Origin of the sequence: Microbispora amethystogenes (assembly GCF_016863015.1) — a bacterium.
Classification (GTDB): domain Bacteria; phylum Actinomycetota; class Actinomycetes; order Streptosporangiales; family Streptosporangiaceae; genus Microbispora; species Microbispora amethystogenes.
The window spans coordinates 113883-171212 of sequence record NZ_BOOB01000019.1; the positions used below are offsets into that span (position 1 = coordinate 113883).

41 protein-coding genes (1 of these 41 cut by a window edge) are annotated in these 57330 nt (G+C 72.3%); 27 read left to right on the plus strand and 14 right to left on the minus strand.

Features of this window, described 5'->3' with window-relative positions; all coding sequences use genetic code 11:
* A protein-coding gene (locus Mam01_RS15325) for a 3-oxoacyl-ACP synthase III family protein (protein WP_204285991.1) crosses the window boundary here: on the minus strand, positions 1 to 37 show its beginning. It extends 995 nt beyond the left edge of the window; 37 of the gene's 1032 nt are visible here — the first part of the coding sequence; it begins with the start codon at positions 35 to 37; its stop codon lies off the left edge, out of view.
* A 12-nt stretch (positions 38 to 49) separates the two neighbouring features.
* Positions 50 to 8050, minus strand: a complete 8001-nt coding sequence (locus Mam01_RS15330; RefSeq protein ID WP_204285992.1) for a type I polyketide synthase — start codon at positions 8048 to 8050, stop codon at positions 50 to 52.
* Positions 8051 to 8321: 271 nt separating this feature from the next.
* On the opposite strand from Mam01_RS15330, the gene Mam01_RS15335 reads away from it, so the two are divergent.
* The 11 genes from Mam01_RS15335 to Mam01_RS15385 all read left to right on the plus strand — a co-directional run bounded on the left by Mam01_RS15335 (position 8322) and on the right by Mam01_RS15385 (position 24345).
* Positions 8322 to 8582 carry a type II toxin-antitoxin system Phd/YefM family antitoxin gene (locus Mam01_RS15335; protein ID WP_204285993.1) on the plus strand — a complete coding sequence of 87 codons (261 nt, stop codon included), beginning with the start codon at positions 8322 to 8324 and terminating at the stop codon, positions 8580 to 8582.
* On the plus strand, positions 8567 to 8974 hold the full coding sequence (locus Mam01_RS15340; RefSeq protein WP_204285994.1) for a PIN domain-containing protein: 408 nt from the start codon (positions 8567 to 8569) through the stop codon (positions 8972 to 8974). Before Mam01_RS15335 ends, Mam01_RS15340 begins: the two co-directional genes overlap by 16 nt.
* A gap of 32 nt (positions 8975 to 9006) precedes the next feature.
* Positions 9007 to 9273 carry an ATP-binding protein gene (locus Mam01_RS15345; protein ID WP_204285995.1) on the plus strand — a complete coding sequence of 89 codons (267 nt, stop codon included), beginning with the start codon at positions 9007 to 9009 and terminating at the stop codon, positions 9271 to 9273.
* A gap of 86 nt (positions 9274 to 9359) precedes the next feature.
* Entirely contained in the window at positions 9360 to 11579 is a 2220-nt protein-coding gene (locus Mam01_RS37340) for a LuxR family transcriptional regulator (protein ID WP_204285996.1), read from the plus strand.
* 89 nt (positions 11580 to 11668) lie between these two features.
* Positions 11669 to 12244, plus strand: a complete 576-nt coding sequence (locus Mam01_RS15355) for a carboxymuconolactone decarboxylase family protein (RefSeq protein ID WP_204285997.1) — start codon at positions 11669 to 11671, stop codon at positions 12242 to 12244.
* A 254-nt stretch (positions 12245 to 12498) separates the two neighbouring features.
* The gene (locus Mam01_RS15360; RefSeq protein ID WP_204285998.1) at positions 12499 to 18015 is read left to right on the plus strand and encodes a metallophosphoesterase; all 5517 of its coding nucleotides are present in this window, start codon (positions 12499 to 12501) and stop codon (positions 18013 to 18015) included.
* A gap of 156 nt (positions 18016 to 18171) precedes the next feature.
* Positions 18172 to 18516, plus strand: a complete 345-nt coding sequence (locus Mam01_RS15365; protein WP_150936546.1) for a PadR family transcriptional regulator — start codon at positions 18172 to 18174, stop codon at positions 18514 to 18516.
* The gene (locus tag Mam01_RS15370; protein WP_204285999.1) at positions 18513 to 19976 is read left to right on the plus strand and encodes a PrsW family intramembrane metalloprotease; all 1464 of its coding nucleotides are present in this window, start codon (positions 18513 to 18515) and stop codon (positions 19974 to 19976) included. Before Mam01_RS15365 ends, Mam01_RS15370 begins: the two co-directional genes overlap by 4 nt.
* 119 nt (positions 19977 to 20095) lie before the next feature.
* Positions 20096 to 20914 carry a MerR family transcriptional regulator gene (locus tag Mam01_RS15375; protein ID WP_204286000.1) on the plus strand — a complete coding sequence of 273 codons (819 nt, stop codon included), beginning with the start codon at positions 20096 to 20098 and terminating at the stop codon, positions 20912 to 20914.
* Between the two features lie 504 nt (positions 20915 to 21418).
* A complete protein-coding gene (locus Mam01_RS15380) occupies positions 21419 to 23596 on the plus strand; it encodes a prolyl oligopeptidase family serine peptidase (protein WP_204286001.1) in 2178 nt (725 codons plus the stop codon).
* On the plus strand, positions 23593 to 24345 hold the full coding sequence (locus Mam01_RS15385) for a hypothetical protein (RefSeq protein WP_204286002.1): 753 nt from the start codon (positions 23593 to 23595) through the stop codon (positions 24343 to 24345). Before Mam01_RS15380 ends, Mam01_RS15385 begins: the two co-directional genes overlap by 4 nt.
* Here Mam01_RS15385 and Mam01_RS15390 read toward each other — a convergent pair.
* From Mam01_RS15390 to Mam01_RS15400, 3 genes are all read right to left on the minus strand, one after another.
* On the minus strand, positions 24284 to 25333 hold the full coding sequence (locus Mam01_RS15390) for a hypothetical protein (protein WP_204286003.1): 1050 nt from the start codon (positions 25331 to 25333) through the stop codon (positions 24284 to 24286). The genes Mam01_RS15385 and Mam01_RS15390 overlap by 62 nt on opposite strands.
* A gap of 172 nt (positions 25334 to 25505) precedes the next feature.
* Positions 25506 to 27026, minus strand: coding sequence for a purple acid phosphatase family protein (locus Mam01_RS15395; RefSeq protein ID WP_204286004.1), 1521 nt, complete (start codon positions 27024 to 27026; stop codon positions 25506 to 25508).
* Positions 27027 to 27141: 115 nt separating this feature from the next.
* Positions 27142 to 28353, minus strand: coding sequence for a HupE/UreJ family protein (locus Mam01_RS15400; RefSeq protein ID WP_204286005.1), 1212 nt, complete (start codon positions 28351 to 28353; stop codon positions 27142 to 27144).
* Between the two features lie 175 nt (positions 28354 to 28528).
* Between Mam01_RS15400 and Mam01_RS15405 the strand changes: the two genes are divergently transcribed.
* On the plus strand, positions 28529 to 29200 hold the full coding sequence (locus Mam01_RS15405; RefSeq protein ID WP_204286006.1) for a type 1 periplasmic-binding domain-containing protein: 672 nt from the start codon (positions 28529 to 28531) through the stop codon (positions 29198 to 29200).
* 12 nt (positions 29201 to 29212) lie between these two features.
* On the opposite strand, the gene Mam01_RS15410 is transcribed toward Mam01_RS15405, so the two are convergent.
* The gene (locus tag Mam01_RS15410) at positions 29213 to 29830 is read right to left on the minus strand and encodes a class F sortase (RefSeq protein WP_239101323.1); all 618 of its coding nucleotides are present in this window, start codon (positions 29828 to 29830) and stop codon (positions 29213 to 29215) included.
* 138 nt (positions 29831 to 29968) lie between these two features.
* Between Mam01_RS15410 and Mam01_RS15415 the strand changes: the two genes are divergently transcribed.
* Positions 29969 to 31159 carry a glycosyltransferase family 2 protein gene (locus Mam01_RS15415; RefSeq protein ID WP_204286008.1) on the plus strand — a complete coding sequence of 397 codons (1191 nt, stop codon included), beginning with the start codon at positions 29969 to 29971 and terminating at the stop codon, positions 31157 to 31159.
* Positions 31153 to 31326 (plus strand): hypothetical protein, encoded by a 174-nt coding sequence (locus Mam01_RS15420; protein ID WP_204286009.1) that lies wholly within the window; start codon positions 31153 to 31155, stop codon positions 31324 to 31326. The genes Mam01_RS15415 and Mam01_RS15420 overlap by 7 nt, the downstream gene beginning before the upstream one ends.
* 100 nt (positions 31327 to 31426) lie before the next feature.
* Here the strand turns inward: Mam01_RS15420 and Mam01_RS15425 are convergent, their stop codons facing one another.
* The gene (locus Mam01_RS15425) at positions 31427 to 32842 is read right to left on the minus strand and encodes a hypothetical protein (RefSeq protein WP_204286010.1); all 1416 of its coding nucleotides are present in this window, start codon (positions 32840 to 32842) and stop codon (positions 31427 to 31429) included.
* Positions 32843 to 33168: 326 nt separating this feature from the next.
* Between Mam01_RS15425 and Mam01_RS15430 the strand changes: the two genes are divergently transcribed.
* Positions 33169 to 36798, plus strand: a complete 3630-nt coding sequence (locus tag Mam01_RS15430) for a hydantoinase B/oxoprolinase family protein (RefSeq protein WP_204286011.1) — start codon at positions 33169 to 33171, stop codon at positions 36796 to 36798.
* An 850-nt stretch (positions 36799 to 37648) separates the two neighbouring features.
* Here Mam01_RS15430 and Mam01_RS15435 read toward each other — a convergent pair.
* Together Mam01_RS15435 and Mam01_RS15440 are read right to left on the minus strand one after the other, a co-directional pair.
* Positions 37649 to 37960 (minus strand): hypothetical protein, encoded by a 312-nt coding sequence (locus Mam01_RS15435; RefSeq protein ID WP_204286012.1) that lies wholly within the window; start codon positions 37958 to 37960, stop codon positions 37649 to 37651.
* A 284-nt stretch (positions 37961 to 38244) separates the two neighbouring features.
* On the minus strand, positions 38245 to 39186 hold the full coding sequence (locus Mam01_RS15440) for an alpha/beta fold hydrolase (RefSeq protein WP_204286013.1): 942 nt from the start codon (positions 39184 to 39186) through the stop codon (positions 38245 to 38247).
* A gap of 62 nt (positions 39187 to 39248) precedes the next feature.
* On the opposite strand from Mam01_RS15440, the gene Mam01_RS15445 reads away from it, so the two are divergent.
* Complete coding sequence (locus Mam01_RS15445) at positions 39249 to 40196, plus strand: helix-turn-helix transcriptional regulator (protein WP_204286014.1); 948 nt, start codon at positions 39249 to 39251, stop codon at positions 40194 to 40196.
* A gap of 265 nt (positions 40197 to 40461) precedes the next feature.
* On the opposite strand, the gene Mam01_RS15450 is transcribed toward Mam01_RS15445, so the two are convergent.
* Both Mam01_RS15450 and Mam01_RS15455 read right to left on the minus strand, forming a co-directional pair.
* Positions 40462 to 41073, minus strand: coding sequence for a YdeI/OmpD-associated family protein (locus Mam01_RS15450; RefSeq protein ID WP_204286015.1), 612 nt, complete (start codon positions 41071 to 41073; stop codon positions 40462 to 40464).
* 290 nt (positions 41074 to 41363) lie between these two features.
* Complete coding sequence (locus Mam01_RS15455; RefSeq protein WP_204286016.1) at positions 41364 to 43709, minus strand: ATP-binding protein; 2346 nt, start codon at positions 43707 to 43709, stop codon at positions 41364 to 41366.
* 305 nt (positions 43710 to 44014) lie between these two features.
* Here Mam01_RS15455 and Mam01_RS15460 point away from each other — a divergent pair, with 305 nt between their 5' ends.
* Entirely contained in the window at positions 44015 to 46198 is a 2184-nt protein-coding gene (locus Mam01_RS15460; RefSeq protein ID WP_204286017.1) for an AfsR/SARP family transcriptional regulator, read from the plus strand.
* On the opposite strand, the gene Mam01_RS15465 is transcribed toward Mam01_RS15460, so the two are convergent.
* Positions 46176 to 46673 (minus strand): S26 family signal peptidase, encoded by a 498-nt coding sequence (locus Mam01_RS15465; protein ID WP_204286018.1) that lies wholly within the window; start codon positions 46671 to 46673, stop codon positions 46176 to 46178. The genes Mam01_RS15460 and Mam01_RS15465 overlap by 23 nt on opposite strands.
* Before the next feature lie 175 nt (positions 46674 to 46848).
* On the opposite strand from Mam01_RS15465, the gene Mam01_RS15470 reads away from it, so the two are divergent.
* From Mam01_RS15470 to Mam01_RS15485, 4 genes are all read left to right on the plus strand, one after another.
* Positions 46849 to 47055, plus strand: a complete 207-nt coding sequence (locus Mam01_RS15470; protein WP_150936583.1) for a hypothetical protein — start codon at positions 46849 to 46851, stop codon at positions 47053 to 47055.
* Positions 47056 to 47075: 20 nt separating this feature from the next.
* Entirely contained in the window at positions 47076 to 47591 is a 516-nt protein-coding gene (locus Mam01_RS15475) for a MauE/DoxX family redox-associated membrane protein (protein ID WP_204286019.1), read from the plus strand.
* Positions 47592 to 47675: 84 nt separating this feature from the next.
* Positions 47676 to 48218, plus strand: coding sequence for a TlpA family protein disulfide reductase (locus tag Mam01_RS15480; RefSeq protein WP_204286020.1), 543 nt, complete (start codon positions 47676 to 47678; stop codon positions 48216 to 48218).
* Positions 48219 to 48232: 14 nt separating this feature from the next.
* Positions 48233 to 50077: an ABC transporter ATP-binding protein gene (locus Mam01_RS15485; RefSeq protein ID WP_204286021.1), complete on the plus strand. Its 1845-nt coding sequence runs from the start codon at positions 48233 to 48235 to the stop codon at positions 50075 to 50077.
* Positions 50078 to 50095: 18 nt separating this feature from the next.
* Here Mam01_RS15485 and Mam01_RS15490 read toward each other — a convergent pair whose 3' ends face one another.
* Positions 50096 to 50908, minus strand: a complete 813-nt coding sequence (locus Mam01_RS15490; protein ID WP_204286022.1) for an SDR family oxidoreductase — start codon at positions 50906 to 50908, stop codon at positions 50096 to 50098.
* Between the two features lie 113 nt (positions 50909 to 51021).
* Here Mam01_RS15490 and sigJ point away from each other — a divergent pair, with 113 nt between their 5' ends.
* Entirely contained in the window at positions 51022 to 51906 is an 885-nt protein-coding gene (sigJ, locus tag Mam01_RS15495; RefSeq protein WP_204286023.1) for an RNA polymerase sigma factor SigJ, read from the plus strand.
* An 87-nt stretch (positions 51907 to 51993) separates the two neighbouring features.
* Here sigJ and Mam01_RS15500 read toward each other — a convergent pair whose 3' ends face one another.
* A complete protein-coding gene (locus Mam01_RS15500) occupies positions 51994 to 52425 on the minus strand; it encodes an SRPBCC family protein (RefSeq protein ID WP_204286024.1) in 432 nt (143 codons plus the stop codon).
* A gap of 228 nt (positions 52426 to 52653) precedes the next feature.
* Between Mam01_RS15500 and Mam01_RS15505 the strand changes: the two genes are divergently transcribed.
* From Mam01_RS15505 to Mam01_RS15525, 5 genes are read left to right on the plus strand one after another with little or no spacing between them, the layout of a single operon-like run.
* Positions 52654 to 53748, plus strand: coding sequence for an ABC transporter substrate-binding protein (locus Mam01_RS15505; RefSeq protein WP_204286025.1), 1095 nt, complete (start codon positions 52654 to 52656; stop codon positions 53746 to 53748).
* Positions 53749 to 53764: 16 nt separating this feature from the next.
* A complete protein-coding gene (locus tag Mam01_RS15510) occupies positions 53765 to 54862 on the plus strand; it encodes an ABC transporter substrate-binding protein (RefSeq protein ID WP_204286026.1) in 1098 nt (365 codons plus the stop codon).
* Between the two features lie 37 nt (positions 54863 to 54899).
* On the plus strand, positions 54900 to 55769 hold the full coding sequence (locus tag Mam01_RS15515; RefSeq protein ID WP_239101324.1) for an ABC transporter ATP-binding protein: 870 nt from the start codon (positions 54900 to 54902) through the stop codon (positions 55767 to 55769).
* Positions 55770 to 55782: 13 nt separating this feature from the next.
* A complete protein-coding gene (locus Mam01_RS15520) occupies positions 55783 to 56598 on the plus strand; it encodes an ABC transporter permease (RefSeq protein WP_204286027.1) in 816 nt (271 codons plus the stop codon).
* Between the two features lie 26 nt (positions 56599 to 56624).
* Complete coding sequence (locus tag Mam01_RS15525; protein WP_204286028.1) at positions 56625 to 57308, plus strand: class II aldolase/adducin family protein; 684 nt, start codon at positions 56625 to 56627, stop codon at positions 57306 to 57308.
* The last annotated feature ends 22 nt before the right edge of the window (positions 57309 to 57330 follow it).

Genomic DNA, 57330 nt, shown 5'->3' on the forward strand with positions numbered 1-57330 from the left:
CCAGCCGGGTGTGCGACTGGGTCACTGCGGTCCTCACCTCTCGTTCGCTTCAGACCGGCTGCCCGGTACGGGGGCCCGCGGCGGCGGGCCGCTGTTCGCCGCGCGGCCCGAGGCGCATGAGGATGCTGGAGGCGATGTCGGCGACGGTGCCGCCGCCGCGCATCAGCTCCATGGGCGGGATGTCGATGCCGAACCGCCCGCGGATGGAGGTCAGCAGTTCGGTGGCCATCAGCGAGTCCAGGCCGTACTCGTCCAGCCGCCGATCGCGGGCGATCTGGTCGGCCGGGACGAGCATGACGGTGGAGAGCAACCGGGTGATCTGCTCGGTGACGTACGCGTAGCCCTGCTCGTAACTCATCTCCGCCAGCAGCGACGGCAGGTCGGGCCCCTGCTCCTCCGCGCCGGGCGGCAGCACCAGGGACAGCCACGGACGCCGCAGGCCGGGCAGGACCTGCCGCAACCGGCCCCAGTCGCAGCGGCCCACCATGGCGACGTCGGCGTGCTCGCCGAGCATGGCCTCCACGGCGTCCAGCGCCCGGGCGGGCGGCATCGGCGGGATCCCGGCCTTGGCCAGCGCCTCTCCCTGCCTGCCCCGGGTCAGCACCCCGGTCTCCGCGAGCGCGCCCAGGCAGGCCGTCAGCGCGGGCAGGCCCTCCCGTCTCCGCCGCCGGGCCAGCGCCTCCAGGAACAGGTTCGCGGCGACGTACGAGGTCTGGCCGATGTTGCCGACGGTGGTGAGGGAGGAGTACATGACGAACAGGTCGAGGGGGAGATCCCGGGTCAGTTCGTCAAGCACCATGGCGCCGGCGACCTTGGGACGCAGGACGGCCCGGATCCGGTCGTCGCCGATGTCGGCGAGCAGGCCGTCGTCGAGGTGCATGGCCGCGTGGACGACGCCGCGCAGCGGATGGCCGCCGCCGTCCAGGTCGCGCAGGACGCGCCGCATGGCGTCGCGGTCGGCCACGTCGGCGGCGTACACGCGGACCTCCACCCCCGATCTCTCCAGTTCCGCCAGCAGAGCGGGAGCGTCGGGCGTCTCGGCGCCCCGGCGGCCGACCAGGGCCAGGTGGCGGGCGCCCCGCTGCGCGAGGCGGTGGGCCGTCGCCGCGCCGAAGCCGCCCAGGCCGCCCGTGACCAGATAGGTCCCCTCCGGGTCCAGGCGCGGCGCCGTCCGCTGCGGCCGTACGGTGACCGGTTCATCGCGTGGGTCGAAGGACACCACGACTTTTCCGATATGCCGGGAATGGCGCATCATGGCGAAGGCGTCGGCGACGCGGGCGGCCGGAAACACCGTGTGCGGCAACGGCCGGAACCGCCCGGTGCGATAGAGGGGCGCGGCCTGCGCCGTGCTGTCCGCCATCAGCTCGGGCGCCTTCCACATCAGCGTGCCGATGTCCACGCCGTGGAACGCGAGGTTGTCGGAGAAGGGGCGCAGCAGCAGGGACCTGTTCTGGTAGATGTCCCGTTTGCCGAGCTCGATGAACCGGCCGCCGTGCCGCAGGCATTCCATGCCCCGGGTGATGGCCTCACCGGCCAGCGAGTTGAGCACGATGTCCACTCCCCGGCCTCCGGTCAGCTCCCTGACCTGCTCGGCGAAGTGCAGGCTGCGCGAGTCGAGGACGTGGTCGGCTCCCATCGCGAGCAGCAGGTCGCGTTTGGCGGCGGTGCCGGCGGTCGCGATCACGCGGGCGCCGTGGTGCCGGGCGTACTGCAGCGCGGCCAGGCCGACCCCGCCGGCGCCGCCGTGGACCAGGATCGTCTCTCCCGCCCTGACCCGTGCGCAGTAGCCCAGCGAATGGTGCGCGGTGGCGAAGGCCATCGGCATGGTGGCGGCTTCGGTGAAGGTCATCCCCTCGGGTAAGGGGACGGCCACCCACGCCTTGACCCTCGCGTGACTGGCGAACCCGACGGGTCCCGCCGCCATGACCCGGTCACCCGGCCGAATATCGGTGACGCCGGCGCCGACGGTGGTGACGATCCCGGCGCACTCCAGGCCCAGTTCGTGCCCGCCGAACACCGCTTCGACGGCCTCGGCGGGCAGCAGGTTCACCGCCTGCATCACGTCGCGGTAGTTCAGCCCGATCGCCCGCACCTCGACCACGACCTCGTCGGGCTCGGGCTCCGGCATCGGGATCTCCTCCCAGGCCAGCGTGTACGACAGCCCCGGATCACACACCTTGAGCCGATAGGCGCCGCCCGAGCCGACGGCCAGGTCGCGGCCGTGCTCGCCCGGCTCCAGCAGCCGTGGTACGAAACGTCCCCGGCGGGTGAGCAGGATCTCGTCCTCCTCGTCCGGTGCGAGCAGTTCCGCCGCCAGGCGGCCGGCGTCCCGCGCGGCGTCACCGGTGGGGTGCAGGCAGAGCCGGCGTATCGCCGGTCGCGGCTGCTCGTTACCCAGCGAGCGCGTCGTCCCCCAGGTCGCCGCGTCCTCGGGGTGGAGCCGGACGTCGGTGAGGTGGGGCTCCGGCAGCGCGCCACAGGGGCGGACCACCAGCCACACCGTGGCCGTGACGTGCTCGGGCAGCTGCTCGCAGGCCAGCGCGACGGCCCGCAACGCCGCCGCCCGCCGGGTGATCCGCTCGACGGCCGCCTTCGAGTCCGTGTTGTCAGACGCCTCCGGCTCGGAGTTGCCGGTCTCCTTCGGCTCGGTGCCGCCGGTCGCCTCCGGCTCGATGCCGATGGTCGCCTTCGGCTCGATGCCGCCGGTCGCCTCCGGCTCGGTGCCGATGGTCGCCTTCGGCTCGGTGTCGTCGGTTCCGCCCAGGACGACCGCGATGGTGACCGTCTCGGCGGTGGGCGGGAAGTGATCGGCCCAGTGGTCGGGGTCGTCGCTGAGCGGCGAGTGCAGCACGTCACCGCCACGGCTTCGCAGCAGAGCCCCCAGCTCGGCCGTCAGCGCACCGGTGCCGTCCTCACCGGCGAGGATCCACGTCCCGGCCGCGTCCGGTACGTCGTGCAGAGCGGCCGGAGCGGCCTCGGAGGCGGCCGGTACGTCGTGCGCGGTGTCCGCACCACCCTCCATGGTGACCGGAGCACACTCGTCGACGGCCGGAACGCGCGGCGTGGTGGCCGCGGTGCCCTTGGCGGTGGCCGCGGCACCATCAGCGGCGTCCGGTACGGCTTGCACGGCGGCCGGGGTGCCCGTGGCGGTGGCGAGCATCACCGAGAAGTCGCCGGCCGCGCGTTCGTCGTCGTCACCGGTCTGGACGACCTCGGTGTAACCGGCCTCCGCCAGCACCTGCGGCCATTCCTCCCGGGACAGCAGCGGCGAGCGCGGGCGCAGGTGCCGGTCGGTGAAGTCCCAGAACTCCTCCTGCACGCCGAGGAACGGCAGCAGGGTCCCCACCCGATGCGGTTCGGCGACGAGCAACTGGCCGCCGGGCACCAGAAGAGCGGACAGGTGGCGTAGCGCGGCGGGCAGGTCACGGGCCAGGTGCAGGCTGTTCGCCGCGACCACGAGATCGAATCCGCCCGCGGTCACCCCCTGCCCGACCGGGTCGGCGTCCAGGTCGAGGACGGCGTAGTCGACGAAGTCGAAGCCGGTGAAGCGCTGCCGCAGCCGGGTCAACGCCGCTTCGGCGACGTCGGTGACCAGGTAACGGGTGCGTTCGGCGGGCAGGACGGGCAGCAGCATGGCGGTGGTGCCGCCGGTCCCCGCACCGGCTTCCAGGACACGGAGCGGCCGGTCGGCCGGCCATCGCCGGACGATCTGCTCGACGAGCGCCCGGGTGATCCGGTTGGTGAACAGGTTGACCGGCCCGATGTCGTGGAACTGCTCGATCAGCTCCTGGCCGCCGCCGGAGCCCAGGACCTCGGAGCCGGTGCGCCGGCCCGCGAGCAGTTCGGGCAGGCACCGTCCGACCCGTACGGTCAAGGCGCTCTGGGCGGCGAAGGCGGCACCCCGGGTGAGAAGGTCCCGGTGCAGATCTCGGATCAGGTTCCGGTTCAGGTCTCGGTTCAGGTCATGGTGGGGGTCGCGGTGGGCGTCCCCATCGGAGTTCTGGTCCGCGTCTCGGTCGGAGTCCTGGTCGGCGCCGCGCGGGCCGGACGGGTTCGCATCCGGAGGCGTCGGGCCGGTGCCCCCTGACGCCGGCCGTTCCGAGAGGCCGTGCCGCTCCAGCAGGGGCAGGGCCGCGTGGAGCATCCGCCGGTGGTGCGCCTCGGGGCACGCCTCGATCAGGTCCTCGACGCCGATCGGCCGCCCGTCGCTCACCCCGCCGCCCGACTCGGCACTCAGCTCGCCGAGCGCGCCGGCCAGCGTACGGGCGAAGACCTCTTCGAGCCGTGCCGCGTACCGCGGGTAGTCCAGCTCGTGCCACGCGGAGCGCAGCCGGTCGATCCGCTCGGCCGCGCCGGACAGGATCTCGCCGGGGCCGGGCGCCGGCCACGGCTCGGCGGGCGCGTCCGCCCGGGGCGCGGCCCGGAGCGCCGTCTCCCACCGGGTGACCGGGGTGACGTGGACACCGGGCATCCGGCGGAGCCGGCAGCCCTCCACCTCGGCGGCGATCCTGCCGTCGCCGTCGGCGACCACGAGGTCCCAGCAGACCTCCTCGGCACTGCTGGAGCGTTCCCGCACGTAGACCAGCCCTTGCGCCGACGGCGTTCCCCACAGGCGGACGGAGCCGATCGCGGCGGGCATGTAGCCGCGGCCCGACCGCAGCGACTCCACCAGCCACAGCACGCCGGCCTGCAGCGCGCTGTCCAGCACCACCGGATGCATCTGGTAGCGCCCCTGCCCCTGCTCCGGGCACGAGTAGGCGCCCAGGACCTCCCGCTCGCCCATCCACAGCTCGGTCAGGACCTGGAACTCCGGCCCCCACACCATCTGTCCCTCGGCGGCCCGCGCGTAGTATCCGGGCACGTCCACAGGCGTGCCGATGCGGGCACGCAGCGCGGCCACGTCCAGCGGCGGCGGGACCGGGCGCAGCAGCGGCCGTACCCGGGCCCGGAAGTGCTCGCGGGGCTGCTCGGACTGCCGGCCGGCGCTGGCCACGGTGACCACTCCGGTCTCGGCGCAGAGCGACGTCTGCGCCCACACCGGATCGGCGGCGGCCTGCGACGGCACCACCATGGCCCGGCTGATGTCGACCCTGTCGACCTCCACCGCCTCGGCGGCGTCCGGCAGGGCGAGGCGGGCGGCGGCGACGGCCATCTCCACATAACCGGTGGCCGGCATGACGGCGGCGCCGCCGGCCCGATGATCGGCCACCCAGGGCACCCGTACGCGGTCGATCTCCCCCTGCCAGGTGGGGTCCAGCACCGGAAGCCGCTGTCCGAGCAGCGGATGCTGGATCGTCGTGTCGACGTCGGTCCGCACCCAGGTGTGCGGTCCGCCGATCCAGTGCCGTTCGCGTTGCCAGGGATAGGCCGGCAGCGATCGCACCGCGCCGGGGCGGGGGAAGTACCGATCCCAGTCGAGCCGTGCACCGGCCGCGACGAGTTCGGCGACCGCGCGGCGGACCCGCGCCGGGCCCGGCTCATCCCGGCGCAGAGTCGCCACGACGGCCGCGCGCACCCGCGCGGCGCCGCTGATCCGGCGCAGGTACGAGCGGAGCACGGGATGCGGGCCGATCTCCAGCAGCACGTCGAAGCCGTCGCCGAGCACCCGCTCGGCCGCCGCGGCGAACCGGACCGGCTCCCGGACGTTCCGCCACCAGTACGTCGCGTCCAGTTCCTCGCCCCGGACCAGGTCGCCCGTCACCGTGGACACCAGGGGGACCCGCACCGGGCCGGGCCGGAGCCCGGCGAGTCCGTCGGCCAGGGGCTGCCGCGCCGGATCCATGGCGCCGCTGTGGAAGGCGTAGTCCAGGTCCAGCTCGCGGAAGAAGATCCTGCGTGAGGAGAGGTCCTCGCCCAGGGACTTGAGCGATCCGTCCGGTCCGGCGATCGTGACGTCGCGGTCGGAGTTGACCGCCGCGAGCTCCAGGTCCGGGTAGCCGGCCAGGACCTGCCTGGCCGCGGTCTCCGGCAGCCCGAGCGCGGCCATCCGGCCCCGCCCTCTGGTTATCGACTGCGCGACGCCGCGCTCGGAGATCACCTGAGCCGCCTGGGCGAGTGACAGGGCGCCGGCGGTGTAGGCGGCGGCGACCTCGCCCACGCTGTGGCCGAACACCGCTCCCGGCCGTACGCCCGCCGCCCCGAGCATCTCCACCAAACCGGCCTGTACGGCGAACAGCAACGGCTGCGCCACTTCGGTGGCCGAGAGGCGTGACCGTTCGGCGGGCAGGGACAGCTCCTCGATCACCGACCAGCCGAGCCGATCGGACAGCTCGGCGTCGACCGCTTCCACGGCCGAGCGGAAGTCGCCGTCGGAGAGCAGGTCGGCGCCCATCCCGGCCCACTGTGAACCGTTGCCGGAGAACACGAACGCCACCCGCCCGTGCTCCACCGCCTCCGACTCCGCCACCGCCGCGTCCCCGGCTCCGAGCCGTCCGCCCACTGTCGGCCTATCGGATGAACCGGCGGGGGTGGCCGGCTCCGGGGCGTCCACCAGGCGCGCCAGCGCCCGCGCCGCCGCCCCGGCGGTGCCGGCCAGCACCACGGCCCGATGCCGGTGGCCGCCGCGCCGCCGGGTCGCGGTGTAGGCCGCGTGGTAGAAGTCCCGCTCGTCGAGCGACGCGAGGTGCGCGGCGGTCCGTTCCACGGCCTCCCGCAGCGCCGGCCGGCTGCGCGCGGACACGACGACGGGCAGCGCTCCCGCCTGCTCGGTTCCGTACGGTCCGGGGACGGGTGGTGCGGCCAGCGCCACATGGGCGTTGGCGCCCCCGAACCCGAAGGAGTTGACTCCGACCACGGGCCGCTCGCCTGCTCCGTCCAGCGGTCGCGGCTCGGTGGCGACGCTCAGGCCCAGGGCGTCGAAGTCGATCCGGGGGTTGAGCGTGGCGGCGTGCAGCGAGGGCGGGATCATCCGGTGCCGGAGCACCAGCAGGGCCTTGAACAGCCCCGGCATGCCGGAGGCGGGCTCCAGGTGCCCCAGGTTGGACTTCACCGAGCCGATGGGCAGGGCTCCGCGGGTGCGCCGGGTGCCCAGCGCCCGCCCCAGCGCCCGGCACTCGGCCGGATCGCCGGCCTGGGTGCCGGTGCCGTGCGCCTCCACGTACGCGATCTCGTCGGGGCCGACGCCCGCCGTGGCGTACACCTGCCGTAACAGGGCCTCCTGCGCGTCGGCGTTCGGCAACGCCAGCCCTCTGGTGCGGCCGTCGTTGTTGGTGGCGGCTCCGACGACGACGCCATGGATGCGGTCTCCGTCGGCGATCGCGTCGGCCAGGCGCTTGAGCACCACCACACCGCCCCCCTCCGCGCGGACGAACCCGTCGGCGTCGGCGGAGAACGCCCGGCACCGGCCGGTCGGCGACAGCATCGACGCCTGGCTGAAACCGATGAAGGGGCCCGGGCCGAGCAGCAGGTTGACCCCGCCGGCCAGCGCCACCCGGCTGGATCCCTCCGCGAGGGACCGCCAGGCCCGTTCCACGGCCGTCAGCGACGAGGAGCACGCGGTGTCGATGCTCATGCTCGGCCCGCGCAGGTCGAAGAAGTGCGACAGCCGGTTGGCCGCGATGGACAGGGTTCCCCCCGACATCGAGTACGGGCCCAGGGCGCCCGGCTCCAGCGCCTGCATCGTGCCGTAGGCGGGATCCGAGATGCCGACGAACACGCCGGTGTCCGTGCCCGCCAGCACCGCCGGGTCGATGCCCGCGTCGTCCAGGGCCTCGACCGCCATCTCCAGGAGCAACCGCTGCTGCGGGTCCATCGAGGCGGCCTCTTTGGGGGAGATGCCGAAATAGGCGGCGTCGAAGGCGGTGACGTCCTCGTCGAGGAAGGCCCCAGCCCGGGTGTAGCTCCGGTTCGGCCTCGGCGTGGTGTCGTCGACGAACCGATCGGCCTCGAACCTGCTCGGCGGGATCCGGCCGACCAGATCGGCGCCCTGCCGCAACGCCTGCCACAGCCCGTCCAGGTCTGCGATCCCACCGGGCAGACGGCATCCCACGCCCACCACCGCCGCCGCGTGCTCCGGCCAGGCCTGTTCCGCTGTCGGGTCGTCCGCGCTCATGTCGCCCTTCCTGCTCAGGTCCACCACGACTCGGCACTTCGCCGGTCGGCTCGCTGTCTCGGCCAGGGTTCACCGTGTCTGACGCGCACACCTGACACACGCCAGGCGGATCGGTCACCATGTCATCACAACTGCTGGTATGTGCCTAGGCACACTCCGTGTTTGTCCCGAAGAATGATGTTGTGCGAGGAATGGCCAAAACCTTTAGGTCACGCAACCGCCCATCCTTCAGACCGGGACAATCGCCGGTAGCATCAGATAATCTGATTGTATGAAGGTGATGACCGCCACCGAGGCGTCCCGAAGCTTCGCGACCGTCCTGGACGAGGCCGAGCGCGGAGAGACGATCGTGGTCACCCGTGGTGGGAGGCAGATCGCTGTGATCGGTCCTGCCCCCGCGGCCCCAGGTCGTATGGTGAAGGCGTTTCTGGCGAGAAGCGCGGGGAGCCTGGACGACGATTTCGAGACCGACGTGGCGGCGGCCCGGGAGATGGTCCGAGACGAGATGAGGGCCACGTGGCCCGACGCCTGATTCTGGACACCGGGGTTCTGATCGCCGCCGAGCGGGGCAAGGCGTCCGTGGACACGGTGATCGGGGACGCGGATGACATCGCGATCGCGGCGATCACGGTGGCCGAGTTGCTGGTCGGTGTGGAACTTGCCGACGAGACCAGGCACGCGCCCCGGCAGGCCTTCGTGGACGAAGTTCTCGCGTTGATTCCAGTGGAGGAGTACACCACGGACGTCGCCAGGATCCATGCGCGTCTCATGGCGCATGTCCGGCGACAGGGTAAGGCACGAGGAGCGTACGACCTGCTGATCGCGGCGACGGCCGCCGCGACCGCGAGGACTGTGATCACGATGGATTCCTCGGCCGCGTTCGACGATCTTCCCGGTGTGCGCGCTCAGGTCGTTCCCCGCTGATTCGCCGGTGACATCCCCTGCCGGAGGTTCGGATGGAGCTGTGGGAGCGCTCCGGGCAACTGGAGCTTCTCGGTGGTCTGCTGCGCGAGACCGCCCACGGCGGCCGCGTGGCGGTGGTGGCCGGCGAGGCCGGGATCGGCAAGTCCGTGCTCGTGACCGAGTTCGCCCGGCGGTGCGGACCGGCGGCGTGGGTGCTCTGGGGTGGCTGCGACCGGCTGATCACCCCCCGGGCGCTCGGCCCCCTGCACGACATCGGCCGCCAGACCGGAGGCGCGCTGGCCGAGCGGCCGAGCGGCTGAGCGCCGGCGCCACCCGGGAGGAGCTCTTCACGGCGTTCCTGGACGCGATCTCCGGCCCCGCGCAGCGCCCGCGCCCGGTCGTCGTCGTGGAGGACGCCCACTGGGCCGACGAGGCCACGCTCGACTGGCTGACCTGGTCGGCCCGGCGGATCGGACGGACGCCGGTCCTGTTCGCGGTGACCTACCGCGACGACGAGGTGGGCGCCGAGCACCCGCTGCGCGGCGCCCTCGCGACCCTGCCCAGCGCGATCACGCGACGCGTGGCGCTGCCGCCCCTGTCGCGCGCGTGCGTGGCGGAGCGGGCCCGCCTGACCGGGCGGGATCCGGAGCCGGTCCACCGGTTGTCCGGCGGCAACCCGCTGCTGGTGACCGAGCTGCTGAAGGCGGAGGGGCGGGCGGCGCCGGCCACCGTACGGGACCTCGTCCTCGACCGGCTGCGGTTGCTGCCGCGGCCCGCCCGGGAGCTGGCCCACCTGGTGTCGGTGATCCCGACCCGCGCCGACGCCGCCGTCGTGGCGGGAGCGCCGGACCTGGTCGACCTGTGCGTCGACGCGGGGGTGCTCGTGCCGTCCGGCGACGGTGTGGCGTACCGCCACGAGTTGCTGCGCGGCGCGGTGGAGGAGTCGCTGTCGCCCGCACGCCGCGCCGCGCTGCACCGGCGGGTGCTGGGCACGCTGGCCGGAACCTCCGGAGTCGACCCGGGCCGTCTGGTCCACCACGCGACGCGAGCGGGCGACGAGGCCGCCGTCCTGCGGTACGGACAGGTCGCGGGGGCCGACGCCGCCCGGCAGGGCGCCCATCGGGAGGCCGCCGGGTACGCCGACCGGCTGCCGGCCCCGCGACGAGCCGAGCTGCTGGAGGCCTACGCGTTCCAGGCGTACCTGGCCGGGCTGGCCGAGGAGGGGTTGCGGGCCCGGCGGGCGGCGCTGGCCGTACGCGAGGAACTGCGCCAGCCCGGACCGGCCGGGGAGGACCTGCGCTGGATCTCCCGGCTCGCCTGGTGGGCGGGGGACGCGCGGCAGGCCTGGGAGGCGGCCGAGCGGGCGGTCGCCGTTCTGGAGACCGAGCCGCCGGGCCGGCCGCTGGCCATGGCCTACAGCAACCGCTCCCAGTTGCACATGCTCGCGGGCGAGCGGGAGGCGGCGGTCTCGTGGGGGGAGCGGGCGCGCGCCCTGGCCGTCCGGCTGGGCGATGTGGAGACCTCCGTCCACGCCGAGATCAACGTGAGCACCGCCCGGCTCGTGGGCGGTGACGCCAGCGCGGCCGCGGCGCTGCGGGAGGTGCACGAGCGCGCCTCGGCCCTCGGGCTGGCCGACCACGCCGCCCGGGCGCTCGTCAACCTGGCGACCACGCTGGTGCAGCTCGCCGAGTACGAGGCCGCCGCACCGGCGGTCGAGCGCGCGCTGGCGTACGCCACGCAGCAGGACCTCGACGGCTACCTGCAGTATCTGCTCGGCGTGCGGGCGGGGGTGCGGCTGGCGCGTTGCGACTGGGCCGGCGCTCTGGCCGACGCGGACGCCGCGCTGGACCGGCCGGTCAGGGACGGGGTCGCCGTGGTCCCCGCGCTGCTGGCGCGGGGCCGGATCCAGGCGGCCCGGGGCGACCGCGAGGCGCGGGCCACGCTCGACGAGGCCGCCCGCCAGGCCGAGCGCACCGGTGAGGTGCAGCGGGTCTGCCCAGTGGCGGCGGCCCGCTCGGAGTGCTTCCTGCTGTACGGCGACCCAAAGCGGGCCGCCGAGGAGGCCCGGCACGGCCTGGACCTGGCCGTCCGGGCCCGCCACCCGGTGTACGCCGGGGAGCTGACCTACCGGCTGTGGCGGGCCGGCGAGACCGGGCTCCCCCGTGTGGAAGCCGGGCCGTACCGGATGATGATCGACGGAGACTGGGCCGGCGCGGCGGCGGAATGGGCCCGGCGCGGGGCCGCGTACGCGCGCGTCGAGGCGCTGGCGGGCGGTGACGCGGGCGCCGCGGCGGAGGCCCTGCGGGTCCTCGACGAACTGGGGGCCACGCGGGCGGCGGGCGGCGTGCGGGCCGAGCTGAGAAGGCGAGGTCTCACCCGCGTGCCGCGCGGCCCTCGCCCGGCGACGGCCGCCAACCCCGCCGGCCTCACGCCGCGCCAGGCGGAGGTGCTCGCGCTGGTGGCCGAGGGGCTGACCAACGCCGCGATAGCCGCGCGCCTGTCGTTGTCGGTCAAGACCGTCGATCACCACGTCTCCGCGTTGCTGGGCAAGCTCGGGGTGGCCACCAGGGGTCAGGCGGCCGCGGCGGCGCGCCGGCTGGACCTGACCGGGAAGCCCGCAAATTAGGGAGTTCTCCCCAGTCGCGGATCGTCGCGGGGACCTACCGTTCCGCGCGAAGACGCGAAGACCCGAAGACGCTGTCCCAAGGGGGAGACATGAGCTATCTCGGCACACCTGACGAATCACCCCTCTACGAAGCGGAGCGGTCCGCCCGGGGGTACGTGCCCAACTACCTGAGGGTGCTGGCGCTGCGGCCCGAGGTCTATGAGGCGTGGCTGCGCCTGGGGGAGGCGGTCAGGGAGGGCATGGACCTGCGCCGCTACGAGCTGGTCACGCTGACGGCGGCCCGCCGCCTCGGTTCCTCGTACTGCGGTCTCGCGCACGCGGCCGTGCTGCTCGAACGGTTCTACGACGACGCGGAGTTGCGCTCGATCGTGGCCGACCACCGCGATGCGGGGCTGGCACCCACGGATGTCGCGGTGATGGACTTCGCGGACCGCGTCGCCGCGGATCCCACCGGTGTGACCGAGCGGGACGTCGCGGTCCTGCGCGAGCACGGACTGGACGACACCGACATCCTCCAGGTCGTGCTCGCCGTCTGCCTGCGCCGGTTCTTCAGCGGCGTCCTGTCCGCGGTCGGCGCCGTCCCGGATCCGGTCTTCGACTCGCTGCCCGCGGGTGTCCGGGCCGTTCTGGAAGGGACCGGCGAGGCCTCCCCACCCGGCGCCTGACCCGGACGTCCCGGGGCCGTGGTGCGCCGGGTCCGCCCCTCCAGAGCCCGGTCATGGCAGCTTCGCGCGAAGTATCCCGAAATATGGGATTTGTCATGATTTCCTGTTCGTTCACCCCCGCTCCATGATTGCGAACCGATCCGTTTCGCCTGGCGTGATTTCTGTGATCAGCACTCTCAAGAACCACGCGAAACGGCAGAAACATGACGCGCAGCAGCGCAATCCGAACACCCCGCTGGCCCGGTGCCGTCACCGTGCTCGCACTGACGGCCGGCGCACTCGCCGGCACCCCGGCTTCGCCGGCCGCGGCAGCCGGCGAGAACCGGCCGGCCTACCTCGGCAAATCCCTGTACACCGGCGAGTTCCACGCGCACACCTCCGTGAGCGACGGCGTCAAGCTGCCGCCGGACGCCTACGCGCACGTCCACGGCCAGACCGACGCCGACTTCTTCGCGGTGTCCGAGCACGACGTCATGTGGGACATCCGCAACGGCGACGACTTCGCCGAGAGCTGGCGGGACGCCGACTCGGCCGAGTGGCGCTACCTGCACGAGACCGCCGACAGGTTCAACGCCGGCCAGAAGGACCTGGTCGCGGTCCCCGCGATCGAGAACACCTGGTACGACGGCACCGGCCACATCAACGTGTTCAACAGCGACTGGCACGTGACGGCCCGGGCGACCGAGAAGGGCAGCGTCGACGGGTTCGGCAACGTCTTCGGCACCGGTGACATGAAGTACGACTACTTCACGTTCCTGGCCCGCCTGAAGCGGGACCCGGACGCGATCGGCCAGTTCAACCATCCGTCCACGAAGGACAAGGGCGACTTCTTCGGATTCAAGGGCCTCGACCCCGCCGCCGACGACCGGATGGAGCTCATCGAGGTCAAGTCCGCCGACGCGGTGGGCGAGTTCCAGAAGGCGCTCGACGCCGGCTGGCACCTGGCCCCGACCTGGAACGGCGACGAGCACTCCGCGACCTGGGTGTCCGGAAATCCGTCGATCACCGGCGTGTGGGCCGGGGGGCACTCCCTCGACGCCCTGTACGCGGCGATGCGGGACCGCAGCCTCTACTCGACGGCCGACACCAACGCGGTCCTCGGGTTCGGCGGCAACGGCAAGCTGATGGGCTCGATCCTGCCCGGCGGCACCGCCACCCTGGACGTCGAGGTCCGCCTCACCGACCCGGACGCCAAGGACTCCTTCACCTCCGCGCGCCTCGTCACCAACGGCGGCGCCGTCGCCCACGACTTCGGCACGATCAGCGGCGACGACCTGACGCTGAAGACGAAGCTCGACGTCCGGGACGGCGACTTCTACTACGTCCGCGCCGACCAGGCCGACGGCAACTTCCTGGTCTCCGCCCCGATCTGGATCGGCGGGACCACCCGCGGCGCGAACTACGCCCCGGTGATCACCGTCCCGGCCGGCTTCCCCGCCACGGCGCGGTACGGCGACACGGTCACGCTGCCGCAGGCGACGGCCACCGACGACTCCGGCACCCGGCCGGCGATCGCCTACGAGGTGTTCGACTCCGCGGGCGTGGTGCCGGTCTCCGGCGGCGCCTTCCGGATCCGCTCGTACGACGACGCGTTCGTGGTCGTGAAGGCGACCGACAACCTCGGCAACACCAACGCCGAGCTGCTGCGGATCCAGGTGTCCCAGCAGGCGCCGGACTCGGCGGGCGTCTTCCGCTTCGGGAGCAACGCGGCCGTGGGCGAGAAGCCCGGCTCCGCCGGCATCGCGGTCACCACCGACCGGGTCGTCGAGCGGGTCTACGCGCAGGTCCTGCCCGAGGGCGCCGGCGACTGGTCCACGGCGCCGGTGCTGACCTCGGCGAACGACCGGCCGTACGAGGTCGACACGGTCGGCAACGGCGAGCCCGTCTACCAGCACTCCATCACGGGTCAGACGCTGCGCTCGCACGAGTTCCGGCTGACCGGGCTGAAGGTCGGCACGACCTACCGGTTCCGGTTCGGGGTGGCCCGCGACGGCCGCGCCCCCGTCCCCGCCGACGCGGCGGCCTGGACCGGCGTACGCGGCGAGTTCCGCGCGGGCGGTGCCAAGGGGGAGCCCGTCTACATCCTGGGCGACGTGCAGGTGCCCGACGGCAACGCCGAGGACCTCAAGCTGCCCGGGCGGGTGCTCGACCGGCTGAGGAACGAGACGCCGGGCGGCGGCACCGTCGTCCAGGTCGGCGACCTCGTCGACCGCGGCGGCCGGGGCGAGAAGTGGGCCGAGATCCACAGATCGTTCCTGTCCACGCTCGACCTGCAGTACGCGGGCCTGGTCGGCAACCACGAGACGTACGAGGACCTCGACTACGACGCGGTCGGCGGGCAGCCGGGGGCGATCTTCACGAACACGTTCGCGCTGCCGCGCAACGGCGTGATCGGCGAGAGCAACTACTCCTTCGACCGCGGTGACATCCACTTCTCCGTGCTGAACTCCAACGCGCGCCTGGACGAGCAGCTGGCCTGGCTGGTCGACGACGTGCGCGCCTCGGACGCGGCGTGGAACGTCGTCGTCGGGCACTTCTCCTACTACGGCGGCCAGCACGCCGACGACGGTGGGATGGACATCGACCGGGACAAGGTCACGCGCGTCCTCGACCGGCTCGGCGTCGACCTCTACGTCGGCGGCCACGACCACGTCTACAAGCGGTCCACGATCTACGACGGACGCCTGGCCACGACCCCCGAGGAGGAGGTCGCGGGCACCACGTTCGTGACGATGGGGTCGTCCGGCCCGAAGTTCTACGACAACCAGAAGTTCTGGTGGGACGACAAGGTCTTCGACGAGAACGTCCAGATGGGCGGCGTCCTGAAGGTGACCGACGCCGGCCTGCGGCTGTCGACGTACACGATCGACGGGCGCCTCGTCGACGAGGTGACCGTCGCCAAGCCGCACGGCTCCTGGAAGATCTCCTCCGCGGACATCGAGAACCGTGAGCTGAAGGGCGTGGGCCTGCTGTCCTCTCCCGGCAGCCTCGACAAGATCACCGTCATGGCCGCGACGTACGACAACGCGCGGCAGCGGATGACCGCCGTGCGCACCCTCGACGTCACGCTCGACCACCGCGGCCGCGAGCAGTACGTCCGCTTCGGCACCCCGCTGCCGGTGCCCCCGAGCGCGACGGTCAGGCTGTTCACGTGGGACTCGCTCGCGTCCGGAAAGCCGCTCCGGCCGGCCGTGACCCTGCGCGAGGGCCTCGCCGGTGAGGGCAGCGAGCAGTCGCCGTACCTGATCGACTCTCCCGACGACCTGGCCAAGGTCGACAACGATCCGGCCGGTCACTACCGGCTGACCGCCGACCTGAACCTGACCGGGCTCGGCCGCGCCCAGATCGGCCGTACGACCACCTTCACCGGCGTCTTCGACGGCGACGGGCACGTCGTCTCCGGGCTGGCCGCCCTGGCCGGCCAGGGCCCGGGCCTGTTCGCCGACAACCACGGCACGATCGAGGACCTGGTGGTCCAGGGCGACGTCACCACCGACCGTACGACCGCCGGTCTGGTCGCCGACGCCAACCACGGCACGATCCAGCGGGTCCGCGCCGACGGGTCGCTGACCGCGAACAGCTACGTCGGCGGCATCACCGGCCACCAGTTCGGCACCGTCCGCGACAGCGTGTCCACGGTGAACGTGCGCGCCACGACGCAGTACGCCGGCGGCGTCGTCGGCGTCTCCGTCGGCGGGTCGGTCACCGAGAACGTCCTGGCCACCGGCGCGGTCGTCGCGAACGGCGCGTCCGCGGGCGGGGTGGCCGCCTACGGCTACACCGACACCCAGGTGCGTCACACGGTTGCGCTGAACGCGAACATCTCCGCGTCGAGCTACGCGCACGCCATCGTCGGCCGCGTCTACACCGGGCAGACCGCCACGCTGGAGGACAACCACGTCAGCCGGTCCGTGCCGATCAGCGGGCAGTCGCTGACCGACCCGCCCGCGGCCGGAAACCCGAAGGGCAACGTGGTCGCGCCCGCGGAGATCCAGAAGCAGACCTTCTACGAAGGCCGCGGCTGGGACTTCACGACCGTCTGGCAGTGGAACGACGTCGCCAGGCGCCCGACCCTGCGGACGGCGCCCGAGACGCTCGAACCGGCCCCGGGGCCCGGGCTGCCGGTCGACGAGCGCGGCTTCCACGTCGTCGACAGCGTCGAGGACCTGATCCTGATGGGCAGGCACCCGTCGTACGACTTCGTGCTCGCCGCCGACCTCGACCTGACCGGCACGCCGTTCACCAGCCTGCCCGGTCCGTTCACCGGCGAACTGGACGGCGCCGGCCACACCGTCAGGGGCCTGACCTCCACCACCGGTGGTCTGTTCACCCAGATCTCCGGGCACGTCCACGACCTCGCGGTTCTGGACGCCAAGGTGGACACCACCGCCGCCCGCGCCGGGATCCTCGCCAACAGCAGCACCGGCGCGGTCGAGCGCGTGTGGGTCTCCGGGTCGGTGACCGCGGGCTCACGGGCGGGTGGCCTCGTCGGCGATTCGCAGGGCGTCGTACGCGACGCCTACTCGACGGCGGACGTGCACGTGCGCACCACCGAGGCGGGCGGCGTGATCGGCGTGGCCCTGGCCGGCTCCACCACGGAGCGGGTCTTCTCCACGGGCGCCGTCACCGCGGACTCCCGCAACGACGGCGGCGTGGCCGGCTACGGCTACACCGGCACCACCATCCGCGACTCGATCGCGCTCAACCCGACGGTCACCGCGCCGTCCTGGGCGCACCGCTTCCTGGGCCGGGTGCTGGCGAACAACGTCGCCACGCTCGTCAACAACTGGGCGGCCGAGACCGTGACGGCGAAGTCGCAGACCGAGACCGCGATCGGCCCGGCCACGCTCAACGGCGCCACCGCGACCCGGGACGAGGCCGGCGGCCAGGCCTTCTGGGCGGACCGGCTCGGCTTCGACTTCGCGTCGGTCTGGCAGTGGGACGCCGGCCTCGGCCGGCCGGTCCTGCGCGGTACGGCGGCCTCCGCCGCCAAGGCGACCACGGCGACGGTGACACCCGCGACCACGGCGACGTCCGGGGCCGGGGCGACCGCGACTTCCGGGGTCGAGGCGACCGCGGCCTCGGAGGAGACCCGCGCCGAGGCGGGAGAGACGCGGACCGTCGCGCCGGCCGCCACGGTCCCGCCGGCGGCCGTGGCCGCCGATACCGGCGGCATCCGCCACGAGGCGGTTGTGAACGACGACGGCACCGTCACCGTGACGGCGTCCGCCGGGACCGCCGCGGCCGCCGAGCAGATGTCGTTCCTCCTGCTCAAGGCCGGCGCCCCGGCGTCGGCTCCGGCCGAAGGCGACATCGCCTATCTCGGAGAGGCTCCCCTCGACGAGCAGGGCGGCGCGGCGCTGACCGTGCTCCTGGACAAGCCGGACGGGTCGACCCTCGCGCTCAACACCTCGGGTGCCACGGCGCGCTATGTCGCCTCGCTCCTTCCGGAGGAGCCCGGGGAGATCCCGGCGATGAGGGTGCTCCACGACACCGTCACGGCCACGGTCAAGACGAAGGGGAACGCCCCCGCGCAGACGACGATCACCCTGGTCTGCACGGGTGCGGACAAGTGCCAGGAGCAGGTGGCCGTCACCCATGACGGCCACCCTGTCGACGCCAAGAAGGTCACGCTCCAGCCCGGCAAGACCCGGGACCTGCAGCTCGACCTCCGCGACGAGGCCCGCGCCGCCCTCCTCGCCGGCAGGCCGATCACCCTGGAGGTCCGGATCGGCGCGGCTCCGGCGGTCCGGGTGACCGTCACGCCGTGACGCACTCACCGCGGAGGCCCCGGCCTCCGCGGTGATCACATGATCCTCGGCGCCCGCGGCCCCGTCCGCGGGCGCCGAGGGCTCTGTGCGACCAGCCATCGAACGCTGGCGTACGGGTAAGGGATGCGGAGGTCGATCCCTATGTAGCGTTCTTACATGGCCCCTGATCCACGGATCACCATGACGGTCGCACGGGTCCTCAGAGCGTTTCTCGACGACCCGGCGGAATCGCGTTACGGGTTCGAGCTCATGCAGCTCACCGGTCTGCAGAGCGGGACCCTCTACCCCATCCTCGCCCGTCTCGAAGAAGCGGAATGGCTGGAATCCCAGCGGGAGGACATCGACCCACATGTCCTCGGCCGCCCCGCGAGGAAGCTTTACCGCATCACGCGGACGGGCGCCACGCTTGCGCGGCAGGAACTCGCCCTGATCAGTGAGCGGCTTCGTCCCCCATCAGGAAAGTTCTCCCAGTCCCTTCGGCCGCAGGGGGGACAGGTATGAGTGTGCTGGTGAGCATCTGCGGCTTCCTCCTCGGCAGTCTCGTGCTCGGCGTCGCCGTCGAACTGGCAGCACGAGAGGTCGAGGGCCGCCTCGATCAGGTGCCATGGCTGATCTTGCGGCTCGCTCGCCGACGCCTCCATCCGGAGATCCGCGACGAGGTTTTCGACGACGAGTGGGCCCCCGAACTCCACTTCATCCTGCAGAGCAGTGGCGGACTGCCTCTCACGCGCTTCGTTCGCGGAGCACGGTTCGCGTTCGGTCTGCTGATCGGCGCGTCTCTGATCGGCGCCGCGAAGAAGCCTGGTGGGAAGCGGCGAGGATCCCTCGCGGTCCTGGTGATCGCCGGCTCCGGCATCTGTGCCTTGGCGTCGCTGTCGTTCGACCTTCTCACCGGTGAACCCCAGCACTTCCTCATCGCCTTCGTTCTGGCCGTCGCACCGGTGCCGGTCTTCCTCGCGGCGGTGCTGCTCCTCAACCGCTTCTCCCCGGAGCCTCGCGTCAACCTGGTCATCGCGTTCACCTGGGGCGCGGGCACCGCCGCCCTGCTCGCGGGCCTCCTCAACTCGCTGAATTTCAGGTATCTGCCCGACCTGCTGGGCGAATCGGCCGCCGACGCGCGCGACCTCATGGCGATGGTCGGGGCACCGCCTGTGGAGGAGACGCTCAAGGGGTTGGTGCTGGTCGGGCTACTGTGGTTCCGGCGGAAGGACCTGTACAACCTCTCCAACGGAATCGTCTACGCGAGCATGGTCGGCCTCGGGTTCGCTATGTCGGAGAACGTCAGTTACTACGAGTCCGCGCTGCAGGAGAACGGCGCCCAGCGCCTGGTGGCCACAGTCGTACTACGCGCCGTGCTTTCGCCGTTCGCCCATCCGCTGTTCACCTCGCTGATCGGGATCGCCGTCGTCTACGCCGCCCGGCGCCGACGCGCGGCCGGGATGGTGGTGGTGGTCGTCGTCGGCTGCGGGTGGATCGGTGCGACGGTCCTGCACAGCCTCTGGAACGGCTTCGCCCGGTTGCTCGGGGTCGAGGGGCTGGTGATCGCGTACGTCATCCTGATGCTGCTGTTCGTCGCCGAGCTTGCGCTGGTCAGGTGGGAGAGAAGACGCATCGTCGGGCTGCTCTACACAAACCTGCCGGGCTACGAGCGCAAGGGGCTGATCAACGAGGCGGACATCTTCATGCTGACGTCGCTGCGCCGGCGGCGGCACGCCCGAGCCTGGGCCAGGGAGCACGGCGGCCGGGCGGCGGCGAAGGCGATGAGTGACTACCAGCTCAGTTCGACGAGGTTGGGACTGCTCCACGATCAGGTGGCGCGGGGCGCCATCGACGACGACCATTTCCGTGCCATGGAACCGGCGCTCTCCCAGGAGATGGCCGACGCCCGGAGGTTGTTTCCCTCACCTCGATCAGCATGGTTCGGCCCGTCGGACCGCCGCCCCGAACCCCGTCTCGGGTGACCCGCTCCACCGGCCGGCGTCGGGCACGGACACCATGCTCCGCCGGACGCCATGACGTGACCGGCCGCTGGGGAGGGGTTTGACCCTGACACCGTGTCAGGTCGTAGACCGGAGGCGTCATGTTCACTATCGGAGACTTCGCCCGTCTTGGCCGGGTGTCCGTGCGTATGCTGCGGCACTACGACGCGCTCGGACTGCTCCGGCCCGCCAGGGTCGACCACGCCACCGGTTACCGCTACTACGAGGCGGGGCAGTTGTCCCGGCTCAACCGCCTGATCGCGCTCAAGGACCTCGGCCTGACACTCGAACAGGTGGGGCGGATCCTCGAGGAGAAGGTCGGCCCGGAGGAACTGCACGGCATGCTGCGGCTGCGCCGGGCCGAAGTGGCGGCGCGGCTGGCCGACGAGAGCACCCGGCTGGCCCGGGTCGAGGCGCGGCTCCGATTGATCGAAACGGAGGGTCTCATGTCCGTGGACGTCGTCGTGAAGAGTGTTCCCGCGGTCCGTCTCGCCGAGCTGAGCGGCATCGCGGAGAGCTACGAGTCAGACAAGATCAGCCCGGTGATCCAGCCGTTGTACGACGAGCTGTTCCGGCGCATCGAGGAGGCGGGCCTGACCGTCACCGGCCCGACGGTCGCCTACTACGAGCAGGTCCCCGAGGGGGTGCGGGTGCACGCGGGAGCCCCGGTGAACGCGGAGCCGGGCGGCGCCTACGACTTCGACATCGTGGGCCTGCCCGCGATCGAGCAGGCGGCCACCGTCATCCACCACGGGACCATGGACCAGGCGGACGCCACGACCCAGCGGCTCGCCCAGTGGATCGAGGAGAACGGCTACCGCAGTTCCGGGTTCGCCCGGGAGGTGTACCTCACGTACGGCTGCGGCGATCCGGCCACCTGGGTGACGGAACTGCAGGAGCCCATTTCCCGGGACGTTTAGCGGACGGGGAGCCGCCCCCTCGGGCGCCGTTCGAGACCCGTGGGCGTCGCTCGCAGCCGCCGGTGAGCCGCGTCGCCTCCCACTTCCGGAGGGCTGTGATGTCTTCGGCGACCCCCGCCCTTGGATCTATCCGGAAAGGCGGCGGATTACTTTCGATCGGGAGTGGTGTTCACTCCGCATTCCACGGTGCGTTCTTTTCCTGTGCCGGATTTTTACGGCGAACCTCGGGGAAACCGCACCGGTGTTTATCGATCGCGGGCCAGGGGACGGTGTTCGGCGAATCGCCCATTTCGGGCGAATCGCCAGATCAGGGAGGATGACATGAACGGATTCTTACCGTACCGCGATTCGACTCCGGCTGCCCGTGTCGGCGGCGTACGTGGCTGGCAGGCGGACATTCTCCGCGGTGAGTCGTAGCTGAGCGATTCGGCGAATCGGGGTGCTGCGGTGCGCAGAGGCCGCAGTGCCTCGATCCATGGGTCCGACGCATTCCGGGGGCGTTTCATGGCGCGCTTGTTCTACCCTGCCGCATATCGCGGCGACGTCGTGGAGGAGCTGTTCGGATTTCCGGTCTCCGATCCCTACCGGTGGCTGGAGAACGGCAACGACCCACGCGTACGGGAGTGGGCCGAGGCCCAGGACCGCCTCTTCCGGACCTGCCGCGCCGGGTGGCGTGAGAGGCGCTCGTGGGCGGCTCTGGTGGACCAGGTGTCGTCCTACGGCGTGTCGGAGCCTCCGATGGCGCGCGGCCCGTTCCTGTTCCTGACCGAGTGGCCGCGCGGAGACGAGCAGCGACGCCTTCTCGTCGTCGACGCCGAGGGGAACAGGCGGGTGCTGGTCGATCCCGTGCGGATCGACCCGTCCGGGCACACGGGGCTCCACGCCTGGTGGCCGTCCCGCGAGGGCGAACGCGTGGCCGTCCAGATGGAGGTCGCCGAACAGCCCGGCAGCGACATCGTGGTGCTGGACGTGCGCACCGGCGAGACGGTGGACGGACCGCTGCCGCGTGCCCGCAACACCTCGCTCGCCTGGCTGCCGGGAGGGGACGCGTTCTACTACGTCAGCCGGGTGCCCGACGAGGATCTCGCCCCCGGCGACACGCGCCTGCATCGGCGGGTGCGCCTCCACCGCATCGGCACCCCCGGCGAGCGGGACACGGTGGTGTTCGGCGGTGAGGACGCCCCCGACCACTACTACGGCCTCACGATCAGCGCCGACGGCCGGTTCATGGCGGTCACCGCGACGGCCGGGCCCGCTCCACGCAACGACGTGTACGTGGGCGACCTCGCCGACCCGGAGGCCCCGCGCTTCGGCGAATTCGTGGACGGCGAGGCCCTGGGCGCCCGCGTCCTGCCGCGCTTCCTCCCGGACGGCGATCTCCTGCTGGTGACCGACTACCAGGCTCCGTGTGGCCGCGTTTGCGTCGCCGGCCGGAACGACACCGGCCCGGCCGCGTGGCGCGAGCTCGTGCCCGAAGATCCCGAGGCGCCGCTGGACGAGTGCGTGGTGCTGGACGACCCGGCCCTCGCCCGGCCCCTGCTGCTGGTGGCACGCGCCCGCCACGGCACGTCCACCCTGACCCTGCACGACCTCGGGACCGGCCGTCCGCTCACCGACCTTCCCCTGCCCGGCGCGGGCGTCGTGTCGTCCCTGCGTACGGCCCTTCCGCACGGGCGCCGGGCGTGGTTCGGCTACTGCGACGCGACCACGCCTCCCGCCGTCTACCGCTACGACGGCGTCACGGGGACGATCGAACACGAGGCGGGCGCGACGGCCGGCCGTACCCCGGAGATCCGCAGCCGCGCCGTCCGTTACCGGGCGGGCGACGGCACCGAGATCCCGCTGTTCCTGTTCACCCCGGCCGCGTCCGCCCCGGCCGGGGAGCACGCGGGCCCCCGCCCGACCCTCCTGTACGGCTACGGCAGCTTCGGCATGCCGATGCGCCCGTGGTTCTTCCCGGTCGCGGCGGCCTGGGTCGCCGCCGGCGGGGTCTATGCCGTCGCCTGCGTACGCGGGGGAGGCGAGGAGGGGCAGTGGTGGCACGACGCCGGTCGCGGACCGCACAAACACCGTGCGATCAGCGACTTCAACGACGCCGCGGCCTGGCTGACCGGCAGCGGCGTGACGACCCCTGACCGGCTGGCGAGCTACGGGCAGTCCGCGGGCGGCCTGCTGGTCACCGCCGCCGCCGTCGAGCGGCCGGACCTGTACGCCGCGGTCGTCGCCGAGGGCCCGCTGTGCGACATGGTGCGGTACGAGCGCTTCGGCCTGGGACGCACGTGGACCGAGGAGTTCGGCACCGCCTCCGACCCCGGGCAGCTCGAATGGCTGCTGGGATACTCCCCTTATCACCACGTCACGCCCGGAACCTCCTATCCCGCGTTCCTGCTCACCGGCGCGGTGACCGATCTGCAGACCGGAGAGGCCCACGTCACCAAGATGTGCGCGGCCCTCCAGCACGCCACCGGCGGCGACCGGCCGATCCTCATGCGCCGGGACCCCGGCACCGCCCACGCCGCGTCTCCCGCGAGCAAGGAGCGCGCCCTGACCGCGGACATCCTCGCCTTCGCCGCGGAACACACCGGTCTCTCACCCGGTCGCCACGGCGACACGAGCCGGAGCGGCGACCGGCGGCCGGTGCTGGTGAACCCACCGGAGGGGACGTACGTTTCTGGGGCATGAGATTGCGAACGATCCTGCTCGTGGCGGTGTTGTCGCTGGCAGCGGCGTGTGGAGAAGCGACGTCGGCGACAACGGCGGCCCCCGCCGAGGACGGACCGGCCACGCCGGTCGCACTGTGGGGCGCCGAAGGCGGGTTCGTGACCCCGACCGTGAACGTGCTGCGTCCGCCCCGGGTGGTGCTGTACGCCGACGGCCTGGTGATCGCGGACGCGAGCAGGCAACTGAAGCTCACCGACGCCGAGACCGGCGAGACGGTCACGGCGATGGAGAGATATCTGACCGGGCAGCCGCCGACCGCGCGGCCCAGCCCCGGGGCGCCGTCGGTGGCGGACGTGCCGACCACCGTCCTCGCCGTACGGGGGAAGGACGGGAAGATGCGGGAGGTCCGGGCCGAAGCCCTGGAACAGGTCGCGGAGTTCTATCCAAAGGCGCTGCTGGACGCGAAGAAGCTGATGGAGGGCCTGGCGGCCCGCGCCGACGCGGAGGGCACCCCCTACACCGGCCCACGCGTACGTATGGTTGCCGAAGGGGTCGTCTCGGCGGAGGGCAAGCCGGCGCCGTGGCCCGCGAAGGTCCCCGAGCCCGACGGCCCGGCCGACCCGGTCTGGCGCAAGGACCTGGACGGCGAGACGGCGAGCGCGGTCGCCAAGGCCGTTCCCGCCGGGCAGGACCACGCCCGGCCGATCTTCAAGAGCGCTTCGGGGAAGGTGTTCGTGCTCTCCTGGCGATACCTGCTGCCCGACGAGTGATCCGCCGCCCGGCGGCCGGAACGGCCAGAGCCGTGACGACGAGCCCGCCGGCCGCGACCAGGACGAGCAGCGCCGCCCAGGGGATGGTCCAGGCGTGCGTGGTGCTCTCGACGGCGGCGAGCGGGGCGACCGAGCCCGACGCGTCGGCGAGCAGCGGGACGAGGGAGACCGCCGCCGTCAGCCGCAGCGCGGGAGCCACTCCGCGTACGGGCACCGTGACCTTCCAGGTCTCGCCCGGCAGCAGCGGGGGCGAGTCGCCGATCCGCCCCGCACGGGCGCCGAAGCGCCCGAAGGGGCCGGAAGTGGACACCTCCTGGCGAGCGGTGAGGACGGCGTTGCCGGTGTTCCGGATCGTGTAGGTGACGGTGGCGTCGCCCTTCCCGAACGGATCGGGCGTGCCGGAGTAGCCGACGCGCAGGCCCTCCACGGACAGGCTCGGCCTGAGCTCGCCACCCACGCGCAGCCGGATGCGGATGCCGAGACGCCGCCCGTCCGCCCCGGCGGTCCCGGCCGGGCTGGTGACGACGCCGCCCAGGTACTCACCGGGCGCGGCGTCGTCCGGCGGCGCGACCGTGAACGGCACCTCGGCCGACTCTCCGGGCGCGACCGTCACGTCGGGTCGTCCGGGGTGGACCCACGCGCCCACCCCGGACGGCGTCGCGTCCCTGCCGGCGAGGTCGAGCCTGCCCTGTTCCGTGGTGAACGCGTCCGCGGCGTACACGGCCAGGCGGAGCGGCGTCGTCCCGTGGTTGACGATCACGAGACCATCCTCGATCCGCCCTCCGGGGTCGAGGGTGTAGCCGTAGTTGCGCCGGCCCGACCCGAAGTCGCCGGAAGCCGTCGTCACCGTCCAGGAGACCTCGCCGTCCGCGGCCGCGGCGGGTCCCGTCCCCGCTCCGAGGAGGCCGATCGCGGCGAGCAGCGCCACGACGACGGTCCGGGCGAGGGCTTCGGCTGCCGTGGTCGTACGCGGTCCGGGGGAATGCATGTGGATGGTCCTCGGGTGGGTCGGGCTGCGCTGTGGAAGAAGCGTGGGGCGCGCTGCAAGCGTGCGGCGCCGTGGAAGCGTGCGGTGGGGCAGGCGCCGGAGGGCACCTGCCCCACCGGGGTCGAGCGGGCCGGATCAGCTCATCGTGACCGGCCGCGCGTCACTGTGGGGTCTACTGCAGCCAGTCGGACCCGGCCGCCGCCGGCCCGTCCTGCCCGCTCTTGCCCTCGTTCGTGTGGATCACGACCTTGTCGACGGTGGAGCCGACCGCCGGGGCGGTGGTGGCGCCGTTGTCCGGGCCGCACCACTTCACCTTGCCCAGCTCGACCGCCGCGTTGGGCGCGGCGCAGGTGCCGCTGCGGATGTTCTCGACGACCAGCTTGTTGCCGCGCATCTGGACCCGCACGTACGTACGGACGTGCTCCTGGTTCTCGACCGAGTTGGCCCAGTGGCTCTTGGGGTTCAGCGGGTCGGGGCCGAAGTCCGAGCCCTCGACCGGAGCGGTGAGGTCGTAGTACTTCGAGCCCGACGCGGAGTTGGCGGTCACGTAGACGACGCCGCCCGGGCCCTTGGACACCTCGGCGGCGCCGGGCTGCTCGTCCGCGTTCGCCTTCTGCCCGTTCTTGATCACGTAGCTGCGGGAGTAGCTGTGGTCGTGACCCTGCAGGACCAGGTCGACGCCGAGCTTCGAGAAGGCGGTCGGGAAGTCCTGACGGCGCACCTTGTTGTCGGAGTCGTTCGCGTGGGCGGCCGGGGAGTAGATCGCGTGGTGGTAGATGAGCACCGTGTGCTTGGCGCCGGCGCCGTGCTGCTTGACGACGTCGCTGATGTAGCCGATGTGCGCGGCGTCGGAGCCACTGGCGTACGCGTTGCTGTTGATGTCGATGAACAGCACGTTCTTGTACGTGAACCAGTAGTCGCCGCCCGACCGGGTCGCCGGGGTGCCGTTGTAGTACGGCGCGGACCGGTCGGTGTTCGGCGTCCAGAAGTGCTGCTCGTACGCCTTGCCGCCGACGTCGTGGTTGCCGATGGTGGCGGCCCACGGATACTGGCGCAGCTTGTCGGGGGCGAGGAACGCGTCCCACTGCGTCTCGGTGTTGGCGGTCTCGACCTGGTCGCCGCCCGAGACCAGCAGTTCGGCCTTCGGGTTGGCGGCGAGGGCGACGTTCAGGGTGTCCGCCCACCCTTCGCCGTCCTTCGCCGTGTTGCCGGACGAGCCGATCTGCGGGTCGCCGAAGAACAGGAAGTCGAGGTTGTTGCCGTTGAAGTCCTGCGTCGTGAAGGAGTACGCCGGGGACCAGTTGCCCTCCGCGCCGACCCGGTAGGAGTACGCGGTGTTCTGCTTCAGGCTGTCGATCGTCGCGTGCGCGTTGTAGCCGCCGTTGACGGTGTTGGCGGTGACCGTGGCGGAGTAGGTCACGGCGTTCGCGGGGAACTGTCCCTTGACGAGCTTGGACGTCGGCGCGACCTGGACCACCTGCGCGGTGCCGGTCGAGGAATACCACGACACGACGCGCTGCGTCTCGTCGGCGCCGACGCCGAGGACGATGCCGGTGAGCGTCGCGCTGTCGGCGTGGGCCGCGGTCGCCAGGCCGCCGAACACTGCGGTGGCGCTGAGAGCCGCCGCGGTGGCGCTGACGGCCACCCGGCGCAGCACCTGCCCGGAGCCCTTGGTCCCGTTGTCGAGCTTCATTACTTTCCATCCATTTAGGGGGAATTGGAGCGATTTGCACGCTTTCGGGGTTTCGTGTCGCGAAAGTGAACATCGGGCGGGCGGGCCGTTGCGCTTGCCGGAAGTTGTGATGCGATCAGATCCCGAGCACGCGTTGCGCGAACCACACCAGGCCCATCGCGGACACCCCCGCCGCGATCGCCCCGGTCGTCCACAGCCCCGCGACCGGCCGGCGGTGACGCAGCAGGGCGAGCAGCGGGAAGACGGCGACGATGATCGCCAGCTGGACGACCTCGATGCCCACGTTGAAGACGAGCAGCGACCACAGCAGCGTCCACGACCAGGCCTGGTCGATCCCCAGTGCCGCGGCGAAGCCCAGCCCGTGCACGAGGCCGAAGCAGAAGACCACCGCGAGCCGGGTCTGGCCCGCCCGGTCGAGGCCGAGACGACCGTGACCGGCCGTCTCGAGATCCGTGGCGTGTGATCGGCGCCGCCAGACGCGCCACAGGTGCCAGCCCGCGACCACCGCGATCGACAGGGCGATGACGGGCTCGACGAACGACGCGGGCAGCCGCACGAGGCCGAGGGCCGCGAGGACGAAGGTCACCGAGTGGGCCAGTGTGAAGGTCGTCGCCGCGAGCACGATCTCGCGCAGGCGGCGTGATCCCGCGATGAGCGCCAGCAGGAAGAGGATGTGGTCGACGCCGCCGAGCAGGTGCTCGGCTCCGAGCCGGAAGAACTGCCAGAACCGCTCGGCCCAGGACTGTTCGGTGGAGAACGACCGATTCTGGGCGTCAAGAGCCGTGCTTCCGGACTTCAGGTCGAGGTCGTAGGTGACGATCGTCTTGCTGTCGCGCACATAGCCCTCGGAGCCCGGGAACAGCTCGCTGTGCACCTCGTGCGCCTCCGCGGACCGCGGGCACCGGTAGTCGAGGGCCAGCCGCGCGTACGGGACGCCCTCGCGCCGCCCGATCGTGAAGCCGCCGTCCCGCGTGGGGGCGCACGCCGCGCCTCCGGCCGCGACGCGGAAGCGCTCGGTCACGTACGCGACGACCGAGCCGGCGTGCGCGTCGAGCGCGGCGGCCTGCTCCGCCGCGTCGCCGTTCTCGAACGCGGCGGTGCCCGCTTTGAAGAGCGTGTCGTCCTTCCCGGCGTCGGCGGCGGAGACGACGAGCAGGTCGTACTCCAGCTGGAGCTCGGTGCGGACGTGCCCGGTCTGAGGCGAGGCGAGGTGGACGTAGACCGTCGAGGTGAACCCGTGGGCGAGGGCGGGCACGGCACTGAACAGGACGGCCACGGTCACGGCGGCGATGACGGAACAGACACGACGCCGCGCGGCGGGGGACATATTACTCCTTTTCGGGCTTGGCGTACGAAATCTGCTCGATCCGGATGAACGACCGATATCTCGTGAATGAACCGATGGCTAACCAAGCCCGGCGAAGACCCCTTCAAGGCGGAAAGGGTGCATTCGATGAGATAGGAAGTAGGCGCACTTCCCGCCGCCCCGAAGGACGATCTTCATGCGCTCTCGGCTTCTGCCCGCCGGCACGCTGGCCGTGGCGGTCGCGACCGCCCTGCTGGCCGGCGGATGCGGCGCCGGCGACGACTGGTCCCGGCCGCACGGGAAGCCCACCGCCGTCGGCGCCCCGGGCCCGGGCTTCCTCCCGGCCGTCTCGCCCGCGCCGGAGGCGACGATCACGCCCCGGCCCGGCTCGTGGAACGGGGTCCGGCCGTCGGACGGCTACCGCGTGGTGCTGCTCACCGCGGGGGAGGACCGCCAGACCCGGACGCTGGTGAGCGCCGTGACGGAGTGGGCCGAAGAGGAGCACGTCAGCCTGAGGACCATCACGGCCACGAAGCCGGCCGACTTCGTCCCGGCCATCAGCAGGGCGATCGGCCTGAAGCCCGATCTCGTCGTCAGCGCCGGTGACGCGCTCGTCGACCCCCTGGCCCTGGTCACCCCCAACCACCTCGACCAGCAGTTCCTGGTGGTCGGCGCCGAACTGGCCGAGCCCACGGCGAACGTCACCGCCGCCGACTGGGCCGGTGCGTCGTTCCGCGGCGAGGGTCTCGGCATGTCCTCGACGTACGACTCCGCCAGCTTCACGCCCGAGCGCGCGGGACGTGCCGTCCGGGCCGGTGTCGCGGCCGTGCTCAGCGGCCTCACCGGCAACGTGATCTGGCTGGACTAGGCGATTGAGGAGCTAGCGGCCGGAGACGAGGTGGGCGTAGACGATGACGTTGTCGCGGTAGTGCCCGGTGGCGTGGTCGAAGGCTCCGCCGCAGGTGATGAGGCGCAGGCCGGGAAATTTCACCATCCCGTAGACCTTGCGGGTGGGGAAGCGGTCCTTCGGCACGCTCTCCAGGGAGTCCACCTCGAAGACCACCTGGCTGTGATCCTTTCTGGAGATCTTCACCGTGTCGCCCGGGCGCAGCTCCCCCAGGCGGAAGAAGACCCCCGGCCCCTTCGCCGAGTCGACGTGACCGGCGATGACGGCGGGGCCGCGCGCGCCCGGCGACGGGCCGAGGCGGTACCAGCCCGCCTCGCCGACCCTGGAGAGAGGCGGCACCTCCAGAGTGCCGTCCGGGTTCTTGCCCAGCGTCATCAGCGTGGTGCGCACGCCGATCTGCGGGATCTCCAGCATGACCGGCGGTGACGCGGACAGCGCGCGTGCCGTGGCCTTCGGGTGCGCCGGCGGGGTGGAGACGGCGGCGGGAGGGGCGGGCGGAGCCGCCGGGTGGTCGCCGGCCCGGCCCACTACCACCACGACGGCGGCGACGGCCGCGAACAGGCCCACGAGGACGGCGACGGACCTGCCCACTTGATCACCGTTTCTGATCGAAAGCTCCCCGCGCATCATATGTCTCTTTCGTGTAACCCAATCACTTTGGTCGCGCGTGTACTCTCATGTGAGTAGTAAGGGGTATATGGCGGCTTGCAAAGATCTGGACGGTTTTTAGTGGTTCAGTCAGAAACTCTGCGCAGGCCGCCGCAGCCGGATCGCGTCCCCGCGATCTTCGATCGCGAGCGTGCCGGCCCGGGCCGCCACCGGGCCGCGAAGGGCGCGGACGGCAAGCGGGCCCTCCCGGAGGTCGACCACTCGCGCATGCACGTCACCGTGCTGGTCCCGGCTCACAACGAAGAGGACCAGATCGCGGAGACGATCACCTCGCTGCACGCTCAGCGGCGCAGGCCCAACCGGATCATCGTGATCGCGGACAACTGCACGGACAGGACCGCGGACGTCGCGCACGCGCACGGCGCCGAGGTCATCAGGACGGTCGACAACCGCCACAAGAAGGCGGGCGCGCTCAACCAGGTGCTCGAAGTGCTGCTTCCTCTGATGGGATCGCGGCACGCGGTGCTGGTCATGGACGCGGACTCGGCGCTCGATCCCGGTTTCGTCCACCACGCCGTGCTGCGGCTCGCCACCGGCGAGCTGGCCGCGGTGGGCGGCACCTTCACCGGCAAGCCGGGCGGCGGCATGGTGGGCATGTTCCAGCGCAACGAGTACGCGCGCTACGCCCGGGACGTGCGGAGGCTGCACGGAAAGGCGCTGGTGCTCACCGGGACGGCGACGCTCTTCCGCGCGCTCGCCCTCAAGGAGGTCGTCAGGGCCCGCCGCACCGGACGCCTCCCCGGTCGCGACCAGGTGTACGACGTGCGCGTCCTCACCGAGGACAACGAGCTCACCCTGGCGCTGCTGCACCTGAGGTTCCGCATCCTGTGTCCCGCCGAGTGCACGCTCACCACCGAGGTCATGGAGACCTGGAGGGACCTGTTCAAACAGCGCCTGCGGTGGAAGCGGGGCGCGCTGGAGAACCTCACCGACTACGGCTGGACGCGGGTCACGTTGCCCTACTGGGGCCGCCAGCTCCTGTCGCTGGTCGGGATCATCGTGATCTTCGCGTACCTCGGCGCCACGGCCTGGTCGATCGCCGTCACGGGCACGCTCGAATTCCATCCGCTCTGGGTGGCGGTGACGGGCGTCTTCATGATCGAGCGGATCGTCACCGTCCGGAGCAGGGGCGGCGGGCAGATGGCCGTCGCCGCCCTGCTGTTCGTCGAAATGATCTTCGATGTGTTTCTGCAGATCGCACAGGCGAAAGCCTTCTGGGACGCCGCGTGGCGTCGGGAAAGGAAATGGTGAACATGTACAACAACCCACCCATCGGGGGCGTTGCGGCGGGCTTCGGCGGTGCTGCGCTGACCGCCCCGTTCATGGGCTTCAACGCGCTCTGGGTCGCCCTTGGCCTCTTCACGCTGGTGTCGGCCGCGGTGGCCGTCAAGCGGATCATCCCCAAGCGCGAGGCCTGACCCCGGTTCGGGGCGCCCGGCGCCCGCGGCCCTCGCGTGGGGTGAGACGACGGAAGGCCCCTCTCGCCGTCGTGACGAGAGGGGCCTTCCTCAGCCGGGATCAGGGATGGACGCCGTACAGCACGCGCCTGCCCAGCGGCCTGGCCGCCGTCCCCGGGAACTCGGTGACGGACCAGAGCATCGGCGTGCTCGTGCCCCGGTTCCAGTAGAGGTCCTGGACGCCCGTGCCGGCGTAGTGACGGGCCACCGTCGTCGCGCCCGGCCGGGTCACGAAGCGCCCGGCGGCGCCTCCGTGACTCGTGGTGAACTGGTACGTCCCCTTCCAGGACACGCCGCCCTGCGTGTAGCGGGCCGGCTGTGTGAACACCTGGGTCGGCCTCGCCGTGCCGTCCGAGGTACGCAGACAGCCCCTGGCGCAGGAGGCGGTGTCCGGCATCAGCGGGAAGCGTGCCACGCGTCCCGTGCCGCAGGCGGAACTCGTGCACCACTCACCCGTGAGGAAGCTCGGCGGGGAGGTGCTCCTGTCCAGGCCCGCGTACGTGTAGCACGGCGGGTAGCGCAGATCGCCCGCGTGGCACGGCTGCGGCGTGGTCAGAGGGCCGACCGACGGCCGCCATATGCCGCGCAGCGGCAGGAGGAACCGGTAGCCCTTCGAATAGAACCAGCCGTTGTGCAGGCCGAGAGGGCGCTGCCGGTACGCGGGCACCGACACGTCGGCCACGCGTGTGCTCGCCCTGAGGTCGAGCAGGTCGCGCATGTCGAAGACGAGGATGCCGTTGAAGTCGCGCCGCTGGCCGTCGTCCGCGATCAGAAGGTAGTTGTGATACCAGACGAGACCGCCCGCGTGGGTCGGCACCGACTCGAAGGTGACCCGGCCGTTCCGGTAGCGCGGCAGCCCCAGCAGCACGTTCTGGTACCGGTGCACGGACGGCCCGGCCTGCGCCTCGTCCACGAACGACACACGGGACGCGTTGGGTGTCTTGTCGCCGCTGCTCGTCCGGTGATACCAGCCGACCGCGAACGCCCGCACCCCGTCGACGGAGCCGCCGCTGTTCGCGTCCCAGGTGCCGCTGACTCCCTGGGGATACCAGTCGCGGCTGGTGGAGTCCTCCTGGTTGAAGCAGATCCAGCGGTCGGTGAGCACCGGGTGCGGTCCGCCCAGCGCGCCACCGGGGCCCTTGGCCTCCGGACAGCCGGCATGGTCGCTGGGGGCGACGTGGCTGGGCGTCTCCAGCACGCGGGACAGCGGCAGGCGGGGCCGGCCGGCCAGGTTCAGGTCCCTGCGCAACTGGGTGATGAGCCCCGGGTACGGCCTGTTGTCGGGGCCGACCTCGTCCCAGCGCAGCGAGTAGAGGGTGTTGGTGTTCACGCTGAGCCGGGTCATCGGCGCGGGGTTGTTCGACGGGTCGTTGGCTCGCGGCACGCCGGCCGCCGCGCTCTGGCTCACCGCCAACGCCGCCGTGAGCACGGCGGCGGCCGACACCGCTATCAGCGTGCGAAAGGGACGGGATCTCACATGTTCTCCTGACTGGCCCGGATCGTTTCTGTGCATCTACCGACGCGAAATCGCTGATGCGCCTCTGGAATGCGTGGAAAACGAAATTTCCATACACCCCGGCCGCGCCGATTCTCATGGTGGCCGTGCATTCGAGAACATAGCAGCGGCTGGTCGGGGCACCCGTCCCGATAAAAGATCGGCCGCCCTAATGGGAGTGCAAAGAACGGGGAAACAACCGAGGCGAACGTTTCCGGCGTCGCTCGTTCGATGTGATCTGCCCGGACTTGCCATCAATGGACCGGGGGCGTGCGGCCGTGAAACGGCTGTCCTGATAAAAGGGATGTATGGCGACGCCTGGGGACCGGACGTCCGCGGGCCGGTGGCAGTTCTGGGTGGACCGCGGCGGCACGTTCACCGACGTCGTCGCCTGTCGCCCGGACGGGCGGCTGGTGACGTGCAAGCTCCTGTCGGACGACCCGGCGCGCTATCCCGACGCGGCGGTGGCGGGCATCCGCGCCCTGCTGGACGTTCCCGCCGGGGAGCCGATCCCGGTCGAGCGGATCGAGTCGGTGCGGATGGGCACCACGGTCGCCACCAACGCACTGCTGGAACGCCGGGGCGAGCGCACCGCGCTGGTGATCACCAAGGGGTTCGCCGACGCGCTGCGCATCGGCTACCAGAACCGGCCGCGCATCTTCGACCGGCGGATCGTGCTGCCGGAGATGCTGTACGAGCGGGTGGTCGAGGTGGACGAGCGGATCACGGCCGGCGGCGAGGTGCTGCGGCCCCCCGACCTCGGACGGCTCGCGCCCGAGTTGCGGCGGCTGCGCGAGGAGGGCGTCCGCGCGCTCGCGGTGGTCTGCCTGCACAGCCACCTGCATCCGGCGCACGAACAGGCGATCGGGAGCCTGGCCCGGCGCGCGGGCTTCGCCCAGGTGTCGTGCTCCGGCGAGGTCAGCCCGCTGATGAAGCTGGTGCCGCGGGGCGACACCACCGTGGCCGACGCCTATCTCTCTCCCGTCCTGCGCCGGTACGTCGAGGCGGTGGCGCGGCAACTGCCCGGCGTGCGGCTGATGTTCATGCAGTCGAACGGAGGGCTGGCGGAGGCCGGGCACTTCCGCGGCAAGGACGCCATCCTGTCCGGCCCGGCCGGCGGCATCGTGGGCATGGCCCGCATGTCCGCGCTCGCCGGTTTCGAGAAGGTGATCGGCTTCGACATGGGCGGGACCTCGACCGACGTGTCCCACTACTCCGGCGCGTACGAGCGGGTGGTCCAGACCGAGGTGGGCGGCGTACGGCTGAGCGCGCCGATGATCGCCATCCATACGGTGGCGGCGGGCGGCGGATCGGTCCTGCGCTTCGACGGCGGGCGCTACCGGGTCGGCCCCGACTCCGCGGGCGCCGACCCCGGCCCGGCCTGCTACCGCAACGGCGGTCCGCTGTGCCTCACGGACGCCAACGTGATGCTCGGGCGCGTCCAGCCCGGCCACTTCCCCAAGGTCTTCGGCCCGGACGGCGACCTGCCCCTCGACGCGGGCGAGGTGCGGCGCCGGTTCGCCGGGACGGCGGCGGAGATCCGCCGCCGGACCGGCGACGAGCGCGATCCGGAGCAGGTCGCCGAGGGCTACCTGAGGGTCGCGGTCGAGAACATCGCCGCCGCGATCAAACAGATCTCCGTGCGGAAGGGCCGCGACGTCACCGAATACGTCCTCACCACGTTCGGCGGCGCCGGAGGCCAGCACGCCTGCGCGGTGGCCGACGCGCTCGGCGTCCGCACCGTGCTGGTGCCGCCGATGGCGGGGGTGCTGTCCGCCCTGGGCATGGGCCTCGCCGACACCACCGTGATGCGGGAGCAGTCGGTCGAGGCCCGGCTGGATCCCGCCGCGGCGCGGCGGCTGACCGGCCTCGCGGACGCCCTGGAGGCGGCGGCGAGGCGGGAGCTCCGGGACGAGGGCGTGCCGGACCGGCGGATCCGGGTGACCCGGCGGGTGCGGCTGCGGTACGAGGGCACCGACACGCCGCTGCCGGTCGACCTGGCCGGCCGGGACGCGATGGCGGCGGCGTTCGAGGCCGCCCACCTGCGGACGTACTCGTTCCTCATGGACCGTCCGCTGATCGCGGAGGCGGTCTCCGTCGAGGTGGCCGGGCTGACCGGCCAGCCCGATCCGCCGGAGATGGGCCGGGCGGCGGGGCCCGGCGGCCCCGCACCGGCGGAACTCGTGCGGCTGTTCACCGGCGGGGCGTGGCGTGAGGTGCCGCTCCACGAACGGGACCGGCTGCGTCCCGGCGACGTGGTGCGCGGCCCGGCGATCGTCGCCGAGGCCGACGCGACCACCGTCGTCGACGAGGGTTGGCGGGCCGGGGTGACGCCGTACGGGCACCTGCTCCTCGAACGGGTGACGTCACGCCGGGAGGCCACCGGCGTGACCACGGAGGCCGACCCCGTGATGCTGGAGGTCTTCGGCAACCTCTTCATGTCGATCGCCGAGCAGATGGGCGCCCGGCTGGGATCCACCGCGCAGTCGGTGAACATCCGGGAGCGGCTGGACTTCTCCTGCGCGTTGTTCGACTCCGGCGGCGGCCTGATCGCCAACGCGCCGCACATCCCGGTGCACCTCGGCTCGATGGGCGCCAGCGTCAAGGAGGTGGTCCGCCGCCGCGGCGACGCGATGCGGCCCGGCGACGTGTACGCGATCAACGATCCCTACCACGGCGGCACCCATCTGCCGGACATCACGGTCGTCACCCCCGTCTTCGGCGGCGACCCCCCGGAGATCCTGTTCTTCGTCGCCTCCCGCGGCCACCACGCGGAGATCGGCGGGCTGACCCCCGGATCGATGCCCGCGGGCAGCCGGAACGTGCACGAGGAGGGTGTGCTGTTCGACTGCCGGCTGCTGGCGGACCGCGACGGCCTGCGCGAGAAGGAGACGTGGCGGGTGCTGACCGAGGCGCCGTACCCGTCCAGGGACCCCGCGACCAACCTCGCCGACCTGCGCGCGCAGATCGCCGCGAACGCCAAGGGCGTCGAGGAGGTCGGCGCGATGATCGATCATTTCGGCCTCGGCGTCGTGCGCGCCTACATGCGGCACGTGCAGGACAACGCCGAGAGCGCGGTGCGGGGGGTGATCGGCGCGCTCCGCGAGGGCCGGTGCCGCTACGAGATGGACTGCGGCGCCGTGATCTCGGTGCGCGTCTCGGTGGACCGGGCCCGCCGTACCGCGACGATCGACTTCACCGGCACCTCGCCGCAGCTGGACACCAACCTCAACGCGCCGACCGCCGTGGTCACCGCCGCCGTCCTGTACGTCTTCCGCACCCTGGTCGACGACGACATCCCGCTCAACGACGGCTGCCTGCGGCCGCTGCGGATCGTCGTGCCCGAGGGGTCGATGCTGGCCCCGGTGTACCCGGCGGCCGTGGTCGCGGGCAACGTCGAGACCTCGCAGGCGATAACCGGGGCGATCTACGCCGCGCTCGGCGTCCAGGCCGAGGGGTCCGGGACGATGAACAACGTCAGCTTCGGCGACGAACGGCGCCAGTACTACGAGACCGTCGCTTCGGGATCCGGAGCGGGCGACGGGTTCGACGGGGCGTCGGCGGTGCAGACCCACATGACGAACTCCCGGCTGACCGACCCCGAGGTGCTGGAATGGCGCTTCCCCGTGCTGCTGGAGGAGTTCGCCGTCCGGCGCGGCAGCGGCGGCGCCGGACGGTGGCGGGGCGGAGACGGGGTGGTGCGCCGCATCCGCTTCCGCGCGCCGATGACCGTCAGCACGCTGTCCGGCCACCGCCGGGTGCCCCCGTACGGCATGGCCGGCGGCGCGCCCGGCGCCCTGGGGGCCAACCGGGTGCGCCGCGCGGACGGAAGCGTGGTCCGCCTCTCGGGATGCGACTCGGTCCGGGTGTGGCCGGGCGACGTGCTGGAGATCGAGACGCCCGGCGGCGGAGGATACGGCCCCCCGGTCGGCGGCTGACGTGACCTGGCCCGCGTGACTCGCGGCCTGCGCGCCTGCCCCTCCCATCTCGGGCCTCAGGCCCTGCCGCCGCGGCACCCACTAGGTAGAAAGCGCCGCTCTACCAATGTGTAGCTTGTACGAATACACATTCTCGTGATCAATCCTGCATAGGTATGCACGTGGGCCTCCCACTCCGGGTGGGGTTCCCTGGTCGGCCTGGCCGCATCCCGCCTACCCGTCCAGTCAGACGGCAGCGGCTCTCATTGATCCACAACCAGTTCCCAAGGGCAGGCGGTGATCCTTTCGTGTGTCTCACAACGAAAGGAGATGACTGGATGAACAAGAAACACAAGGCCGTGATGGTCATGGCACTGTTCTTCTCGGCAGGCGCCGCAAGCCTGATCAGCGCCGGCCCCGCCGCGGCGATGCCGACAAACTGCGACTTCTATGTGTGCGAGCCGGATGGCGGCAGCGGAGGCGGCACCACTACAGGCGGCGGCGGTGGCGGTGGTGGCGGCGGTACGCCGCAGCCGCCGCCGCCTCCCCCCGGTGGCGGGAGCCCCGACGGCGGGACAGGCGGCGGAACACCCCGCCCCTACCCCCCTTCACCCCACCTGGATATCTGCGATGTAGAACCCACAGCCCCAGGGTGTCGCGTGTTCTGATTTCGCGACGCCGAGGCCTCCCCGCAGCGGCCTCACCTGCCCGGTCACAACAGGGTCTGACCGTGACGGAATGTGCCCCGGGTCGTTGCCCTCTGCGGCGGCGAGCAGGTTCTCCGCCGCCTCGGCGTGCTCTCGGGGCGCTGCTCATCCTTCTCCGGGCGTAGGCAGGCGGCGGACGATGACCGCGGTGGTCCGCGCCCTGCCTACGGCGGGACGCCGGTCCAGACGACCTCGCGGGCGATCACCCGTAGGTCGACGTAGGAGGCCGCGATGGTGCCGAGCGGCTCGATCTCGTCCAGCTCGCTGTAGGACTCACGCAGGCTCGGCACGTCGATTCGCGCCCCGGTGTCGCCGAGGGTGGGCTTGGTCAGGACGACCTCGCTGATGCCCAGCGCGAACCAGGAGATCAGCTGCGGCATCGGGTTGGCGCCGGCCGGGGTGCCGGGCCCGCGTCCGCGAGGCGGGACGCGGGAGGCGGGCAGGCCTGCGGGAGCGGATCGCCCACGGCCGGTCATGCACGAAATCGGGGTCGTCCAGCAGGTCGGCGGGCTCCACGATCTACTCGCCTTCGATCTGGGGCTTGTGCAGCAACCCTACGGCCAGTGGCGTTAGCGAGCCGATGGGGCAGGGCTTACCGCCGCTGACCGGTCCGATGCGGGTGCTGGTTCCGGATGCGGGCCTGCGTGGGATGGACCGAGCCGCTCAATCCCCAGGGTTCGGGAAGCCCTCGGGGCGGTGTTCCGTAAGGGGATCCCCCAACGGAACACCCCCCAGCCTGGATCGCGGCCCAGGTAGGACGCTAGGCGTCATCCCGCTTGTCCAGCCATTTGAGAATGGCCTGGTTTGTTTCTTCGGGTTTTTCCTGCTGGATCCAGTGGCCGCAGTCCAGGCAGACCACTTCCACGTTGGGTACGAACTCTGCCAGGTTTTCCGACCTCGCGACCGGGTCCCGGTCGCCGTAGATCATGAGGGCGGGCTGGTGGATGATCGAGTCCACGTCCGCCAGGAGGCGCCAGTTGCGGTCGAGGTTCCTGTACCAGTTGATGCCGCCGGTGAATCCGGATGTTTCGAAGGCGGAGACGAGGACGGCCAGTTCGCTGTCGCTCATGATGGGTTCGCCGAGGGGTGTTTGCGCTCTGGCGAGGTTGATCAGTGCCATGCCCGGCTGAGGCTCCGGCGGCGGCTGGTTCTTCCGGTACAGGTTGCGGAGGAACTGGGCGGTGTTGTCTTCGAATACGGCGTCGGCGACGCCCGGCTGCCGGTTGAAGTGGACGAAGTAGAAGTCGCCGCCGAGCATGTCCTCCATGAACTCGATCCACGGCTTTTCCCCGCGCTCCTGGTAGGGCAGGCTCAGGTTGATCACCTTGTTCACACGGGTGGGGTGCAGCAGGGTCAGGCCCCAGACGACGAACGCGCCCCAGTCGTGGCCGATGAAGGTGGCGTCTTGGTATCCGTAGTGGTCCAGGAGCGCGACGAGGTCACCCGACAGGTGTTCGATGTCGTAGTCCGTCACCTCGGCCGGGCGGGAGGAGTTGCCGTAGCCGCGCTGGTTCGGGGCGATGACGTGGTAGCCGGCCGCGGCGAGGGCGGGCATCTGGTGGCGCCAGGTGAAGGCGTGGTCCGGCCAGCCGTGGCAGAGCACGACGGGCCTTCCCGCGTTCTCCCGGCCCGCTTCGAAGACTTCGAGCTCCACACCGTTGACCGGAATGAGGGTGGGCTTGGGGAAATCGGTTGAGGTCATGGCGCCATCCTGACGCCGAAACCGGTCACCTCATGACCGGTTTGTGTGGGAGTTTTGTGGGCGTGCGAACCGACCGGCTGGTGGCCGTCCTCCTCATGCTGCAACGGCGCGAGCAGGTGACAGCGGCAGAGGTCGCCCGGGAGCTGGAGGTCTCCGAGCGCACCGCCCGCCGCGACCTCGACGCCCTGGCCATGGCCGGGGTGCCCGTGTACTCCACGCAAGGACGGGGCGGCGGCTGGCGCCTGGTGGGCGGCGCCCGGACCGACCTGTCCGGGTTGACCGCGGGTGAGGCCCGCGCCCTGTTCCTGGTCGCCGGCCCGGCCTCGGCCGCGACCCCGGCCGTGAAAGCAGCCCTGCGCAAACTCGTCCAAGCCCTGCCGGAACCCTTCCGCGCCCAAGCCGAAGCAGCAGCATCATCCTTGGTCATGGACCCGCGACGATGGGGGTCGAGCCGGGTCGAGCACCGACCACCTCGCTTCCTCGACGACCTCCAGGACGCGGTGATCCGCGGCGTCCAGGTGCGGCTCGGCTATGTCGACAGCAAAGGCGCCGAAACCGAGAGGACCGTCCACCCGCTGGGCATCGTCGCCAAAGGCCCGGCGTGGTATCTCGTCTCCCACACCGAAACCGGCCGACGGACCTTCCGGATCGACCGCGTGACATCCGCCGACCCGACCGGCGATCCCGTGCACCGGCCCGAGGACTTCGACCTCGCCGAGAGCTGGCGCGAGATCGCCGACGAGATCGACCGCAAACGAACACCTCTGGAGGTCCAGGCCGTCTGCGCGCCCCACGCCATAGGCATTCTCCGGATCGGGTACGGCGACCGACTCGAAGTCGGAGGCACCACGACCGACGGACGCATCGACGTCGTGATCCGCGGCCACGACGACCACACCCTCGCCGGCGAACTCGCCGGGCTGGTCGAATGGCTCGAAGTGACCGGCCCCCCGGGTGTGCGAGACCACCTGGCCTCGATCGGCAACGCCCTCGTCGAGCGATACAGCTGACGCCGGCACGGGCGCTCAGGCCACGTGCTGAGCATGCTCGACGAGCATGATTCGATCGCGGGAAGGTACTGCCGATCGCCTCTCCGTCATCTTCCTGCGATGCCTACGCTTCAGCGAAGCGCAGGTACGCCGACGCGACCTGCAGCTGTCGCACTTCTCGGACCGTGCACCAGTGGAGATCTTCACGCTTCTTGAAGCGGACAAGACGGAGTTTCGAGAGCACAGTTCTGGTGAACAACGTGGGTTCGTCTGTTCTGGCAGACGGTCATGACGTCGGCGGGTCCGTCGGCCTGGCTCGCTGAGGGTGGATCGTCTCGTGCCGGGCCAGCATCACCACGTACTCGGCGATCTTCCGGGTGCGCGTCTCGGCTCGCTTGACGGCATTGACCCGGCTGATGAGAGCGAAGCGGTTGGTCTTGGTGAGCACCTCGAACATGGCCTGCGCCGCTGGGTCGGCGCCGATCGCGGCTCGCAGGTCGGCCGGGACCTCCGCTTCCGACGGCGGTGCATAGGCGGCCGTCCACCGCCCGTCGGCCTTCGCGGCTTCCACCGCGGCACGGCCAGCGGGCAGCATCAGGCCGGCCGCCTCCAACCGGTCCACGTTGGCGACGTTGCGCTGGGACCAGATACTGCGGGACCGGCGCGGGGTGAACCGCCTCCAGGAACTCTCCTCGTCGCGCTTGCGGGCCTGCCCGTCGATCCAGCCGAAGCACAGTGCCTCATCGACCGCCTGCTGCCAGGTCAGCATGGTGACAGAGCCGCCCTTCCTGGTCAGGGCGAGCCACACGCCAGGAGAGGCAGTGTGGTTGCCCAGCAGCCACGCGCGCAGCGCCGAGCTGTCAGCCACGATCAACTCGTCCAGTTCGGTTCCGGTCACCACCGCAGGCTAGTACCGCGACCCGGTGTCGCGACTGGTCCGGGTGGCTCGTTGAGCTGGCGCCGGCGGCTCCGCCACCCTCTACCGGGCCGACCCCGCCGGCTGTGCGGAGGACCCGTCGGCGGTCGCGATGGATTCCCAGATCGACGCGACGCCGGCGCCGGCCTCGGCGATCGAGACCCCTTCACTCAGATCTCGTCATCATCCTCGGTGCCGTCGGGGTCCGGCAGGTCGCGGAGGGCGCCGGGGGGTGAGGTCGGGCAGGGCGAAGCTGTAGGTGCCGTGGACGCCTAGGCCTGGAGCTTGCGGCGCAGGTCGGCGGCGTGGGGGTGGCCGAGACCACGCAGGATCTCGTACGCCTCCCGCCAGTGCTCGCGGGCCGTCTCCGGGTCTCCCACGGCCTCGCTCGCGTCGCCGAGGTGGCCGAGCAGCTGGGCCCGCAGGGCCGGGTTGTCCGTCGTGGCGGTCAGCCGCAGGCCGCGCCGGAAGTGCGGGATCGCGCTCATCGGGTCGCCGAGCCGCTGGTGGAGCACGCCCAGCGTGTCGAGGGTGACCAGCTCGTTCGGCCGGTCGCCGGCCCGTTGCTGCAGCTCCAGCGCCTGGAGGTGGTACGGCAGGGCCTCCTGGAGGGAGCCGAGCTCCGAGAGGTACCAGCCCACGGCGAGGGCGGCCTTGCCCGCCCAGTAGGGGTCGTCGATCTCGGTGAAGAGCGCCAGCGACCGCCCGGCCTGGTCGAGCGCGCGCTCGCCGTCGCCCTGCAGCCAGTAGACGTAGGACAGCACGAAGCGGTTCTCCGCCTCACCCGCCCGGTCTCCGGCGGCGAGGCTCAGCCGGAGCGCCTCCCGCATGTGGGCGTGCGCCTCCTCGAACCGGTCGAGCCTGCCGTGCACGGCGCTCAGGAAGCGGTGCGCGTGCGCCGCCGCCGGCCGGTCGGTCATCGCGGTCGCGGCGCGCAGCGCCACCGCCCACGCCGCCCCCTCGTCGTGCCAGCGCCGCTCGTCGTTCAGGAACGTGTCCAGCGCCCAGCTCAGCTGCCACGCGTGCCGGTGCATCCCCTCCTCCTCGGCCTGCCGCAGCGCGGCCAGCAGCACCGAGTACTCGGTCTTCAGCCACTCCACGGCGGCCGTGAGGTCGAGCACCGGCTTCGGCTCGGAGCCGTCCACGGGCGTGCCGAGAGCCATCGGAATGGGCGCGCGCACCGGGTTCAGCACGAGCTCGGCGTGATAGGCGGTGTGCGTGTAGTGGTCGAGCAGCCGGGTCAGCGCCGCCTGCCGACCGGCCTCGGACTCCTCGGCCCGGACGCGCTCGGCGGCGTACGCGTGCAGCAGGTCGTGCATCCGGTAGCGGCCGGGCGCGTGTTCCACGACCATGCTGGCGTCGGTGAGCTCGGCCAGCGTACGCCGGACCTCGGGCAGCGCCCGGCCGGCCAGAGCGGCGGCGGCCGCGAGCGCGATGTCGGCGCCTGCGACGAGCCCGAGCAGCCGGAACAGCCGTGCGGCGTCCCGGCTGAGCGCGTCGTAGGACCAGGAGAAGACGGCGTCGATCTCCAGCGCGGCGATCCGGCCACGGGGATTGCGCAGCTCGGTGGCGATCGCCTCGGGCGGGAACCCGGTCAGCTGCGCCCGCGCGCCGACCAGGGCCAGCGCCAGCGGGAGCCGTCCGCACGCGGCCGCGATCGCGGCCACCGCGTCGCCGCCCTCCGCGGCCGGGGCGAGCCGGCGGCCGAGGAGCTCGACCGCCTCCGGGAGGTCCGGGACGTCGAGCGTCAGCGCCGTGGCGCCGGTCTCCGCCACCAGTCCGGTGAGCCGCCGGCGGCTGGTGACGATCGTACGGGCGGCGGGGCCGGCCGGCAGCAGGGGCAGGACCTGCTCGGCGTCGCGGGCGTTGTCGAGCACGACGAGCAGGGCGCGCCCGGCGGAGTGGCTGCGGTAGAGCGCCACCAGTGCCGTGAGGCCGGACGGAACGCGGTCGAGCGGCACCCCGAGCGCGTCGAGGAACCCGCGGATCACCTCCGCCGGCTCCATCGCGTCGTGGCGGGAGAAGCCGCGCAGGTCCACGTACAGCCGGCCGTCCGGGAAGCGCGGCGCGGCCCGATGAGACCAGTGGACGGCGAGGGACGTCTTGCCCACCCCGGCGGGGCCGGAGACGGCGACCACCGCGGACGTGGCCGCGTCGAGCACGCGCAGCGCCTCGGCCCGGCCGGTGAAGCCGTCGACGTCGGAGGGCAGCTGCTCGGGCACCGGCGGCCGTCCGGCCTCGCGCCGCCCGGCCCCGGGTTCCCCGGTTTCCGGCTGCGCGCTGTCCGGTCTCGAGGCCTCGGGCTGTTCGGTGAAGGGCCGCGCCGCGGCGGACAGTGCGGCCTCGCGCTGCCCAGCGTCGGGTTGTCCGGTGTCCGGCTGCCCGGCCTTCGGACGCGGAGTCTCGGGCTGCGGGGCCCCGGGTTGCGCGGCGAGCTGGAAGGCGGCCCGGTCCTCCGGAGACAGGTCGAGGGCGTCGGCGAGCATCCGGACGGTGCCGGCACGGGGCACCGGGACCCGGCCCGACTCGATCTCCCGGATCTGCCGCTCGCTGACGCCGGACAGCGCGGCCAGCTCCTCCTGGGTGAGCATCGCCCGGATACGCAGGCCACGCAGCATGCCGCCGAACATCGACTCCCTTCCGTCGGCCCACGGTTTTCGATCACGTTCGCGCGGACGGCAGCTTAACCGCCGGTCAACCGCCGGTCGAGCGCCTGCCGCCGGGGCCGCCGCCGCTGGTTGGCTGGAGGGGCCTCACCGGCCCTGACAGAGCCGGGACGCTCCGGGTCGGCGCTCGCGACGGGGGCAGCGCTGACATCCACCGGACGGCGGAGCCGCCGGGGCTTCGGGGACGCCGGCGGGACGGGAGGGACGGGAGGAACGGGAGGAACGGGAGGAACACGCCGGAGGCTTCGCCGATCGCGATGACCGATGTCACGGGGGTGATGGTGTTCGAGTTCGACGTTCTCGGGCCGCTGCGGATGAGCCGTGACGGAGTCCCCGTCAGGCTGGGCGCGGCGATGCCGCGCCGCCTGCTCGCGACCCTGCTGTGCACGCCGGGCAGGCCGGTGGCGGTGCCGGCGCTGGTCGAGGCCCTCTGGGGCGACGATCCGCCGCCCAGCGCGCACAAGACGCTGCAGATCTACGTGCTGCGGCTCAGGCGGGCGTTGGGTGATCGCGACCGCGTCGTCCACGGCCCCGGTGGTTACACCGCCGCCGTCTCGCCGCCGGAGCTCGACGCCCTGCGGTTCCGCGAGCTGACGGCGGCCGGGCGGGCCGCGCGGAGGAACGCGGACCCGGCGAAGGCGGGCGCGCTGTTCCGGCGGGCGCTCGGCCTGTGGCGGGGGCCCGCCTTCGCCGACTCCGGAGACGGGACGCTCGTGGCCGACGAGGCGCGGCGGCTGGAGGAGGAGCGGCTCCTGACCTGCGAGGAACTGGCCGTGGCCGACCTGACGTGCGGCCGCCACGCGGAACTGGTCACCGGCCTGACCGAGATGGCCGAGCTGCATCCGTACCGGGAACGGCTGCACGCCTGTCTCATGCTGGCCCTCTCCCGCGCCGGGCGCCAGGCCGAGGCCCTGCGGGTCTACCAGCGGGTGCGCGCCATGCTCGGCGAGGAACTCGGCGTGGAACCCGGCCACACGCTGCGGCGGGTGCACGAGGCGGTCCTGCGGGGCGACACCGGCGATGACGGCGGTGATCACCGTGACGCTCACCGTGACGATCGGCGCGGTGATCGGCGCGGTGATCGGCCTGGTGATAACGGTGGCGCGTCCGGCTCGGTGGCCGGCCTGCTTCTCGGCCCCGAGGAGCAGGCGTACGGGGAAAGCGCGGCCGTCCTGTCCGCCCGCCGTACGGACGTGGCGGACCAGGGCGGCGAGGAGGACGCCGGGCCCGTGGTGGCCGCGCCGTGCCAGCTGCCACCGGACATCGGTGACCTCGTCGGGCGTCACGGGCCGGCCGAATCGCTGCGGTGGTGTCTCACCGGCGCGGGAGACCCGCCCGCGACGCCGGTCGTGGCGCTGTACGGAAGGGCGGGCGCCGGCAAGACGACGCTCGCGATCCACGTCGCCCACAGCCTGGGGGAGACGTTCGCCGACGGCCGGCTCTACGTCGACCTGCACGGGACCCGCCCGCGACCGGCCGACCCGGCCGAGGCGCTGGCGCGTCTCCTGACCGCCCTCGGCGTGGCCGCGCGGTCGGTGCCGGACGGGCTGGAGGAGCGCGGGCGGTTGTTCCGCGCCGTCCTGGCCGACCGCCGCGTGCTGGTGGTTCTGGACGATGCCGCGAGCGAGGAGCAGGTCAGGCCGCTCCTGCCGGGCGGCCCGGGCTGCGCCGTCCTGGTGACGAGCAGGCGCAGGCCGGCCGGGCTGAGCGCCCGCGCCGTACGCGTCGACGCGCTCGACCCGGCGTCGGCGGCGACGCTGCTCGGGCGGATCGCCGGGGCGGAGCGGTTCGCGGCCCGGCCCGGCGTCGCGGCCGAGATCGTCCGCCTCTGCGGTCACCTGCCCCTCGCGGTCCGGATCGCCGGAGAACGGCTCGCGCAGCGCGAGCACTGGACTCCCGACCACCTGGCCGGCCGCCTGCGGGAGGAGCGGCGGCGCCTGGACGAGCTCGTCGCCGGCGACCTGTCGGTGCGGGCGAGACTCGACGCCGACTACCGCGGGCTCGACGCGGCCACCAGGCGGGCGCTGCGGATGCTCGGCCTGCTCGACGTCCCCGACTTCACGGCGTGGATGCTCGCGGCGGCCCTCGGCGTCACCGTGCGCGAGGCCGAGGCGTACGCCGACCTGCTCGTCGACGCCCAGTTGCTGAGCTGTGCGGGCGACGACTCCGACGGCCGGTTCCGCTACCGCTTCCACGACTTCGTACGGGCCTACGCCCGGGAACGCGCCGAACTGGAGGAGACCGACGGCGAACGGGAGAAGGCGGTCACCCGTGTCCTCGGCGCGCTGCTCGCCAGGGCCGGGACGGCGGAACGCGGCCTGCCGCAACACCCGGCCGCCGCCGTTTCCCGCGCCGCCCCATGCCGTTACGCCGCCGGCCGAGGGACGGAACCGCCGCTCGTCGCGGACCGGGTCTCATTCAACGGGACAGGCTGCGGATGACCACGCCGAGCACCTCGTCCATCGGCAGGTACCCCCAGTGCCGGGAGTCGTTGCTGACGGGGCCGTCGCCGAGGACCACGAGCCGGCCGGCCGGGACCGACTCGCCCGGCGCGGCGTGCACGCCCGCCGCCACCTGGTCGGGCACCGTGTCGCCCGGCACGGCGGCGATCCTCTTGATCAGCCACGACGTCTCGCCCAGCACGGCCGAGCGGCCCGTGCCGCCCGGCAGGCCCGTGCCGTCCGGCAGGCCCGTGCCGTCCGGCAGGCCGGCGCCGTCCGGCGGGCGGCGCCGGAAGACCACCACCTGGCCGCGCCGCAGCGCCGCGCGCCCGCCGCGCCGGATCAGCACCCGATCTCCCGGCTGGTACGTCGGAACCATGCTCGTCCCGGCCACCCGTATCACGACGAGGCGGCGCCGGGCGGCGACGACCCCTGCCGCCACGGCCAGCGACAGCAGAATCACGAAATATCGCATGATCAACCCTTCGGCCCGGTCGAGCGATCGTGATTCTCGACGGCCGCGGTTGCGCCCCGGTAGCGCGCCGCCTGCGGCCCGCCGCGCAACCACCCGCAACCGCGGCGAAGGCCGGGCAGAGCATCCTCACAGAGCGGGCGGCCTTCCACGCCCGGACCCAGCGAAGGGAAAACGCATGCTCCGCACTCTGAACCGCCTCGGTGACCGGCTGCTCCAAGGGCTGCTCCCCGGCGCGGAAGCTCAGGCCGACATCTGTACCCGCACCGAGGTGTACAACCAGAACTGCTGGTACAACTGCTACCCCAACCCCACCGGCGGCATCTGCGTCCGGAAGATCCAGTACGGCTGCGCGGGCGCCCTGTACACCATCGGAAGCTGCTGACAGGTCCGATGGTCTACGCCGTGCTGACGCTCCGGCTCGTGCTGATGGGAGTCTTCCTGGTCTCCGTCATCGCGAAGCTGCGGACGCGGCGCGCATTCGGTGAGTTCGCCACGGCGGTACGGCGGCTCGGCGGCCTTCCCATCCCTCTCGGGCCGCCCGCCGCCGTGGTCGTCGTCACCGTCGAGGCCGGAACCGTGGCCCTGCTGGCGGCGCCCGGCCTCGACGGCGACGGCAGGGCGGGCCTCCTGCTCGCGGGAGGCCTGCTCCTCGCGTTCGCCGTGGTCCTGGCCGCGGCACTGCGGCGGGGCACGGCCGAACCGTGCCGGTGCTTCGGCGGATCGGACGATCCGATCAGCCGCGGGGATGTCGCGCGCAACGCCGTGCTCGTCGTGTGCGCCGCCGCCGGAGCCGTCATGACGCCCGCGGCGGACGCCGCACCCGTCGCCCTGCCCGCCGCCGCGCTCTGCCTGCTCGGGGCCTCGGTCGCCGTCGCCGCCGTCGTGCTCCTCGACGACCTGGCCCACCTCTTCCGCTGACCCCGACCTCCCGCCGGCCCGCCGAATCACCTGAGCGCGCCGACCTTCCTGAGCGCACCGACCCTCCAACCGAAGGGAACGCCCATGGCCGTGCTTGCCGCCGCCGTCATCCTCCTCGGCGGTCTCGTCCTGGTGAACCTGCTCCTCACCGGCGCGGTCATCAGGAAACTCCGGAAGATCGTCAAGGAGACCTCCGCCGGGAGGCCGGAAAGCGCAGGACTCGCGGTGGGGGCCGAGGTCCCCGCCTTCTCCGCCCGCACGGTCGCGGACACGGAGGTCAGCGCGGACGATCTCGCGGGCGCACCCACCCTCGTCGGGTTCTTCAGCACCGACTGCCGGCACTGCCTGCCGAAGGCGCCGGGCTTCGCCGCTGCCGCCGGCGAGGCCGCGGCCGCCGGTGTACGGACCCTGGCGGTGATCGTGACCGGCCAGGAGGAGCCCGCCGACCTGCTCGCCGCGCTGGCGGACGACGTGAGGGTGGTCGTGGAGAACGAGGGCGGGGCGATGACCGGCGCGTTCGCGGTCGCGGCCTTCCCGTCGTTCTTCCTGGTCGGCCCGGACGCCACGGTCACCGCCACCGGCCACGAGCCGGATCGGTTGCTGCCCGCGCCGTCCCGCGCCCGATGACCGTCCCGCGCCCGATGAACGGGGTGACGTCACGGCTCGGGCCGCTGCGGCTCGTCCTGGCGCTCGTCTGGCGCGCCGGACCCGTGCTCGCCCTGTCCCAGCTCGCCATGGCGGTCCTGAACGGTGCCGCCCCCGTCGCGATCGCCTGGCTCAGCAAACTCCTGATCGACCGCCTGACCACCGGTGCGGGACCGTCGACGACACCGCCGGCCGTCGCGCTGGCGGTGGCCGGAGCCCTGACCGCGCTGCTGCCCCATCTTTCTGGTTACATCCAGCGGGAACAGCAGCGCCGCATCGTCCGGCACACCAGCGGCGAGCTGTTCGGCGCGGTGTGCCGCATGCAGGGGCTGACCAGGCTGGAGAACCCGCGGTTCCACGACCGGCTCCAGATGGCCCAGCGGTCCGCGCAGACCACCCCGCAGCTCATCACCGAGTCGGCTCTCGGACTGGTCCGCGGCGGTGTCACCATCACCGGGCTCCTCGGCGCGCTCGCCACGCTCAGCGCGCCGCTGGCCGCCGTCGTGGCGGCGGCCATCGTGCCGGAAGTGCTCATCCAGCTCCGGCTCAGCCGTCACCGCGCACACCTTCAGGGGGAGACGGCTCCCGCGGACCGCCGCAGGATCTTCTACCAGATGCTGATGCTCGACCTGCAGGCCGCCAAGGAGATCAGGTTGTTCGGCATCGGCGGCTTCCTGCGCGGGCGCATGCTGGGCGAGCTGGGCTCCATCCAGCGGGCGGAACGCCGGGTGGACCTGACCGCCGTCCGCTACAACGGGGCGCTGACCGTCCTCAGCACGGTGATCGCGGGCGGCGCGCTGATCGCGATGGTCTCCCGGATAGCGTCGGGCGAGGCGGGCGTCGGCGACCTGGCCGTCCTCACCGCCGCCCTGGCGGGCAGCCAGTCCGCCCTGTCCGGCATGGTGCTCCAGCTGGCCCAGCTGAACGAGGCGCTCATCCTGGCCGGTCACTACGCCCACGTCGTCACGGTCGGGCCCGACCTGCCGGAGCCCGCGACCACCGGCGCCGTACGACCGCTGCGGCGCGGCATCGAGCTCCGCGACGTGTGGTTCCGGTACGACCCTGACCATCCCTACGTGCTCCGCGGCCTGGACCTGACCATCCCGTACGGCCGGAGCGTGGCCCTGGTCGGCCTGAACGGCGCGGGCAAGAGCACCGTCGTCAAGCTGCTGTGCCGCCTGTACGACCCCGAGCGCGGCAGCGTCCGCTGGGACGGCGACGACGTGCGGGACCTGCGGGTCGACGACCTGCGCCGCCGGATCGGGGCCGTGTTCCAGGACTACATGGCCTACGACCTCACCGCGGCGGAGAACGTCGCCGTCGGTGACGTCGGCTCCCTCGACCGGCCGGAACGCCTCCACGAGGCGGCCCGCCGGGCGGGCATCCACGACACGCTCGCCGGCCTGCCCCGCGGCTACGACACCATCCTGTCCCGGTTCTTCGCCGCCGAGCCGGACGAGGACCCCGGCCAGGGCGTGCTCCTGTCCGGCGGGCAGTGGCAGCGGGTCGCGCTCGCCCGCGCCCTCCTCCGCGCGGACACCGCCGACCTGCTCATCCTCGACGAGCCCAGCTCGGGGCTCGACCCCGAGGCCGAGCACGCCGTCCACCGGCGGCTGCGCGACCTGCGCGCCGGCCGTACGAGCCTGCTCATCTCGCACCGCCTCAACACCGTGCGCGGCGCGGACCACATCGTCGTCCTCGCCGACGGCCGGGTGGCCGAGCAGGGCACCCACGACGAACTGATGGCGCTGGGCGGAGAGTACGCCCGCCTGTTCACCCGCCAGGCGGCCGACTTCCAGCTCGCCCGGCCCACCGCCCTCGGCGCGCCGGCCGACACGTGACGGGACACGCGCGCCGCGTCACCTCGCCCGCCCGGCCAGGAACTCCTCCCAGGTCCGCCCGCCCAGATCGGCGCCGTCCAGGGGCAGGTTCGCGCCGGCCCGGAACGCGCGGGCGGCCCGGCCGGGAGCCGGCATCGGCGTGACGAGCCGGCGCCTGCCGCCGGCCCTCAGGTAGTCGCGGGCGAGGTCCTCCATCGGATACACCCGCGGCCCGGCGAGGTCGGGCACCAGACCGGCCGGCGCGCCGAGGGCCAGCGCCGCGAGCCGGGCCGCCACCTCGCCCGCGTCGACCGGCTGGAACCGTACGCCGGCCCAGGTCGGCAGCACCGGCAGCGGGACCGCGGCCATCTGGCCCAGGGTCGTCCAGATCCAGTCGTGGAACTGGGTGGCGCGCAGGGTGGTCCAGGGCAGCCCGCAGCCGGCGACGACCCGTTCGGCCTCCCGCTTGGCGGCGAAGTAGCCGAACATCGCCCGGTCGACGCCGCTGACGACGGGGACGCGGTCGGCGCCGACGACCGAGACGAACACGAGGTGCGGCCCGTCCGCGCGGGACGCCGCCCGCACCAGGTTGCGGGCCTTGACCTCATCGCCCTTGGCGCTGCCCGCACAGTGCACGATGGTGCCGGCGCCCTTCACGGCGGCGTCGAGCCCCTCGCCGGTCGACACGTCGCCGGTCACGAACTCGACGCCGGTCACGAACTGGGCACCCTCCTGTGGCGCGTGCCCGCCTCTGCTGAGCACGCGCACCCGGCGGCCCGCGTCCCGCAGCAGCGGCACGACGAGCCGCCCGAGCGTGCCGGTGCCTCCGGTGACCAGGGTGAGCGAGGTCATGATGGTCAACTCCTCAGGTCCGGGAGCCCTGGTCACATCGGCCGGGCGCTCCGGGTCTACAGATGGGGGGTCTACCTATGGGGGACACCGGGCGAGAGAGGAATGTGACGGCGGTGGACGAGCGAGAGTGGCTGACGGAGCGTTTCGAGGAGCACCGCACCCGGCTGCGGGCGGTGGCCTACCGGATGCTCGGCTCGATGAGCGAGGCCGACGACGCCGTGCAGGACGCCTGGCTGCGGGTCAGCCGCGCCGGCGCGGGCGGCGTGGAGAACCTCGGCGCGTGGCTCACGACGGTGGTGGCGCGGGTCTGCCTGAACGTGCTGCGCTCCCGCGAGCAGCGGCGGGAGGAGCACCTCGGGGTGCGCGTGCCCGACCCGGTCATCGATCCCGAGTCCGGGGCCGACCCCGAGCACGAGGCGGTGCTGGCCGACTCGGTCGGGCTGGCGCTGCTGGTGGTGCTCGAAACGCTCTCGCCGGCCGAGCGGCTCGCGTTCGTGCTCCACGACATGTTCGCCGTGCCCTTCGAGGACATCGCCCCGATGATCGACCGCTCCCCGGCCGCCGCGCGGCAACTGGCGAGCCGTGCCCGGCGGCGCGTACGGGGACAGGCCCCGGCTCCCGACCCCGACCTCGCCCGGCAGCGCGCGGTCGTCGAGGCGTTCCTGGCCGCCGCCCGCGACGGCGACTTCGACGGGCTTGTCGCCGTGCTCGCCCCCGACGTCGTGCTGCGGTCCGACGGCGGCGTCGCGCGGGCCCGCCACAGCACCGTCGTCACCGGGGCGCGGGCCGTGGCGGCGCAGGCGGTCACCTTCGGCTCGCTCTCGCCGTACGCGCGGCCGGCCCTGGTCAACGGGGCCGCCGGAGTCGTCGTCGTGGCGAACGGCCGGCCGCTGTCCGTCATGGCCTTCACCGTCACCGACGGGAGGATCGCCGCCATCGACGTGCTCTCCGACCCCGGCCGCCTGGCGCGGCTCGACCTCACCGTCCTCGGCGACTGAGCGCCGCCACCGGCCGCCGTCGAGCGGGCGGCGGTGGTCGTCCCGGCAGGTGCAGGCAGGTGCAGGCAGGTGCAGGCAGGTGTCGGCTCAGTGGCCGGGGGCGGCCTCAGAGTGGCGCTTGAGGCTCTCCGCCTCGGTGCGGACGTACCGGCGGGTGCGTCCGCCGGTGAGCAGGCCGACCAGCGGCGCCAGCGAGCCCGACTGGCCGAGCGTGAGAAGGAGCGACACCCCGCCGTCCGGCAGTGGCGTGAGCACATGGGTCGCGACCGTGACGACGCCTCCGCTCGCCGCCCGCCACGTGAAGGACGCGCCGTCGGTGAACTCCGTCACCTCCCAGACCATCGGGGGAAGCGCGGGCTGCTTGATCCGTACGCGGACGCCGGGCCCCAGCGGGCCGTCACCGGCGTAGGTGACCCTGGTCATGGTGGGGATGAACTCCGGCCACCTGACGACGTCCGTCAGGACCTGCCAGACCCGTTCCCGAGGTGCGTCGATGTCGGCGCCGGTCTCGAACCACATGGCGGCTGTCGCTCCTTCTCCCCGGGGCCGCGGCAGGGCCCGCGAGTGGGGTGAATCATCGCATCGCGGACCTTCCGGCGGCGATCGCATCCCTGAGTGTCCGGCCTAGGCCAGGCTGTCGTTTTTGCGGTGGCTTGCCTAGATCGTCCCACATAACCTAGTATTCCGGCAGAGTTACTAGGAAATGCCTGCCGCCCCTGAGGCGAGCAGTGCGGGAAGGGGCGCACCATGCCCACGACCACGCCCGCGACCGCCACCGAGACCGTCACCGAGACCGTCACCGAGACCCCGTTGTCCACGGTCCCGTCCGTAGAGACCCTCTGGTTCACCCGCTGTCCGGTCCCGACCGCCAGTGGGCTGGCCCACGCGCTCGGCCGGCTGGCCGGCCGCTACGCGGACCTGGGCGTCGACATCGGGGTCCTGCAGGACGCGCCGCTCGAGATCGCCAGGCACCACTACGACCACGACCTCGTGGGGCTGATCCGCGAAGGGGGAAATGTCCCCGCCATCGCGGCCCGCGCCGAGGGTGCCAGGACGCGGCTGATCGGGCTCACCTGGATCGACGAGGGACAGTCGATCGTGGTCCGCGGGGACTCCGCGATCACCTCGCCGGCCGCCCTGCGCGGCGCACGGATCGCGGTGCCCGGCTGGGCCGCGACCAGAGACACCAGCATGGCCCGCGCCATGGCCCTGCACGGGTTCAAGGGTGCGCTCGACGTCGCCGGCCTGTCGCTGGACGACGTCGACTTCGTCGAGCTACCGCTCGACCCGGTGGTGCCTCCCGGGCGCGTCCGCGCCGAGCGGGCCGCGCCGCGCTTCCCCGAACTGGACGCGCTCGTCGCCGGCCGCGTCGACGCGGTGTACGCCAAGGGCGCCGCGGCGCTGGAGGAGGCCCGCCTCCGCGGGGCCGTGGTCGGCATCGACCTGGACGCGCTGCCCACGCGGCGCTCCAGGGTGAACAACGGCACCCCGCGGCCGATCACCGTGCACGAGGACCTGCTGCGGTCGCGGCCCGAACTCGTCGTCGAGTTCCTGGTCCAGTCGCTGCGCGCGGCCGACTGGGCGGCCGACAACCTGGAGGGCGTCCGCGAGGTCCTGGCCGCCGAGACCGGCTCCGGCGCCGACGGGGTGCTCCTCGCCTACCGCGAGGGGTTCCACCGCACCCTGCACCCCACGCTGGACGACGAGCGCGTCGGCCTGCTGCGGATCCAGAAGGCGTTCCTCCAGCGCCACGGCTTCCTGAGCGCCGACTTCGACCTCGACTCCTGGATCGACCCCGAACCGCTGCGGATCGCGTACGAGCGCGTCTCCCGGCGGCACTGACCCGAAAGGCCATGCAGTGATCAGCACACCCACGCCCGGCGGCCCCGGCTCCGCGGCCCGCCCCGCCGGACGTGCATCCGTCCGCCGCCTCCTGTTCCCGGCGGCGCTCGCCGCCCTCGGCGCGCTGCTGGCCGCCTGCGGCGGCCCCGCGGCGTCGTCCGAGACCGGGCAGGGCTCTGGACAGGGCTCCGGACAGGGAGTCGACACCGTCCGCGTCGGCGTCATCGCCGGATCGCCGCCCGGCGTGTACTCCGCGATCGAGAACGGGTTCTTCGCCAAGGAGCGCATCAAGGTCGAGCTCGTGACCCTCAGCGGCGGTCCCGCGCTGGTGGCGGCGACCGAGGGCGGGTCCATCGACATCGCCTGGGCCGACATCTTCGCCTGGACCTCCGCCATCCAGCAGGGGTTCAAGCTGACGATCATCAACCCGGCCAACGCCCTGAAGCCCGGTCAGCCGGTCAACGTCATCGTGGCCAAGCCCGGCAGCGGCATCACCTCCGCGAAGGACCTGGCCGGCCGGAAGCTCGGCGTCCCGGCGCAGGCGCTGACCACCGTACAGATCAAGAAGTGGCTGGAGGACCAGGGGCTCGACCCGAACGGGCCGAAGTACACGACGGTGCAGGACCGCACCACCTCCGGCGGGCTGGTCGCCCAGGGCACGCTCGACGCGGCGGCCACCAGCGGGGCGTACGTCACCGCCTGGCAGGCACAGTACGGCCTGACGGTGGCGGGCGCGTTCGACTCCGGCGTCCCGGAAGGCGCGGCGACCTCCGGCTACGGCGCGCAGCGCGTGTACGCCGAGGCCCACCCCGACCTGATCAAGCGTTTCGTGCGGGCCGTCCGGCAGGGGGTGGCCGCCTTCCAGTCGGTCGCCCCGCTGGAGCAGAACACCCTGCTGGTCAAGTACGGCGGCGCCGACGTCGGGAAGCTGGAGTCCAAGTATCCGGGCGCCCTGCAGAAGGCCTCGGCGGCGACCAGCGGCGAGTTGCGCGGCCCGTTCGACGTGGCGGCGGAGAACAAGTGGATCGAGATCGGCGCGCGGTACGGCGCGCTGAAGAAGGCGATCGACCTCACGCCCCACCTGTGGCCCACTGCCACGGCCGCCACCCCCTGACCCCCTGACTCCACCACGAACGCTGGGAGCTCTTCGGATGGCGACATCAGTGGCATCGACGGCATCGACGGCCTCGGCGGCGATATCGGCGGCGATATCGGCGGCGTCGGTCGCGTCCCCGCCCGGAGGCGCCGGACGTCCCGCGCCCCTGCTGGAGGCGGAGGACGTCAGGATGACCTACCGCGGCCGGCGGCGCGAGGTCACCGCGCTGCGCGACCTGTCCCTGCGCATCGGCGCGGGGGAGTTCGTCGCCGTGGTCGGCCGTTCCGGCTGTGGAAAGTCCACGCTGCTGCGGTTGCTCAGCGGGCTGCTCCCCGCGTCGGCGGGGGAGATCCGGGTCGCGGGGGAGCCGATCGACGGGCCGCCGCGGCAGGCGCGCTGCGTCTTCCAGGACTACGCGCAGTCCCTGCTGCCGTGGAAGACCGTGGCGGGCAATGTCCGGTTCGGCCTGCGGCACGCGTACGCGGCCCCGGCGGGAGACCACGACGCGCTGGTCGCGCACTATCTCGACCTGGTCGGTCTCGGCCACGCGGCCGACCGCTATCCCTGGGAACTGTCCGGCGGGATGCAGCAGCGGGCGGCCATCGCCCGGGCGCTGGCCGCCGGACCCCGGCTGCTGCTGATGGACGAGGCGTTCAGCGGCGTGGACGCGCTGAGCCGGGCCACGCTGCAGGACGTGATCCTGCGCGCCTGGGCCGAGGCCGGGGTGACCGTGGTGTTCGTCACCCACGACATCGACGAGGCCGTCTACCTCGCCGACCGGGTCGTGGTGCTGCACCCCGAGGGCCACGGCGTGCTCGCGGACGTGCGTACGGACCTGCCCCGCCCGCGCGAGCAGGTGACCACCCGGGAACTGCCGGACTTCCTCCGGCACCGGCGCGACCTGCTGAACCTGGTCCTGGACTGAAAGGACGCGGCCGATGGCCACGAACTCCACTGTGACGACACCCCGGCGGGCGGGCCGCGTGCCGCGCGCGCTGCGCAGCAGGATCTTCGGCTGGCTCGTCTTCGCCGGCGCCCTGCTCGCCTGGCAGCGCTACGCCTCCACCCACCCGTCGCCCAGGTACGCCACCGTGACCGACGTCGCCGCCAAGTGGTGGAGTGAGATCATCGGCGGGCCGCTGCCGGCCGCGATCCTGCAGACACTGCGCACGATGCTGATCGGGTACGCCGTCGCCGCTGTGCTCGCGGTGGTCGTCGGCGTGCTCATGGCCCGCGTGCGGTTCGTCTACGTGCTGGTCGAGCCCCCGCTCGAACTGCTGCGGCCGATGCCGATCTCGGCGGTGATCCCGCTGCTCATCCTCTATCTCGGAATCGACGACGCGATGAAGATCAGCGTGGTCGCGCTGGCCGCGTTCTTCCACATCCTGCTGAACGCGTACTCCGGGGCGGGCTCCACCCCGCGCACGATGATGGACACCGCCCGCACGTTCGGGCTGACCTGGCGGCAGACCATGACCGAGGTCGTGATCCCGGCCGCCGCGCCGGGCATCTTCGTCGGCCTCCGTTCGGCGCTCGCCGCGTCGCTGGTCATCTCGGTGGTGGTCGGGATGATCGCCGGGAACGACGGGCTCGGCCACCTCCTGATGATCCAGCAGCAGAGCTTCCTGGTCACCGACCTGATCGTCGGCGCGGTGACGATCGCGATGCTCGGCTACGTCCTCAACTTCGCGTTCCTGTTCGTCGAGAGACGGATCCTGCACTGGCACTTCGGCGCCACCCGCCACCAGGACTGAAGTCCACGACAGAAGAAAGAAGATCCATGACGTCGACACTGACGAGCCCCGTCCGGGAGGACGGCTGGCTCACCGCCGGAGAGCTCGTGCTGACCGGCGCCGACGCGGCCGTGCGCGCCGACCTGATCAAGGCCGTGCACCTGCTGCACCAGCTCGGCGCGCTGCGCAACCCCTACTCGGCCAACGCCAGCGTCCGGCTCCCGGGCTCCCCGGGGCACGTGCTGATCAACGCCAAGGGCCTGCCCGCCGACATCTCCGAGCAGGACTTCGGCGTGGTGACGCTGGACGGCGACCTGGTCGCCGGGAGGCTCGGCCCCGGCGTGCGGCAGGTCCTCCAGATGCACACCCTGGCCTACGCCCGCCCCGGCGTGAACGCGGTCATCCACACGCACTCGCTCCACGCCACCGCGTTCGCCCTGGCGCACCGGCCCATCCCGCCGAACTACGAGCCGCTGGTCAACCGCGGGCAGACGGTGGACATCCCCTGCGCGCCGTACCGCACACGCAACAACGGAGACCTCGGCGCCTCGATCACCGCGCTCCTCGGACAGCACCCGGAGACCAGGGCCGTGCTGCTGGCCAACCACGGGCTGCTCGCCTTCGACGACGGCCCGCTGAGCACGGCGCGGCTGGTCGCCACGATCGAGGAGGCGGCGGCCCTGGAGATCCTCGCCGTCCCCCTGGGCGGCTCGAAGCCGATCGTCCGATGAACCGGAGCACGACGAGCCGGAG

Coding starts and splice junctions, on each gene's coding strand:
- Mam01_RS15470 (WP_150936583.1), top strand. CDS start 46,849: ATGCTCCGCACTCTGAACCGCCTCGGTGACCGGCTGCTCCAAGGGCTG.
- Mam01_RS15370 (WP_204285999.1), top strand. CDS start 18,513: ATGAGTGTGCTGGTGAGCATCTGCGGCTTCCTCCTCGGCAGTCTCGTG.
- Mam01_RS15525 (WP_204286028.1), top strand. CDS start 56,625: ATGACGTCGACACTGACGAGCCCCGTCCGGGAGGACGGCTGGCTCACC.
- Mam01_RS15395 (WP_204286004.1), bottom strand. CDS start 27,026: ATGAAGCTCGACAACGGGACCAAGGGCTCCGGGCAGGTGCTGCGCCGG.
- Mam01_RS15505 (WP_204286025.1), top strand. CDS start 52,654: ATGCCCACGACCACGCCCGCGACCGCCACCGAGACCGTCACCGAGACC.
- Mam01_RS15460 (WP_204286017.1), top strand. CDS start 44,015: ATGACCGATGTCACGGGGGTGATGGTGTTCGAGTTCGACGTTCTCGGG.
- Mam01_RS15375 (WP_204286000.1), top strand. CDS start 20,096: ATGTTCACTATCGGAGACTTCGCCCGTCTTGGCCGGGTGTCCGTGCGT.
- Mam01_RS15485 (WP_204286021.1), top strand. CDS start 48,233: ATGAACGGGGTGACGTCACGGCTCGGGCCGCTGCGGCTCGTCCTGGCG.
- Mam01_RS15365 (WP_150936546.1), top strand. CDS start 18,172: ATGGCCCCTGATCCACGGATCACCATGACGGTCGCACGGGTCCTCAGA.
- Mam01_RS15440 (WP_204286013.1), bottom strand. CDS start 39,186: ATGACCTCAACCGATTTCCCCAAGCCCACCCTCATTCCGGTCAACGGT.
- Mam01_RS15330 (WP_204285992.1), bottom strand. CDS start 8,050: ATGAGCGCGGACGACCCGACAGCGGAACAGGCCTGGCCGGAGCACGCG.
- Mam01_RS15355 (WP_204285997.1), top strand. CDS start 11,669: ATGAGCTATCTCGGCACACCTGACGAATCACCCCTCTACGAAGCGGAG.
- Mam01_RS15335 (WP_204285993.1), top strand. CDS start 8,322: ATGAAGGTGATGACCGCCACCGAGGCGTCCCGAAGCTTCGCGACCGTC.
- Mam01_RS15490 (WP_204286022.1), bottom strand. CDS start 50,908: ATGACCTCGCTCACCCTGGTCACCGGAGGCACCGGCACGCTCGGGCGG.
- Mam01_RS15400 (WP_204286005.1), bottom strand. CDS start 28,353: ATGTCCCCCGCCGCGCGGCGTCGTGTCTGTTCCGTCATCGCCGCCGTG.
- Mam01_RS15515 (WP_239101324.1), top strand. CDS start 54,900: ATGGCGACATCAGTGGCATCGACGGCATCGACGGCCTCGGCGGCGATA.
- Mam01_RS15465 (WP_204286018.1), bottom strand. CDS start 46,673: ATGCGATATTTCGTGATTCTGCTGTCGCTGGCCGTGGCGGCAGGGGTC.
- Mam01_RS15345 (WP_204285995.1), top strand. CDS start 9,007: ATGGAGCTGTGGGAGCGCTCCGGGCAACTGGAGCTTCTCGGTGGTCTG.
- Mam01_RS15520 (WP_204286027.1), top strand. CDS start 55,783: ATGGCCACGAACTCCACTGTGACGACACCCCGGCGGGCGGGCCGCGTG.
- Mam01_RS15430 (WP_204286011.1), top strand. CDS start 33,169: ATGGCGACGCCTGGGGACCGGACGTCCGCGGGCCGGTGGCAGTTCTGG.
- Mam01_RS15385 (WP_204286002.1), top strand. CDS start 23,593: ATGAGATTGCGAACGATCCTGCTCGTGGCGGTGTTGTCGCTGGCAGCG.
- Mam01_RS15390 (WP_204286003.1), bottom strand. CDS start 25,333: ATGCATTCCCCCGGACCGCGTACGACCACGGCAGCCGAAGCCCTCGCC.
- Mam01_RS15500 (WP_204286024.1), bottom strand. CDS start 52,425: ATGTGGTTCGAGACCGGCGCCGACATCGACGCACCTCGGGAACGGGTC.
- Mam01_RS15480 (WP_204286020.1), top strand. CDS start 47,676: ATGGCCGTGCTTGCCGCCGCCGTCATCCTCCTCGGCGGTCTCGTCCTG.
- Mam01_RS15420 (WP_204286009.1), top strand. CDS start 31,153: ATGGTGAACATGTACAACAACCCACCCATCGGGGGCGTTGCGGCGGGC.
- Mam01_RS15435 (WP_204286012.1), bottom strand. CDS start 37,960: ATGACCGGCCGTGGGCGATCCGCTCCCGCAGGCCTGCCCGCCTCCCGC.
- Mam01_RS15405 (WP_204286006.1), top strand. CDS start 28,529: ATGCGCTCTCGGCTTCTGCCCGCCGGCACGCTGGCCGTGGCGGTCGCG.
- Mam01_RS15455 (WP_204286016.1), bottom strand. CDS start 43,709: ATGCTGCGTGGCCTGCGTATCCGGGCGATGCTCACCCAGGAGGAGCTG.
- Mam01_RS15380 (WP_204286001.1), top strand. CDS start 21,419: ATGGCGCGCTTGTTCTACCCTGCCGCATATCGCGGCGACGTCGTGGAG.